The organism is Pseudooctadecabacter sp. (assembly GCF_965657175.1).
In the GTDB taxonomy this organism is placed as follows: domain Bacteria; phylum Pseudomonadota; class Alphaproteobacteria; order Rhodobacterales; family Rhodobacteraceae; genus Octadecabacter.
Genome location: NZ_CBFHNH010000020.1, coordinates 1 through 54,177, shown reverse-complemented (window position 1 = coordinate 54,177; position 54,177 = coordinate 1). Strand labels below are relative to the sequence as shown.

Genomic DNA, 54,177 nt, shown 5'->3' with positions numbered 1-54,177 from the left:
TAGGTGATGGCGCGTTGGAAAGGGTCAATCAGCGGTTCGGTCATGGCCAGAACCTAGGAGCGTGCGATAGACCGCGCAAGCGCATTCGCCGCCGCGTTTCCCCCTCGACAGCGCTATGACCCAGCCCTAGGTTTCCTTTCATGAAGAAATATCCTGCTATTGCTGTGCTTTGGGCGACAGCGGCCTGTGCGCCTGGGTTTATGGCCCCTGTCGAACAACAAGATGTGAGCACGCCTGCTGCGATCATCACCCCCGATTTATCCCCTTCTCGCGGGCCGGGGTTTGCGCCACCGGTGCGGCCGGTGTTGGATTTGAACCAGACCCGCCCCGATTTCCCACCCCCTCCGCCGCCCACGGCGCGCACGGTTGAGGATTTTGACACAACGACCGCCGAAGACCGGCAGGCCGCCGTGGTCACAGCGCCTCAATCGGGTGAGAGGCGTCTGGGCACAACGATTGCGTCCTTGGGCAGCCCTACGGACCCCGGCATCTGGTTCAAGACCCCGTTGGTGACGGCGGTGACACAGGGCCGGATCGAATATGAAGGCAATTCGGTGGCGGTGGAACTGCGCCCCTCAGGCGGGGCCGCAGGATCGGGGAGCCAAATCTCCCTCGCGGCGATGCGCCTGATTGAGGCGCCGCTGACCGGTTTGCCCGAAGTGGTCGTCTATGCGAATTGAGCGCGCATCATGATGTGGCGCGAAGCCTATGAGATTATTCGCCAAGTCCTTGATGATCTTGGAGAAAAGAACGCAGGCCTGATTTCTGCGGGTGTCGCGTTCTACGGTCTTTTTGCGATTTGTCCAGGCCTTGCGGCGACCATCGCGATCTTTGGTCTGGTGGCCGATCCGGTGGTCGTCAACAGCCAGCTTGAAATGCTGCGTGGGTTGATGCCGCCTGAGGTGATGGGCCTGTTCGAAAACCAGATCCAATCCATCCTCAGCGCGCGCAGCGAAACACTGGGGGTCGCCACGGCCCTTTCAATCGGGGTGGCTTTGTGGTCCGTCAGGGCAGGGGTCGCCGCCCTGATCCAAGGCATCAACGCTATTTTCGAGCAACCCAATCGCGGGTTGGCGCGGCAGGTTTTGGTGGCTTTGTTGATGTCAGCCTCGCTGGTGGGGGTGGCCATTGTGGCGCTGTTGTTGGTGGTCGTGGCCCCAGTGGTGCTGACACTGGTGCCATTCAACACCGATCAGGAGATTTTGCTGGAACTGGCTCGCTGGTCCGTTGTGGTCCTGGTGATGTTAGCGGGGCTTGGCATTGTGTACCGCTACGGGCCCAATCGGCGCGGTGACCGGCTTGGATGGTTCACACCGGGTGCCTTTTTGGTGGTGGCATTGTGGATCGCAATGTCTGCTGTTTTTTCGATCTATGTGGCCAATTTCGGCAATTATAATGAGGTCTACGGGTCTTTGGGGGCCGTGATCGTTTTGCTGTTATGGTTCTACCTCAGTTCATTTCTGGTCATGGTCGGGGCCGCGTTGAATGTGACTTTGGACCGGCGCAAGCCTTTGTGAAACATACTGAAATGTAATTTCGCCACAGTTTTGCCATAGTGATTCGTGGGCCGCGATTTTCCCCCTAGAAATTGAAAATCAATCTACATGTGGTGATTCTAATCAAAAAAGGCGGCTCAAAGAAGTCGTGAACATGAGGCGGAGCGAGTAGTATGTCAGCGATTAATTTCGTTGTCCGTGATGGTGCGGGCAATATTTCGAGAGGCACGGCAGGTGAATCCGCCGCGTCATCATCCATTGTTGTTGGTGCGGGATCGGATATCTCGCTCAACCTGTCGCAGGGTCAGATTGTATCGTACACCCGCGCAGGGCAGGCTCTCCAGATCACGCTGGTCGATGGGCGGGTCATCACGATTGAGGGGTACTTCACCAGTGACGGTGTGGCCTCGAATGAATTGTTCTTGTCGTCTGGCGGCACCCTGACTGAGGTGAACCTCACGCAGGGTGCGGGCGCGGACTACTTCGCCAATTACATCGCCGACGACGGTATCGGCAAATTTGCCATCAACGAAGATCTTTACTTCATGCGCGGTTCCGATGTTCTGCGTGCTGATGTCGGCGGTGCTGACGATGAAGTGGGCATGTTGGGCGCGGCCATCGGCGGGATCGGGCCATTGTTCGGTTGGGGCGGTGCAGCCGCTGCGGCCGGTGCTGCGGTGATTGGCGGCGGCGGGGGCGGCGGCGACGGCGGCCCTGCTGCGCCTGTGGTCGATGTCACAAGCGGCACAGTCGAAAGCGACGACACCTCCGTCAACGAAGAAGATCACGCAGACGGCGTTGTGATCGACGGCACCGGCACGCCCGGTGGTGATGTTGAGGTCACAATCGACGGCACAACAGAGACCACAACGGTCAGCGAAGAGGGCGACTGGACGGTGACCTTCGATACTGAGGACATCACCGAAGGTGAATACACCACCGACGTGACAGTCACGATCACCACGGAGGGTGGATCGACAACCGTGACCGAAACCTTGGTTGTCGACACGGTTATCGGCGCCGAAATGGATGCAACCGGCGGCGCCGATGGCATCATCAATGCGGCAGAATACGACGGCGGCGTGACACTGACCGGTACGGTCACCGGCGGCGATTCCGTTGTCGTGACCATTGGTGGCGTGGATTACGACGCGACCGTTACGGGTGGCACTTGGTCCCTTGATGTCGGCACATCCGTGCTGGGAGAGGGCGAATACGATATGGACGTGACCATCACGGCCACGGATGCGGCTGGGAACTCTTCGGTGTCGTCTGGCACCGTGGTTGTGGATACGGTCACCAGCGTGACTGTTGAAACCGCGACGATCGGCGGGTCCGACAATGTGGTCAACGGGGTTGAACAGCCGGGCGGCGTGACGCTGACCGGGACGGCACAACCCGGTGCCTCGGTTGAGGTTACGTTTGGCACCGTCACACAAACGGTCATCGCCACCTCTGGCGGAACATGGTCTGCGACATACGCGGGCGGCGATGTTCCAACGGGTGAACTGGATGTTCCGGTTTCCGTTACGGCGACCGACGGCGCGGGCAACACGGCCACTGCGACAAGCAGCGTGACTGTCGATACCTTCGTCAACGAACTTGAGATGACGACGAACTCCTCCGGCGGGTCCGATGGCGTTGTGAACTTCAACGAAAGCGGTGAGGCCATCACGATGGCAGGCACCGTTGAAGCTGGGTCCACGGTGTCGGTGTCCTTGCACGGTGTGGTCATGGCGGCCACGGTCGATGCCAATGGAAACTGGTCCGTGACATATCCGGGCGGCACGCTGCCAGGTGGTGAATACGAGACCTCCGTCGTGGTGACGGCCACGGATGCTGCGGGCAACTCCTCCAGCATCTCCGAAGCTGTGACCGTGGATACGGTGGCCGGTGATCTGGCCCTGTCGTCCCAGCCGATTGAAATCGACGATGTGGTCAATGCGGTTGAACATGCCGACGGTGTCATCATCAACGGCACCGCGACGCCGGGTCTGGTGGTCACGGTTGGTCTGGGTGATGCGACCTTGAATGTGCTCGCCGGTGACGACGGCACATGGTCTGTGAACTTCCCCGCAGGTGTGATCCCCGAAGGCACCTATGAGGCCGATATCACGGCCTCCATCACTGATGCGGCGGGCAACTACAAAGAGGTCAGCGACACCGTTCAGATCGACACCGAAGTGGTGCCGTTCAACTTCTCCGCTGATGCGGTTGAGGGCGACAATGTGATCAACGCCGCAGAGGCCGCCGATGGCGTGACCCTGACAGGGCAGGTCGAAGCAGGCAGCCAAGTGGTTGTCGAATTCGGCGGCGAAAGCGTGACCGTTATGGCTGGATCAAACGGTCAGTGGTCTGCCAACTTCTCCGGTGCGGGCTTTGCCGACACCGAAGGGATGGCCACAATGACGGCCACAGCCACCGACCCTGCGGGCAACGTGGCGGTGATCACCGATACGGTCGAAATCGACACCTACGTCAACAATTTGACCACAGCCGATCCCGTGGAAGGCGACAACATCGTCAACCGCGCCGAGGCTGAGGACGGCGTGACGCTGACAGGTACGGTCGAAGCCGAGTCCACCGTCATGGTAACCTTCGCATCCTCGGGTGGCACAATCACCCGTGAGGCCACAGTGGATGCGGCTGGCAACTGGTCCGTGACCTATGACGGTGCCGAAATCCCAGCCGGCGAATATGACGCCAACATCACCATCGCGGCCACCGATCAGCACGGCAACACCGACAGCATCACCGACACCTTCCGTGTCGATACTGTCGCCACCGACGCGCCGACCATCGAAAGTGTCACCATCAACGAAGACGGTGTGCGCGCGCTTGAGATCAATGAGATCGATAACGACTTCACGGTCAGCTCCATCTCCGACAGCGGCGAAGTCACCCTTGAGGGCAACCAAGACGGCGGCTTCGATCTGGGCGACACACAGCTGTTCACCTTCAACCCAGAACTGCCCTCGGGCACGCATCTGGTGGTCAATGAGATCGACGGTGCAGGCAACCAGAACGCCACCTACGTGGTCATGGAAGAAACCCGCACAGACGTGGTCAATCTTGACGGCCTCGAAGGGTTCGACGTCGGTGCCATTGATCTGAGCTACGCCACCGACGCGGAAGTGACGCTCGATCTCTCCGCGCTTGAGGGGCTGTCGGACAACGACAACAACCTCATCATCCACGGCGGGTCCGACGACAGCGTCAACATCGCAGGGGCCACAGACAGCGGCACCACCACGACGATCGAAGGCAAGACCTACGACGTCTACACGATGGGCGACGACGCGCAGATCTTCATCGAAGAAGACATCAACGTCTCAACGATCTAAAGACGATCACGCTTCCCCGTGGCGCAAAAGGCGGGGCACATACCATCGGCGGAGGGCCGGACAAACCGGCCCCCACCACGCATCTGATAAGCGGATTGAGGTATCGAGTGGGACAGGCAAGGTATATCAAGACACCCCTGGCAGCACTGTTGTGCGCCAGCGTCTTGAGCGGCTGCATGGGCGAGGATCTGGTCTCTCGCGCGGGTGGTCTTATTGGACAAGACACCATGGCCGTGGCGGCCGCACCGGACGCCCCCGCTTTGAATGGGGAGCTGTCGAACGGCGAACGGTCCGCCCTCATCGACGCCCTTTTGAACCGACGTTCCGTTTTGCCATCCGGGCCCTATGCCCAGGTGGCGTCTTCCGTTTTGGCGGCCAATTCCCGCGCCGCTGAGGCCGAGTTGCGCGCGGCCATGCTGCGCTCCAAAGCGCGTGAATTGAACTGGCTGCCCTCATTAGGGCCCACGGTTTCGCTGACCTCACTGGGGTCCGTTGTGGCGGGCATGGTGGTGGAACAGACGTTGTTTGACGGCGGTGCCAACCGCGCCGAACGTGAATTTGCCCGCGCCGATGTGGAAGTCGCCGCGGTGGCATTGGCCCAAGACACCAACGACCGCGTCTATCAGGCGCTTGATCTTTACCTGACCGCCGAAGCCGCCGAGGCCCGCGCCGCTGTCCACGAGGGTGGCATGGCACGGATGGAACGGTTCGAATATGTCATGTCCGAACGGGTCAACGCCGGTATCAACGACCGCGCCGATCTGCAACTGGTCCAGCAAAAGCTGACCCAGATGCGCTCCGACGTTTTGGAAGACCGCGAAGAGGCCGCCGCCGCGCGCGCCGAACTGGCCGCCATGTCCGCGACCTCCCTTGATGGAGTCAGCGGGATCGAAACCCTGTCTGATCCGGCGGGCATTGCCCAGCCGCTCGATGTGATGAAAGTCGACGCCGAAGGCACCCGTGGTCTGGCCGAAGCGCGTGCGCTTCAGGCGGGATACACCCCCAATGTCACCGCGTCAGGCAATCTGGCCGACGGCGACAGCTTTGGCCTTGGCGTGGCCATCCCCAACGGTCTGGGTTTTGGCCGTGGCGCAAATCTCGCCGCGCTTGAGGCGATGGGGCAGGCGGCAGAACTGGCCGTGGCCGAACAGCGCGAAGACAGCGCCCGTGAGGTCGCCGCAATCGAGGGCCAGATGGCCTCGCTGCGGCGGCAGCAAAGCAACATCGCCACCATCGTGGCGCAGGCAAATGACAATTACACCCTGTTTGAACAACAGCTGCGCGGCGGCCAACGCACCGTGCCTGAGGTCGTCGGCGTGTTCCGCACGAAACTGGACGCAGAACGCGATGCCGTGGCGATCCGCTATGATCTGGCGCGGATGGAGCTGAAACTGGCCCGTCTTTACGGCACCTTGGTGGACGGAGAAGATATATGACCGGCCCCGTCATCGCCTTTGACATGAACGCCACCCGTGGCGGCAAAATCACCCGCGTGTCCACCCCCGCCAACGATCCGGAGGCCGCGGCCTCCGACCCGCAGGCGGTTGACGGAGCGGCCCAAGGCCTGATCGCGGAAGACCGCTATTCCGCAAAAGCCCGCGCCCGGGCCGATCTGGCCGCGACCTATGCGGGGCTTGTGGGCATCGACATCGTGCGGTCGGATTTGTTGGAGGTCATGACCGCCGACTCAGGCGACGACATCACCCTTCAGGCCGTGGCCAATGCGCTGAACTCTGCCGGTTTGGTGAGCCACGCCAAAAAGGTGCGCAAACCCACGGCTGATCACTGGCCCGCCATGGTTGAAATGACCAGCGGCCATGTGCTGTTGGTCCTTGATCAGACCGACGATGCGGTCATCGTCTTCGACACCACCTGTCGGGACAACCGCGCCGAAGTGCCGCTGTCGGACTTTCTGCCCTATTTCAGCGGCACGATCCTGCGCGCTGATGTGGCCGTGGCCGATCTGGCCCGCAAACACGCCCGCAAAAGCACATCCGCCCATTGGTTCTGGGGTGAGATGCTCCAATTCCGCCGTCACATGCTTGAGGTCGCCTTGGGGTCCTTCGTGGCCAACCTGTTGGCTGTGGCCGTGGCACTGTTTTCGTTGCAGGTCTATGACCGCGTGATCCCGCATCAGTCCACCGCCACATTGTGGGTGCTGGCCATTGGGGCCGGTTTGGCCATGCTGCTTGAGGCCGGATTGCGCATTGCGCGTGCACGGCTGATGGACGGGGCAGGGCGCAAGATTGAACTGAAGGTGCAGGCGCTGTTGATGGACCGCTTGCTGGGCATGCGGCGCGGCAAGGAAGGCCAGACGCCATCGGGGCTGTTTTCAGCGGTGCGCGAATTCGGATCGGTCCGTGAATTTTTCACGGCCTCAACCATCGGCACGCTCACGGATTTGCCATTTATCGTGTTGTTTCTGGCCCTTGTGGCGTCCATCGGCGGCAATGTGGTTTGGGTGTTGTTTGTGGGCGGTCTTTTGATGGTGCTGCCCAGTTTCTTTTTGCAAAAGAAGATGATCGCGCTGACACAGCAGACCCAAGGGGCGTCAGCCAAGTCAAACAAATTGCTGCACGAAGTCATCTATGAGGCCGACACGATCAAGGCGCAGCGCGGCGAAGACCGGTTCAAACGCATGTGGTCTGAATTGTCTGCGGTGTCCTCGGTCGCCACGTCCGAGCAACGTAAACTGGCCTCGACCCTCACGTTCTGGGCGCAGGGCGTCCAGCAGGCGACCTATGTGGCCGCCGTGGTTGCGGGCACGTTCATGGTTTTCACCGGCCAGTTCACCGTGGGCACGATCATCGCCGTGGGCATCCTGACCAGCCGGACCTTGGGGCCGCTGACACAACTGGCCGCCACGCTGGCGCGCTGGTCCAACGTGAAAGCCGCACTTGAGGCGCTGGACGACATCGCCAACGCCGAACAGGACCAAGAGGTCGACCGCACCTACCTGCGCCGCGAAGACATGCGCGGTGAATTTGAACTGCGCGAAATCGCCTTTTGCTACAACGAAGACAGCGGTCAATCGTTGGACATTCCGGGCCTGAAAATCGAAGCAGGCCAGCGCATCGCCGTGCTGGGCGCCAACGGGTCCGGCAAGTCAACGATGTTGAAACTGCTGTCGGGCATTTACCGGCCCACCAAGGGCCGCGTGTTGGTTGACGGCGTGGACATGGGGCAGGTGATGCCCCGCGACTTGCGTCGTTCTATCGGGTATCTCAGCCAAGAGGTCCGCCTGTTCTCCGGCACCTTGCGTGAAAACCTGAACCTCACCTTGCTGGAACGCGATGATGACCGGCTGCTTGCGGCACTGGATTTTGCAGGCCTCGGCCCCTTTGTGCGCAACCACCCCAAGGGTCTGGATCTTGAGATTTCCGACGGCGGTGAGGGCCTGTCCATCGGTCAGCGTCAATCCATCGGTTGGGCGCGGCTGTGGCTGCAGGACCCCAAGGTCTGCCTGCTGGATGAACCCACCGCCGCACTGGACCAGACGTTAGAAAACACGTTGGTCAGCCGTCTTGAGACGTGGCTGAACGGGCGCACGGCGATCATCGCCACCCACCGCGTGCCGATCCTTGAGCTGACAACCCGCACCGTGATCTTGCAAAATGGCCGACTGGCCGTGGACGGACCCCGCCAAGAGGTCCTCGCACATCTGCAAAACAAGAACAAAAAGGCAGTCTAATGGTCACCATGGCAGACGAATTCGACGCGCGCGTCAAAGGCCCCAGCCTGCTGATCTGGCTGATCGGGGCCACGGTCGTGATCTTTCTGATCTGGGCCAAGTTCGCGGCCATTGATGAAATCGTGCGCGCCAACGGGTCCGTTGTGTCATCTTCGCGACCGCAGATTATCCAGAACCTTGAAGGGGGTATTCTGGCGGAACTGCTGGTGGGGGAGGGCGATCAGGTGGAACCCGGTGATGTGCTGGCACGCCTGCGCGGCACCCAGTTTGAAACCGCTGTGACTGACCTGCGTGAACAGGTGATTGCCGCTGAAATCCGCCGCCTCCGGCTAGAGGCCGAGATCGGCGGAATGTTCGATTTCGACGTGCCCGATGCCATTGCGCAATTCCTGCCTGATATGGTTGCCTCTGAACGCGCCCTTTTGGGCGCACGCCAGTCCGACTACGTCAGCCGCACCGAAGGCGCGCAGTCTATCGTTACCGAAACCCGCCGTGAATTGGCGGTGATGGAAGACCTGTATAACCGTGAAATCGCGGCGCTGATCGAAGTGACCCGCGCGCGCAAGGCCAATTCCGACGCACAAAACGCCTATAATGAGATCGTGACGCAGGCCGAATTGGCGCGCGCGTCTGAATATTCCGAAGTGTTATCGACCATGGCGACCCTTAAGCAGGATCTGCGCGTGGCCGAAGACCGGCTGGACCGGACGATTATCACCAGCCCCATGCGCGGCATCGTCAACAATCTGGGCGTGACCACCATCGGCGGCGTCATCCGTCCAGGCGAAGAGATTTTCCAGATCATCCCCATGGATGATGAGTTGTTCGTCGAGGCGCAGGTGTCGCCCTCCAACATCGCCAATGTGGTGCCCGGGCAGGCCGCAACGATTAAGCTCAGTGCCTATGATTACACCATTTACGGGTCACTCACAGGGGAGGTTCACCTGATCTCAGCCGATACGTTTGAGGACGAACGCGACCCGAATGCGCCGCCCCATTACCGCGTGACCTTGCGCGTGGATGCGACCGATCTGGGCACGCGGCAAGCGCGCATCGAAATCCGGCCCGGTATGCAGGCGGATGTGGAATTGCACACGGGGTCAAAGACGGTCCTGCAATATCTGACCAAGCCGCTTTACCGGTCACAAGAAGCACTGCGCGAGCCATAGGGCGGCCCTAAATTTCTGGAAATTTAGAAGCCCTTGGTCAGGACTTGATGTCAGGCAGGGTGATCCGCGCCACCTGTTCCGCGATAGGATCAACGGAGAGGGGATTGATTTCAGATGAATAATCATCGGGATGGGTCAGGTCTTCCCAGCGGCCATTGAGGTATATTTCTACCCCTTTGAACTTCGCCTTATAGCCCATTTTGTCGGACCCCGGCACCCAATAGCCCAAGTAGACATAGGGCAGGCCAAGGTGGCGGGCGATCTCAATATGATCAAGGATCAGGTAGGTGCCGGGCGATGTTTTCGTCATCTGAGGCGTGAAGAACGAATAGACCATCGACACCCCATCATCGAGGATATCGGTCAGACTGACAGCGCGCAGGCCCTCATAGGGATCATCATCCGCCACCTCACCGGTGTCGCGGTATTCGATCAGTCGCGTACGGATGGGCGTTTCTTCGACCATGGCCGCGAATTCGAACAGATCCATATCGGCCATCCCGCCTGTGGCGTGCCGACTGTCCAGGTAATCGCGAAACAAGGCATATTGCGCCTCTGTGGCCCAAGGGGACGACGCGCCGCGTTCCAGATGCCGGTTGCGTTTCAAGACCCGCTTTTGGCTTTTGGAAGGGGCGAAATCCGCCACCCTGATCCGCGCGCTCAGACAAGCAGAGCAATCCGCGCAGGAGGGCCGGTACAACACATTCTGGGACCGGCGGAACCCTTGTTTTGACAGCGAATTGTTCAGCTTTTCGGCGGTCTCGCCTTGCAGGGCGGTGAACAGCTTTCTTTCCATCCGGCCCTCAAGATAGGGGCAGGGCTGCGGCGCAGTGACATAGAACTGCGGGGCGATGGGAAGGCTGTGACGCATGCTACTCAGTCAGATAAGAACGAGACGATCCTAGCAACAGGGGCCCGCATGCCACAACCCGCGATTTTGGGGCGCGGGGTGTGGCTCTTTGACGGGGGGTGGTCAGCCCGCTTTGTTCAGCATCGTGGTGCCAAGGACCATATCCGTCAGGCCCTGACCCCTGTCTGTCAGCGCCATGGACGCCATGGACACCAGTTGCACAGGACAAATCACAAAGCTGATGTAGGTGCCGGCCGTGTGCAGGAACGCCGTGGACCCATCGAGCCGCTTGCCATCACGGTCGCGCAATTCAATCGACATCAGGCGCATGCCCCATGTGGCCGACCCCGATGAAATCGTCATCCAGCGGTACACAAATCCGGTACAGGCCCAGATCAGAGGGATGAACAAAAGCGGCACGATCAACACGATCCCGAAAAGGGCAAAGGGGATGGAAATGACACTGGCCAAGACGCCGGTCAGGCCGATGTCCACGATCCATGCGATCAACCGCTTTGAGGGCACGCTGTCATAGAAATCGGGGCGGCTGTGCGGGTCTGGAATACTGTCTGCATATGTCATTGTTTTGTCCCTTTGGTCAGTAACGTGCGCTGCGCCGCCGGGGTTCCCGGCGACGCGTGGCTTCACTTAGGCGGGCTTTGCGTCCGCATCCGTTGCGTCTTCTTCGTCCATGGTCCGGCTTGCGCGGTCGTCCATGAACTGGTCGAATTCGGCTTTGTCCTTTGCCTCTCGCAGACGTTTGAGGAACTCCTCAAAATTGTGCTGTTCGTCTTCAAGGCGGCGCAGGGTGTCGGCCTTGTAGGCGTCAAAGGCCGAGTTGCCGGAGGGGCGCATCGTGGCGCGCATTGAGGCGTGGCGGGTGCGTTTGGTGGCGCAATTTGAGGAAAACATGCGTTTGCTCCAGATCATATATGCAAGAAGGGCGAGGCCCACAGGCCAGACAAAGATAAACCCAAGGACCATGGCCGCGATCCACGCGCCTTTGCCGCGCGGATCAAGCCAACGTTCGGACCGTTGCAGCCAGTTTCCTTCACCCACGGTTCGGGCGTAGGGGGCCTGATAGTCAATGTTTGTGGACGAGGTGGTCATTTTTGTCTCCGTTCTTTGGTTTGCGTTTTTCTATGTGAATGCCTTTCACATTACTGAAGATGGGAGAGTTGGGGGCCTCCGGCAAGGGGGTATGTAAATGTTTTTTACATTTACATCGCATCCAATTGAATTTGTTTGTGAAAATCTTTCATGATCTGCCTTGGTTGACCAATTCAACCCCGCAGCCCACAAACATGTATGACCTTTTCAAGTCGCATGACCCGCAGCCCAGATGCCTTTGATCCCGAACTGGGGCAGGAGGCCGCGACCGCATTTGGCGACGCCCCGTCCGAAGTCCGCGCGCTGATTGCCGGGGCGGCGGGCTGCAGCCCCTATCTTGCGGGGCTTTTGCAAAAGGAAGCTGATTGGCTGCGCGGCGCTCTCGATGCGCCGGAGGCCGCGGTTGAGGATGTGATCGGCGGGATCAGCACGCTGTCTTTGCCGCAGCTGAGCGACGGCTTGCGGCAGGCCAAACGCCGCACGGCCCTTTTGGTGGGGCTTGCGGATTTGGGCGGCGTTTTTACGCTGGAGGACGTCACGCGCGCGCTGTCCCAATTGGCCGATGCCGCCGTCAATGTCGCCTTGCGTCGTCTGGTCGAGGCTGAGATCACGCGCGGCAAACTGCCCGGCCTGACACCGGACGATGCTGCCACCGCAGGCGGCATGGTCAGCATCGCTATGGGCAAGGGCGGCGCGTATGAATTGAATTATTCCAGCGACATCGACCTGATTTGCCTCTTCGATGAAACCCGTTTTGACCCTGACGCCTACCACGACGCCCGCGCAGCCTTTGTGCGCGTCACCCGCAAAATGGCCGGTTTGCTGAGTGAGCTGACAGGCGAAGGCTATGTCTTTCGCACGGACCTGCGCCTGCGCCCTGATCCGTCCGTCACCCCCGTCTGCCTGTCCATGGAAGCGGCCGAGCGCTATTACGAAAGCGTAGGGCGCACATGGGAACGGGCGGCCTATATCAAGGCGCGCGCGGCCTCCGGTGACATCGCAGCGGGGGAGAGGTTCCTCAAAACCTTGCGCCCCTTCGTCTGGCGCAAGCACCTCGATTTCGTGGCCATTCAGGACGCCCACGACATGCGGCTGCGGATCCGTGAACACAAAGGCCTCGGCGGGCCCATATCGCTGCCCGGTCACAACATGAAGCTGGGGCGCGGCGGTATTCGTGAGATCGAATTCTTCACCCAAACCCGTCAGTTGATCGCCGGTGGCCGCGATGCGTCCCTGCGTGCGCGCGGCACCGTGGACGGGCTGGCGGCCTTGGCCCAAGCGGGTTGGGTGCCTGACAGCGACGCGGCGATCCTGACCGACCACTACCGCGCCCACCGTGAGGTCGAACACCGTTTGCAGATGATCGGCGACGCCCAGACCCACGACCTGCCCAACACCGAAGATGGCTTTGCCCGTCTTGCGGCCTTCATGGGGCGCTCGGTTGCGGACTTGCGCCGCGATCTGAAGGCCCGGTTAGAAGAGGTTCACAGTCTGACAGAAGGCTTCTTTGCCCCCGCGCAGACCGCCGAGACACCGGATTTCGGCGAAGATGTCACCAGCCGCTGGCTGACCTATCCGGCCCTGCGATCTGATCGCGCGGTTGAGATTTTCAACCGTATCAAACCGCAACTCCTCAAGGCGCTGCAAGAGGCCGCCAAACCTGATGAGGCGCTGGCCGCCCTCGATGGCTTTCTGTCGCGGCTGCCTGCAGGCGTGCAGGTGTTTTCCTTGTTTGAGGCCAACCCGCAGCTGACGCAACTGATCGTCGACATCGCCTCAACTGCGCCCGCCTTGGCCGAATATCTGGGCCGCAACGCCGCTGTGTTTGACGCCGTGATTGGCGGTGATTTCTTTGCCGATTGGCCTGGGGCAGAGGCCTTGCAGGCCGATCTGACCCGCGTCGTCGGAACGGCACCTGACTATGAGGCCCGCCTTGATGCCGCGCGGCGCTGGATGAAGGAATGGCACTTCCGCATCGGCGTCCACCATCTGCGTGGCCTGATCAGCGCCGACGTGGCAGGCCAACACTACGCCGATCTGGCGCAGGCCGTCCTTGGCGGGGTCTTTCCCGTGGTGGCTGCTCAGTTCGCCACGAAACACGGGGACGGACCCGGGCGCGGGGCCGTGGTTGTGGGGATGGGGTCGCTTGGGGCGGGGCGGTTGCACGCGGCCTCTGATCTGGATTTGATCGTTATTTACGACGGGCAGGGGGGTGAGGCCTCAGACGGCCCGCGCCCCTTGCCGACCCGCACGTATTATGCCCGATTGACCCAAAGTCTGGTCACCGCCATTTCCGCCCCCATGGCCGAAGGCCGTCTGTATGAGGTCGACATGCGCCTGCGCCCGTCAGGCGGGCAGGGGCCCGTCGCCACGTCATTTGCGCGGTTTGAACCCTACCAGATGGAAGAAGCCTGGACGTGGGAACACCTTGCCCTGACGCGCGCGCGGGTGATCGCGGGGGACGCGACACTGGCCAAAGACGTGGAAGCCGCCCGCGCCCGTGTTCTGGCCGCAAAGGCCGCAGGCGACACCGTGCTGGCCGATGTGGCCGATATGCGCCGCCGCATTGCGCAGGCGAAGGACCCTCAGGGGCCCTTTGATGCCAAGATCGGACAGGGCCGTTTGCAAGATGTGGAACTGGCGGGCCAGACGGTGGCTCTAAAATCCGGGGCATTAGGGCGATCAACCGCCCAACAGGTCGCCGCTGGCTCTTTGGATGCCGCAGACAAGGCCGCATTGATGCAGGCGGCGGGGTTGTGTTGGACAGTGCAGGCCGCAGCCCAGCTGCTGCAAGGGCGCAGTCTGGACGCAGGCCAGTTGGGCGAAGGCGGGCGGCGGTTTATCTTACGAGAAACCGGTGCCGACACGCTTGAGACCCTGGCCGAACAGATGGCTGAAAAAAGCCGCGACGCGGCGGATGTGATCGCAACACTATTGGGGGGCGGTGATGAAAAAGGGGGATGATTTGGACCCCAAAGGTCTGATCGAAGACGCCTACCGCATCGACGGGATCGCTGCACCCGAGTGTCGGTCAATCTTTCTCGATTGGGCGCTGAGCTATCAAGGATCACCGCAGGTGGGCATCCCCGCCCTGTTGGCGCGCCATGAGGCGGAACCAGCAGATCACCCCATGACCCTGACCTTGCGCGAAGGCCTGACAGCGCCGCAGTCCCCCCGTCGCAGAGGCGGGCGCGCAGCACGGGTGACGGAATAAGAAAGGGCCGCCAAAATCGGTAGCCCCTTCGTTTCTCTGGTTCAAAAATACCTAAAACCCGACTGCAAAATCGCGTGCAGCCGGACCGGCTTTAGCGCGGCAGGGCAGCGGCCTCTTTCGCAAGGGCTGTGATCCCCGCCCAATCGCCTGCGGCGACCAGATCCTTGGGCGCAACCCATGATCCGCCGACACACAACGTATTGCTCAGCGACAAATACTCACGCGCATTGGACAGGGACACACCGCCTGTGGGGCAGAATTTCACCTGCGGGATGGGCGCGCCAATCCCTTTGAGGGCCGGTGCCCCGCCATTGGCCTCGGCGGGGAAGAACTTTTGCGTGGTATAGCCGCGCTCCAGCAGCCGCATGGCCTCGGTCGCGGTGGCGGCACCGGGCAGCAAAGGCAGATCATTGGCCTCACACGCATCCAGCAGGCGGTCGGTTGCGCCGGGGGACACGCCGAAGGTGGCACCTGCCTCTTTCGCGGCCTCCACGTCTTTTTCGGTCAGCAAGGTGCCTGCACCCACCACACCACCGTCAATCTTGGCCATTTCGCGGATCACATCCAACGCCGCTGGTGTGCGCAACGTCACTTCGAGCGCGGGCAGGCCACCATCAACAAGGGCTTGGGCCAAGGGTCCCGCAAGGGTTGCGTCATCCACCACAAGGACGGGCACCACAGGGGCGAGGAGGCAAACCTTTGCGGCCAATTCAGAAGCGTGTTCGGGGGTCATGATTTTTTCCTTTCGGGCGGAACCAAAATTCCGGAATTTTGGTCAGTCGCTAAAATTCCGGAATTTTAGCGGGGTTCAAAGAACGACAGCAGCGCCATCGGTGGAGGGACCAACGGTCTGGCGGAACATCTCAAACAGTTCCCGTCCGACGCCGGTGCCATTGCCCGTCAGATCCGCGACAGCGGGCTGGCGGTCGGTCAGGTCGGTCATGCAGGTCAGGCTGCCCGTGGTCGCGTCCAACCGTACAACATCCCCATCGCGCAACAGCGCCAGCGGGCCGCCGTCTGCGGCCTCGGGCGCCACGTGGATCGCGGCGGGCACTTTGCCCGATGCGCCGGACATGCGGCCGTCGGTGACCAAGGCCACCTTCAGCCCACGGTCCTGCAACACGGCCAACGTAGGCGTCAACGAATGCAATTCCGGCATGCCGTTGGATTTGGGGCCTTGGAAGCGAACCACGATGATCACGTCTTCGGTCAGCTCGCCTGCGTTAAAGGCGGCTTTGACGTCATGCTGTTCATGGAACACGCGCACCGGGGCCTCAATAATATGACGTTCAGGGGCCACGGCGGACACTTTGATCACACCACGTCCCAGATTGCCCGACAGCTGGACCAACCCGCCTTGGGGGGCAAAAGGATCGGACGCGGGGCGCAGGATTTTGTCATTCAACGTCTCTTTGGGGCCTGCATCATATGTGATGCGGCCATCGGCGAATTTGGGGTCCTTGGCGTAATGGCTCAACCCCTGGCCGGCCACGGTTTTCACATCGTCATGGAGCAATCCAGCCTCAAGCAGGTTGCCGATCATGAACTGCAAACCGCCTGCCGCGTGGAAGTGGTTCACGTCGGCCAGACCGTTGGGATACACTTTGGCCATCAGCGGTGTCACCGCAGACAGGTCCGAGAAATCCTCAAGATCGAGGATCACGCCCGCCGCCCGCGCCATGGCAGGCAGGTGCAGCACCAGATTTGTCGATCCACCGGTGGCCATCAGCCCCACAAGCCCGTTCACAAAGGCCCGTTCGTCCAGAATATCGGACACGGGCGTGTAGTCATTGCCAAGCGCCGTGATCTCAAGCGCGCGGGTGGTGGCGGCTGTGGTCAGCGCCTCACGCAATTCGGTGTCGGGGTTTACAAAGGACGCACCGGGCAGGTGCATGCCCATGAATTCCATCAACATCTGGTTGGTGTTGGCCGTGCCATAGAACGTACAAGTGCCCGGCCCGTGGTAGGAGGCCATTTCGGCCTTCATCAGCTCAGCCCGGTCGATGTTGCCCTTGGCAAACTCCTGCCGGACCTTGGCTTTTTCATCGTTGGGCAGACCGGATGTCATGGGCCCCGCTGGCACAAACAGCCCCGGAATATACCCAAAGGTCGCGGACGCCATGATCAGGCCGGGCACGATTTTGTCACAGACCCCCAGATACAAAGCGGCGTCAAAGACGTTGTGCGACAGGCCGACACCCGCGGCCAATGCGATCACATCGCGCGAAAACAGGGACAACTCCATACCCGTCTGGCCTTGGGTCACGCCGTCACACATGGCCGGCACACCGCCCGCCACTTGGGCGGTGCCACCGGCGGCGCGGGCGGCCTCGCGGATTTTGGCGGGGTAGGTTTCAAAGGGCTGATGGGCCGACAGCATATCGTTGTAGGCCGTGATGATGCCGATGTTGGGGGCCTTTTCGGCCACCAGTGCATCCTTGTCCTGACCCATTGGCGCATAGGCGTGGGCTTGGTTGCCGCAGGTCAGATGGGCGCGGCGGGGACCATCGGCAACGGCGGCGGCCATACGGTCAAGGTAGGTCTTGCGGGCGCCCTCGGACCGGGCACGGATGCGGTCGGTGACGCGCTCAACGGTTGAATTCAATGTCATGACACACCTTTTTGTCGGATTTGCTGCGCTGGTATCAGATCATGTTTGCGCTAACAATGCCTCAATGCAGGGATTTGAATTGGATTTTAACCGGCTCGTCTGGACCTCTGGGCCATGGTTCAGCCCGACAGATTCCGCGCAATGACCATTCGTTAACCACAATCCTGCCCCGATTTAGAGGGCATATAACCCCATCCAAACGTGAAAAACGACAAGGGCAGAAGCCCCGGAGGGAATGATGAAGGTTTTTAAAGTATCTGCGAAACTGTTCGCACTGGGCGCCGTCAGCGCCGCAATGACAGCCTGTTCCACCGTAGACGTTGTGTCGCGGAACGCGCCGCTTGAAACACCACGTCTGAGCGCCGAGCAGGCCCCACAGGTTCTGCGGGATTATTCTTTGCACTCGATCCGCTTTGCCGTGCCGCAGGACATGACCGTGTCCGAAGCAAATTCCTACTACCCGATCGCTGACATCGTGTGGCGTGGCGACCCGCTGGGCAACCGTGCCGAACAGATCTCCGCGATTTTCCAGACGTCGATCCGTGCTGCAGGCCAAGGCCTGACGGGCGAACGCCCTGTGACCGTGGATGTGGAGCTTGTCCGGTTCCACTCTCTCACTGAACGCACACGGTATTCGGTGGGGGGCGTGCATTCGATCAAGTTCGATCTGACCGTCCGTGACGCGGTGACCGGCGAAGTTCTTGAGACAGCACGCCGTATCGATGGCGATCTGGCAGCCCTGGGTGGCTACGCCGCCCTTGCCGCCGACAATCAGGGGCAGGGCCAAAAGGTGCGTATCACCAATCACCTGACCAATCTATTCTTGCGCGAACTGACCGGTCTGACCGCCGCAGGTGGGGCCCCCGCTGCCTCCTGAGGCCGCTTTCCAAGCACAAATGAACACGGTAAGGGGGCTGTTATGAAACAGCTCCCTTTGCCTATTGTTCGCCTGCGTCCCAACGCAAAACCGCAAGTCATCCGTCACGGGTTCCCGTGGGTCTTTGCCAATGAAATGGTGATGGACCGCCGGACCAAGGGCCTGTCCCATGGTGGCTTGGTCATCTTGGAAGATGCGGAACGCAAGCCGCTGGGGCTGGGCACGATCAACCCCAAGTCCAAGATCGCCGTGCGAATGTTGGACCGCGACACCGAAGCCGTGATTGACCAAGCGTGGTTTGCCGCCCGCATTCAGACAGCACTGGATCACCGTGCGCGGCTGTACCCTGACCCTTTCTACCGTCTGATCCACGCCGAGGCCGACGGCCTGCCGGGCGTCGTAATCGACCGCTTTGGCGATGTGGCGGTGGTCCAACCCAATGCGTCTTGGGCCGACCGGATGTTTGACATGCTCAGCGCGGCCTTGGTTGAGGTGACGGGCTGCACGACCGTCATCAAAAACGGCACGGGCCGTGCGCGGTCCCTTGAGGGTCTGGACGAGGAGATGGCCGTCACCACGGGGCCGGCTCCCAGCGGCCCGATCCCCGTGCCCATGAACGGGGCCACCTATATGGCGGATGTCATGGGCGGGCAAAAGACGGGTTTGTTCTTTGACCAACGGCCCAACCACGCCTTTGCAGCCCAGCTGGCCCACGGCGCGCGGGTCTTGGATGTATTTTCCCACGTGGGTGGGTTTTCCCTTGCTGCACTCGCCGGCGGGGCGGCCAGCGCGCTGGCCGTGGACGGATCAGCGCCCGCGTTGGAACTGGCACAGATCGGGGCGGAGGCTTCGGGCGTGGCTGACCGGTTTGAGACCCGTCAGGGCGATGCCTTTGACGTGTTGGAGGCCTTGGGCAAGGCCAAAGAACGCTTCGATGTGGTCATCTGCGATCCGCCGGCCTTTGCGCCGTCCAAACCGGCCATCGAAAAAGGGATGCGCGCCTATGAACGGGTGGCGCGACTGGCCACACCGTTGGTGAAGGAGGGCGGCTATCTGGTGCTGTGTTCGTGTTCCCATGCCGCAGACCTCAAACGGTTCCGCGATGCATCGGCACGCGGGATCGGCAAGGGCGGCAAACGGGGCATGTTGGTGAATACGGGCTTTGCAGGGCCGGACCATCCTTTGCTGCCACAACTGGCCGAAAGCGGCTACCTTAAGGCGCTGACGTTCCGCCTATGAGGGTGCTGATCGACGCCTGCGTCCTGTTTCCCACGGTCATGCGGGAGGTGGTTTTGGGCGTGGCCGAGCAGGGCCTGTTCGAGCCGCGCTGGTCGCCCCGTATCTTGGAAGAATGGGCGCGGGCCGCGCGCAAGATCGGCCCCGAGGGGGAGACGATTGCGCGCGGCGAAATCGCCCTGTTGAATGCGCGCTTTGCACGGGCAGAGGTGAAGATCCCGCAAGGGATCGAGGCGCGCTTATGGCTGCCGGACACCAACGACATTCATGTGTTGGCCGCTGCTGTGGGCTGTTCTGCGGATGCGATCATGACGGTGAACGCCAAGGATTTCCCAAAGGATATTTTGGGCGACGAAGGGCTGGACCGGATCGATCCGGACGGCTTTTTGATCACGCTGGCGCAAAGTCATCCCGAGGCCGTTCGAACCGCGGGCGAGGCTGTTCTGGATGAGGCGCGGCGCTTGTCCGGTGACACGTGGGAGATGCGCAAACTGATGCGCAAAGCCAGGTTGCCACGGTTGGGCAAACTTTTGGGGTGAGGTTTCGAATTGGCTTCGCCAATCCGATCCGGCTGAGGTCGGAAGGGGGGCCAGCCCCCCGGCCTGCGGCCTCCCCCCGGGATATTTTTGAGACAAAGAAGAGAGGCGCGCGGGGCTAGGACGTCCACTTGGCCTCATTCGCTTCGATCGCGGCGATCCTTTCCGGGGTTTTGGGGTGACTGAGAAGCCACGCCGCCTGCGATGCGCCGCGCGCGCCGGTCAAGGTTTCGAGTTTTTCGAAAAGGGACTTTTGGGGCTGGGTGCCGATGCCCGCCTTGATCATCAAGGCGGAGGCATAAGCATCGGCCTCATATTCATCGGCACGTGACAGGCGCGCCATCAACAACGACATGGCCGCATTTGCGATCAGGGGGCCGAGGCCGGGGATGAACCGCGACAGCACCATGGCCAGCGCGGTCCGCAGGGCGTTCTGGCCGGAAAAGTCGATCATCCGGCGGCGCGAATGGCCCAAAGCGACATGGCCCAATTCATGGGCGATCACGCTGGCCATTTCTTCGGCCGTGACCTCACCCGATTGATATTTCTGGAAAAATCCACGGGTGATAAAGATGCGACCATCGGGGGCGGCAAGGCCGTTGACCGGTTCGACCTCATAAATGTGGACTTTGATGCGCGGGATATCGACGACCTTCGCCATATCTTGCGTCAGGGCGCGCAGCTTGGGATCGGCCAGCTCAGTGCTTTTGGCGTCCAACTCCTTGGCCAGACGCCATGCGGACAGGCGGTACATGATGATGCCGTAGCCGATGGCCAGCAGTATGGGGGCGAATTTTAACATGACCTTGATATGGCGTCCGGGGCCGGGCCACACAAGCGGTTGTAAAATTATGTCACAGAGATCACATTTATTATGATTCAGAGCACCTTTTGTTAAGTATACGCGTTTACGTCTCGTGGGGCCGCAGGAGATGAGTGATGAGTATTTATAAACGATGTGATGACAAAACCGCAGCCGCACCTTGGCGCGCAGCCTATCGGTCGCCCCCGTCCAATGATGTCTTTGATGAGCTGATCGAAAGATTTCGTCAGCAGGATCGGGCGCAAGCTGCGTCCAAGGGCAATTGAGCCAGGCCCGCTAGGCGGGCGCTGCCCGATGGCGCGCCGCACGCAAAAGCCACAGGCCCAATAGGACCACCACGACAAGGGCTGTCACCGCGCCGCTGGCATTGCCCAGAAGGCTTGCCAATGCGGTTATGTTGTCGGCAAAGCTGAAGCCGAGCCCGACGTAGATCGACACCCAGACGACTTCACCGGCCATGCCCCACGCCACGAACCGCCCCCAGCTGAATTTCGTCAATCCGCAGACGTAGTTCATCGTGGGGCCTAAGGGTGCAAATAGCCAACAGGTCAGAAACACAGATGGGCCGCCGCGACGATCCAGAATATCGCCGGCCTTTGTTTTCAGCGCGCGACGTCTGTCGTTCTGGTCGATCCAATCGGACGCGCGCTGGCCCAAGCGGCGCGCGATCCAATAGCCCGTGTTGTCGCCCAGCACCGCCCCCGTGAATGCGGCCACGGCCACAGCGATCAATGACAGATCCCCTGCGGCGGCGAACCCGCCAGCGGCCATCATCAACAAGGAGGAGGGGACCGGTACGGCAAGGCAGCTGAGAAACGTCACCAGAAAAACGATCGGCACGCCGTAGTCGGCCACAAGGGACAGGGCAATTTCACCCATCGGTTTGACCTTGCCGATTTTGACGGTCTTCTTCGAAGGCCGTTTTGGCGGTGTCGATGCGGCTTTGCAGATCGTCCATGGTCATATCGTTCTGTGTCGCGATGTCGGACAGACGAATGCGCGGGGGATCTTCGCCGCGGGTGATCATCAACGCATCGGCCACCACATCGCGGGGTAAGTGATAGGATTGGCCCACGTAGCGTGGCGTCATCCACCCTGCCAGCGGCTGATCCTGATGGGCGGGGTCCATCCAATAGACCGCGGCGGCCAAGGTCGTGATCCCGAAATAGGCCAGCGCCCCAAGGGCTGCGACAAAGGCCAGCAGCGCCAAACGGTGTTCGGCCCAAAGATGACTGATCGCTGTCATGTGAGGATTTTCATCCCCCGTTCGATGCCGTGCAGTGTCATGGGAACCATACGGTCTTGTCCAAATATGCCTTGGATCATCTGCACCGATTGGGTGAACCGCCAGTAGCGGTCAGGCAGCGGGTTGAGCCATAGATGATTGGGCCATTGGTCCCGCGCGCGTTCCAGCCAGACCTGTCCGGCCTCGGCGTTCCAGTGTTCATTTGCCCCGCCGGGGTAAGCGACCTCATAGGGGGACATCGACGCGTCGCCTACGAAAATACATTTGTAATCAGACCCATAGGTGCGCAGCACATCCCACGTGGGGGTCTGTGCATCCCACCGGCGGCGGTTGTCGCGCCACACGCCTTCGTACAGGCAGTTGTGAAAGTAGAAGTGTTCAAGATGCTTGAATTCGGATTTTGCGGCCGAAAACAGCTCTTCCACCAGTTTGATATGTGGGTCCATGGAACCGCCAACGTCGAGAAACAACAACACCTTCACGGCATTTCGCCGCTCTGGTCTTGTTTGTACGTCGAGGTAGCCGTTTTCCGCCGTGGCGCGGATGGTGCCATTCAAATCCAGTTCATCCGCCGCCCCATCGCGGGCCCAACGGCGCAGCCGTTTCAGGGCGACCTTGATGTTGCGGGTGCCGATTTCGACAGTGTCATCCAGATTGCGGAATTCGCGTTTGTCCCAGACTTTGACGGCGCGTTGGTGGCGGCTTTCGGATTGGCCGATGCGCACCCCTTCGGGATTGTAGCCATAGGCGCCAAAAGGGGAGGTGCCGGCGGTGCCGACCCATTTGGACCCGCCTTGATGGCGGCCCTTTTGCTCTTCCAGCCGTTTTTTGAGGGTCTCCATCAGCTTGTCGAACCCGCCCAAGGCCTCAATCTCAGCTTTTTCTTCGGCGCTGAGGTGCTTTTCGGCCATCTTTTCCAGCCACTCTTGCGGGATGTCCACGGCCTCAAGCACATCATCGGCGCTGATGGCGTCCAAGCCTTCGAAGCTGGCGGCGAAGGCGCGATCGAATTTGTCGATGTTGCGTTCGTCCTTGACCATGCAGGTGCGGGCCAGAAAGTAGAAGGCTTCGATGTCGTAGGTCGCCAGCCCTGCGTCCATCCCTTCCAGAAAGGTCAGATATTCGCGCAAGGACACCGGAACGCCACCCCTTCGAAGCTGATCGAAGAAGGGCAGGAACATCAGACGTACTGGCGGGTGATGATGATGGCGATGAACAGGCCGATGACGCCAAAGATCATCGCAAAGACGGCCCCCCATTGGGCCATGTCAGCGGCTTTTCCGCCGCGCTGTTTGGCCCGAAACGCCCCCAACAATGCTCCGATTACAAGGCCGCCGAGGGGGTAGATCATGGGGTCAGGTTCCTTTGAGTGGGTTGAGCGACGCGATCTCTCGAAGGCGGGCGCGCACGTTTGCATCTGTCCCGAATCCGTACCGCGCCCAACCCAGAGAGTCCATGCGCACCGCTGTCGCAGCGGCCGGTTGCCCGAGCATATCCAGCGCCTCGGCTTTGAACATCATCAAGGTGGCCAAAAGGGCTGCGTTTTCATGTGCGGCCGCCACCGGCATGGCACCTTCCACAAGGTTCAGGACGTTTTCACCATCGCCAGATGACAAGGCAAAGGCCGCCAGTTGGACCGACACATGGGCGGCGTGCAGGCGGGTTTCGGAGGACCGGTTGTAGATCGTCAGCGCGCGGTTGAAAGCGGCCAGCGCGATTGTGCTGTCATGGCCCACGTTCAGGCGTCCAAAGGCATAATTGGCAAATCCTGTGCGGGGCCCCGCCCAATTCAGCGCGCCTGCGGTGCTGACCGCCTGCAAGGCCGCCGACCGGCGGCGGGTCGCGGTGGACCCTGCGGTCAACGCGATTTCCATGTTGTTGATCCAGTCGCGGGTGGTGTCATTTTGCGGCCGGGGCTGGCGGCCTTCGCCTGCTGGGTTCAACCGCGCCAGAACAGGGCCCAAACGGGCCGCGACCTGACCGCGTGTCATGCCGTTTTGCAGCGCTGGGTCATAATAGGCGCGCAGGATCAGCATGTCGAAAGAGGTCAGCACCGCGTGGATGTTGTCATCGTTGAAGACAGAATCTGACAGACGGTAAAGGTCGTTGAGAGGGCCGAGCGCCTGTGCAAGTTCTTCGTGCAGGCAGTCGCGGATTTCTTGCGGGGCCACGTCAGACGGCACAAACACCGCCGCGCGGTCGCGACGTTCCAATGTTGTCCAATCCACGGTTGGCGTGCGGCGCACGGTCTTGAATTCGTCCCATGACGACACGCGCGGGACCACAAAACAGGCCGCACGGGGCACTGCCGCGTTCAGGACACTGCGCGGGATCGCCTCAACCGTGATGGAAGCATTGGCCGCACCGGTCATGAAGATGTCGATGTTGGCCTCAGACCGCAGACGGCCCAGCAGAGCGCGCAGATCAGGTGTCAGGCTTGGGGGGATATCGCCTGTCACGCGGACAGAAATCGGGGCTTCGAACCGCGTGAGGCGGGACACGACACGGCCACTTTCCATCCGAAAAGCCAGATCCATGAAATCTTTGCCAACTTCACGGTTGGACCGGGTCGGCGTTGTCACACGGTTGCCCGCAAAGCGGTTCATCGGGGGCAGGGCGTCTTGCAGGCCCAACGTTCGGGTCGGCAAAGTTGGCCCCAGATTGGACGGGGGCACCGGCGTACAGGCCGTCATGAGCATAATCGAAAGCGCCAACAGGCGCCGGAACGTACGGTTCATAGCGCCCTCCGACAGGGGGCGCGTCCAGACGGGGCGTAGGGGTCCATACCGGAGGGGTCAACGCAATCGGCGCTGGCCTTTGAAAAGGTCAGTTCTTCGGTCCACACCTGTCCCACCCGCGCATCTTTGGCACGGGATCCTTGGTGCATGGCGACCGGCATTTTTGCCTTGGTCAACTCTGCTCTCCTTATGTCTCAGCCGGAAACCTGCCAGTCGACTGAGGCCCGAGTTGGGGCAGAATTGGGCAATTCCGCGACCAGATATCGGACAAGGAGGATTAAACGAGAGGAAAGCGCCTTAATTCACGGTCTTTTTCCACGTCGCGTGGAAATGGGGGGCGGGTGTGATTCAAAAGACTCAATAGGTTAGTGGCCACACCAAAGGCAGCCACCAGATGTTGATTGTGCTAGGTGCAGACCGTCTAGCGCCCGCTGCGCGCCATAAACGCCAGCCGTTCAAACAAATGCACGTCCTGTTCGTTCTTCAGCAACGCGCCATGCAGCTTGGGCAGCGCTGAAGCCCCGTCACGTTTGAGGTCTTCAGCGTCCAGATCTTCGGCCAGCAACAGTTTCAGCCAATCCAGCACTTCGGACGTGGACGGCTTTTTCTTCAGGCCCTGCTGTTCGCGGATTTCATAGAACTGGGTCAGCGCGGTCGTCAACAAAGCGTCCTTGATGCCTGGATGATGGACCTCGACGATCTGGCGCATCGTATCCATGTCGGGAAAACGGATGTAGTGGAAAAAGCAGCGCCGCAGGAACGCATCGGGCAGTTCTTTTTCGTTGTTGGACGTGATGATCACGATGGGGCGGTGTCGGGCCGCGATCGTTTCACCGGTCTCATAGACATGGAATTCCATCCGGTCGAGTTCTTGCAAAAGATCGTTGGGAAATTCGATGTCCGCCTTGTCGATCTCATCAATCAACAACACGACGCGGCCCTCGGCCTCGAACGCCTGCCAAAGTTTGCCCTTCTTGATGTAATTGCCCACATCATGGACCTTTTCGTCGCCCAACTGGCTGTCCCGCAACCGGCTGACGGCGTCATATTCGTACAAGCCCTGCTGGGCTTTCGTGGTGGATTTGATGTTCCATTCATACATCGGCAAGCCTAGGGCGGCACTCACCTGGCGGGCCAGTTCCGTTTTGCCCGTACCCGGTTCGCCTTTGACCAGCAGGGGACGCTCCAACGTGACGGCGGCATTGACCGCAACGGTCAGATCGTCGGTCGCGACATAGGTCTCGGTTCCGGTAAAGCGCATGGGGCGGCCCTTTTGTGGTTTGCAGTGCGGGGGCGACCGTATCACTTCGAATACGACCTTCAAGCCATGAAAAATTGGTCGTGAAGGGGGGGTGACAGCGGCAACCGTTGGTAGTAATGCAAGCGCGATAGAGGGAGCCTGATATTGTCACAGCCAACTGACAGCCATTCACGCCCCGCTGCTGAGGGAGCGAACATGAAAGCCGAAACATTCCTGCCAGATGATTACCGTCCGGCCGAAGACGAACCGTTCATGAACGACAACCAGCTGGAATATTTCCGGCGCAAACTGCTCGCATGGCGGTCCGACATTCTGGAAGACAGCCGCGACACGATTGAGGCCATGAAAGGTGCGACCCGCAATATCCCCGATATTGCCGACCGTGCGTCCGAAGAAACCGACCGCGCGCTGGAACTGCGCACGCGGGACCGTGAACGCAAACTGGTCGCCAAGATCGACGCCGCATTGCGCCGGATCGAAGAAGGCGAATTCGGCTATTGCGACGTCACGGGGGAGCCTATTTCCCTCAAACGTCTCGATGCGCGTCCCATCGCCACCATGAGCCTTGAGGCACAGGAACGTCACGAACGCCGCGAAAAAGTGCACCGCGACGACTGACGTGACGGCCCAGACTGAAATTTTGCAGCGCGGCGGTTCCAATCGGGGCCGCCGCGTTTGCGTTGTGGGCGGCGGGATCGGCGGGCTGACCACCGCGTTGGCCTTTGCGAGATCCGGCGCGCGGGTTGAGGTGTTTGAACAGGCCGAGGCGCTGGGCCGTGTCGGTGCAGGTATTCAGATCACCCCCAATGGTGCGCGCGCGTTGGAGGCTTTGGGCCTGCGCGACGCGTTGGATGCGGCCAGCCTGACCGCGCAGGCCGTGCAGCCCATGGATGCGCGGGCAGGGCGGGCGGTGACGCGGTTCGATCTGTCACAGCTGGGCGGGCCGCCCTACCGGTTCTTTCACCGCGCTGATTTGATTGACGTTTTGGCCGAGGGCTGCCGCGCCGCAAGCGTGCAGCTGCATCTGGGCACGAAGGTTGATGCCGCCACCTGTGAGGGCGATATTGTGGTGGGGGCCGAGGGCATCCATTCACCCACGCGGGCCGCGTTGAACGGCCCCCGCGACCCGTTCTTTACAGGTCAGGTCGCGTGGCGTGCGATTGTCGACGCCCCGGAAGCGGAGGCTGTGGCCCAAATCTGGATGGCACCGAAACGGCACGTGGTGACCTACCCTTTGCCGGGCGGGCGGTTGAACGTTGTAGCCGTTCAGGAACGCGACACTTGGGCGGCGGAAGGCTGGGCGCATCGCGATGATCCCGCCAATCTGCGACAGGCTTTCGGGGACGTTTGCGCGCCCTTGCAGGACATCTTGGGCCGCGTCACGGACACCCATCTGTGGGGGCTGTTCCGCCATGAGGTCGCCAATGTCTGGGCGCGGGATAACACGGCCCTGATCGGCGACGCGGCACATCCGACACTTCCGTTTCTGGCGCAGGGGGCGAATCTGGCCATCGAAGACGGGTTCATCCTTACGCGCTGTTGCGACGGGGCGGCGTCTGTGGACGCCGCATTCGCAGCCTATCAGGCCGCGCGAAACCCGCGCGTGCGTCGCGCTATTGCGGCGGCCAATGCCAACGCGCGGAACTATCATTTGTCGGGACCGGCGCGGATCGTGGCCCATATGGGTTTGAAAACACTGGGGTATATTGCGCCGAAGGCGTTCTTGCAGCAGATGGATTGGCTTTACGGCTACGACGCGACGTCTGACGACGCTGTTTGAGGCGCCGCCTCAAATGCGCCCCGCCCCCCGTCCCGCCAGTGTCCGGTCAGGCGTTCAGATCGACCCAGACGGGGACATGGTCTGAGGGTTTTTCGCGCCCGCGTACTTCGCTTTCGATCCAGCAGTCTTGCAGCAGGTCAGCGCATTGATGTGACAGCAAAAAGTGATCGATCCGAATGCCATCGTTCCGGTCCCATGCACCGGCCTGATAATCCCAGAACGAATAGTGGCCGGGGCCGTGGTGGCGGGCGCGAAACGCCTCTGTCAGGCCAAGGTTCAGCAGGCGACGGAAGGCCGCGCGGCTGTCGGGGCGAAACAGCGCGTCATCGGTCCAAGCCTCGGGGCGTTTGGCGTCTTCGGGTTGGGGGATGATGTTGTAATCGCCCGCCATCAAAAACGGTTCTTCGAGGGCGATCAACGCCTCCGCCCGGGTCTTGAGCCGGTCCATCCAGCGCAATTTGTAGTCGTATTTGGGGCCGGGTGCGGGGTTGCCGTTGGGCAGGTACAGGCCGCAAATGCGGATCGCTCTGTCGCCCATAACCGTGGCCTCGATATAGCGGGCCTCGATGTCGTCTTCGTTGTCGCGCCCGGTGCCTTCGCCGCCTGGCAGGCCACGCGTGACATCTTCAAGCGGAAGTTTGGACAGGATCGCCACCCCGTTAAAGCCCTTTTGGCCGTGGGTTTCGACGATATATCCCATGTCTTCAAAGTGTTGGCGGGGAAAGCCTTCGTCGACGGATTTGATTTCCTGCAAGATCGCAACATCCGGCTGGGAGCCTTCCAACCACTCCGTCAACGCCCCGATGCGTGCCTTGATGCCGTTGATGTTGAATGTCGCGATTTTCATGACGGGCCCCTTTGATCTGGGTCTGTTTTGACCGGTTGTCGGGGCGAAAACAAGCGTCCGGTTTGGGCGACCCTACATCGAGAAACTGACGCCGCACCCGCAGGAGCTGGAGGCGTTGGGGTTTTCGATCACAAAGCGCGCACCGATGAGTTCTTCGGTGAAGTCGATCGTCGCATCGGCCAGAAAGGGCAGGGAGACGCTGTCGATGACCACCTTTTCACCGGCCCCTTCGAGGACCAGATCGTCGTCCTTGGGGGCGTCCAGATCAATTTCGTATTGAAAGCCAGAACAGCCGCCGCCCTCCACGGCGATGCGCAGCGCTTTGCCGGAGGCCTGCGCGCCAATCTCAGCAAGGCGTTCGAAGGCGCGGGGGGTTACTTTGGGAGGTAACGTCAACATTCTTGCAACCTTTTCATGGTCAGACTGGCCTTACGGGACCAACACGCAATATAGGGAGGGCAGGCAGGGGCGACAAGGCAGGTTGCCCGCAATCAAAAGGGACACAGGATGGCGGCACCATACGCGTGCAGTCCGGCGCAGACGCGCGGACGGTTGTATCCAGAAGAAGAAAGCGCATTTCGGTCGCCGTTTCAAAGAGATCGGGACAGGATCATCCATGCCTCCGCGTTCCGGCGATTGAAACACAAGACGCAGGTCTTTGTTGAACATGAGGGCGATTATTTCCGCACGCGGCTGACCCATTCCATTGAGGTCGCACAGGTTGCCCGCACGATTTCGGGCGCTTTGGGCCTGAATGCAGAACTGACGGAGGCTGTGGCACTGGCCCATGATCTGGGCCACACGCCCTTCGGGCACACCGGTGAGGATGCGCTTGCGGCCTTGATGGCGCCTTATGGTGGGTTTGATCACAACGCGCAGGCGATCCGTATCGTCACATCGCTTGAGAGGCATTATGCCGATTGGGACGGGCTGAACCTGACGTGGGAAACCTTGGAGGGGATCGCAAAGCACAACGGCCCCGTGGTCACTGGGGGGGAGGGCGACGCCGTTCCTTATGCGTTGGAGGATTACAACCAGCGCCACGATCTGGAATTGCACACCCACGCCAGCGCCGAGGCGCAGGTGGCGGCTTTGTCCGATGACATCGCCTACAACCACCATGACATTCACGACGGACTGCGCGCAGAGCTGTTTGGCACAGACGATCTGTTGCAGCTGCCCATTGTGGGCGATTGTTTTCGCGAGGTGGACGCGCGGTATCCCGGCCTTGATAAATATCGCCGTCGGCATGAGGCGCTGCGCCGTTTCTTTGGGGTTCTAGTGGAGGACGTGATTGGCGTGACGCAGGCCAATCTGGCGCAACTGGGCCCCCAGACCTGCGCCGATGTGCGCGGGGCGGGGCGGATGATGGCGCAGTTTTCGCCAGCACTTTGGGCGGACCTCAAGGTTGTGCGCAGCTTTCTGTTTACGCAGATGTACCGCGCGCCGAGCGTCGTGAAAATGCGCCGCGATGTGACCCAAGTGGTTGAGGATTTGTTTCCTCTGTTCATGTCCAGCCCCGAACATCTGCCGCAGGCGTGGCGCAAGGACGTGGCGGCCGCCAAGGATGAAACGGCCCTTGCGCGGATTGTCAGCGATTACATCAGCGGTATGACCGATCGCTTCGCGCTGGAAACCCACAGCCGGTTGGTGGGCGGCGGCGGGGGCTAGCCGGTGTTGGTGCGGCGTAGGACCGTGATCATCCCCAGATAAAGCACCACGAAGAGGCCGACCCAAAGCGAGGCCAAGACGTTTTCGCGCGCAAAAGCTTCTGGATAATCGGCGTAAAAGACAGGCTGGCCGCTGAGCCCAAGGAAGATCAAAGGCACGATCCACAGCGCCATGGCCCCTGCAATGACCGGCGCGGTCAGCCAGATCACTGTCATTGGGAGACGTGTGGGGCCTGGATAAAGGATCAGGGCGGGCAGCGCGAAAAAGCCGAGGCCCAGTGGAAAAATATAGAGGATCGCGACATCCGTCATGGTCCGCTCAAACCCGAACGACGGCAAAGCCGTCACGGCGACCAAAATACCGCCCAAGGCCGCCATCATCCCCAAGGTCATGACAATCAGCCATGCGGGGGGCTCATCCGTGATGCGGACGCTGGCCGCCGCCAGAAAGGGCAACACCGCAAGAACGTACACCGACAGCATGAAAATCAGCGGCGTCTCACGCGGCATTTGATAGATCAACACGCTGCACCCGATAATGAGGGGCGCGCCTGTGGCACCGATCCAGCGCAAACCCGGTTCGCCACCCAGCATCACGTAGCACGCCATCAACAGGACGCCCGCCGCCGGAAGCAGCATAAGACTGGCGAAGGCCGCCTGTTCGCCACCGAGAAGCCGGTCCACAAGGGAGGGCCCGAAGGACGCGGCGACCGACTGGGCAGGGTCACGCAGGCTGTCGGGCAGATATAAGGTCCATCCCGCCGCAGCGACTTCGCCCGTGTCCGGTCCCAACAGGGACATCACCAGCATCGCGACCATCGACAGGCTGAACACCAGCCCGATGATCAGTGTCGGCGTGGCGAACAACGCGCCGCGCGCGCGGGCTTTGGCCGCCATGGTCGTGCCCAATAGAGTGATCGTCAAATAGGCGGTCAGCCCGTGCAACGCGGATGTTTTGACAAATGCCGTGCCGTTCGCGTCGCCCATCGGTGTGGTCAAAAGGGGCGACAGGCCGGGCTGCGCCAGCTCCGCCCGGACCAACACCGCCGTCAGTGTGGCGACCATGGCAGCCAGGGCCGTAAAGAAAAAGAGGATGCGGGGCATGGGTAAGGCTCGTTGACGTCTGTTGTCACAGTGCTAAACGGACGGTTGATTGAAAGGAAGTGTCATGAACCTGTTTGCTGATATCCGTGCCTTGGTTGTGGATTGTCTTGAAACGATGACCGCTGAGGGCGCGTTGCCCGAGGGGTTGTCGTTCGACAACGTCACGGTGGAGCCGCCACGCGATGCGGCCCACGGGGATATGGCGACCAATGCAGCGATGGTTCTAGCCAAGCCTGCGAAGTCCAAACCCCGCGACATTGCCGAAAGCTTGGCCGCAAAGCTGGCCGCAGATGCGCGCGTGGCATCTGCGGATGTGGCAGGACCAGGGTTTTTGAACCTGCGGCTGGCACCGGATGTCTGGGGCGATGTGGTGCGCGCGGCCCTTACGGATGCCGATTTTGGCAAGTCCGACATGGGCGCAGGCAAGTCCGTGAACGTGGAATATGTCTCCGCGAACCCCACTGGCCCGTTGCATGTGGGCCACACGCGGGGCGCCATTTTCGGCGATGCTTTGGCGTCTTTGCTGGAGTACGCAGGTTTTGATGTGACGCGTGAATATTACATCAACGACGGGGGCGGGCAGGTCGATGTGGTCGCCCGGTCCGTCTATTTGCGCTACCTTGAGGCCCACGGCCAAGAGGTCACGTTTGAGGACGGCACATACCCCGGTGAATATCTGATCGCCGCAGGAGAGGCGCTGAAAGACAAAGTCGGCGATGCCTATGTGGGCAAGAACGAAGACGTCTGGCTGGCCGATGTTCGGGTCTTTGCCACGGACGCGATGATGGATCTGGTGCGGGAGGATCTGGCGTCTTTGGGCATCAAGATGGATGTGTTTTTCAGCGAGAAATCCTTGTACGGCACGGGCCGGATTGAACAGGCGATTGATGATCTCAAAGCCAAGGACCTGATCTATTGGGGGTCGTTGAAGCCACCAAAAGGCAAGCTGCCCGATGACTGGGCACCACGGGAACAATGGCTGTTCAAATCCACCGAATTTGGCGATGACGAAGACCGCGCTGTGCAAAAGGGCGACGGTGCTTGGACATATTTTGCGCCCGACATCGCGTACCATTTTGATAAGTTTACCAGAGGCTTCGACGCCCTAATTGATGTATTCGGCGCCGATCACACGGGCTATGTCAAACGGATGAAGGCGGCAGTTGCCGCGCTGTCAGGTGGCCAGGTGCCGCTGGACATCAAGCTCGCGCAGATCGTGCGTTTGTTCAAAGACGGGTCCGAGTTCAAGATGTCCAAACGGGCGGGGACCTTTATCACCGTGCAGGATTTGGTGGACGAAGTGGGTAAGGACGTCGCGCGGTTCATCATGCTGACGCGCAAGAACGACACGCCGTTCGATTTCGATTTTGACAAGGTCACGGAACAGTCAAAGGACAACCCTGTGTTCTACGTCCAATACGCCCACGCGCGGGTTCATTCCGTGCTGCGTAAGGCGGCAGATGCAGGAATTGATACATCCGATCTGGCGGCGGCTGATCTGTCGCTGGCCACCCATGAGGCGGAAATTGCGCTGGCCGCGAAGGCTGCGGAATGGCCGCGTGTGGTGGAAATTGCGGCGCGGACGAATGAACCGCACCGGATTGCGCTGTACCTCTATGACCTCGCGTCCGAACTTCACGGGCTGTGGAACCGGGGCAATGATGATCTGTCCTTGCGGTTCATTCAGGACGATGTGGCGGCCTCACAGGCGAAAATCGCCCTCATCCGGGCCGTTTCCGTTGTAATTTCCCACGGCTTGGGTATTCTCGGCGTCACTCCGGCAGAAGAGATGCGCTAAAGCGCACGATTGCGGTCGGGGGAAAGGCAGGCGCCCATGGCGTCGACATATATGTGATCGAGCAGATTGCATGATATCGGTTCAAACAATGACGGCACATAAGTGCTGCGCAGTGAGGCGGACATGGCAGATTTTACGGCAGGCCCGAACGGGGCCAATGCAGGGATTCCCGCAGGAAATTATGTGAACATCGCAGCGGCGGCGGTGTCCATCGCGCTGATTGGTGGCGTGGGCATCTGGGGCTATAAGCTGTTGATGCGCGACGTCACGGGCGTGCCCGTGGTCAAGGCCATGGCAGGCGACATGCGCGTCGCCCCTGAAAACCCCGGCGGTGAGATCGCGTCGAACGTCGGCCTGTCCGTCAATTCCGTACCCGCCGATGGCGGGGCCGCAGAACCCGAGGACCGCTTGGTGCTGGCCCCCAGTGGTGTGGGTCTTGAGGCCGAGGACCTTGAAGTCACCCCCGTGGCTGAGGCCGCTGAGGTCTCCCCCGTGCCAGCGCCCGAAATCGCCGCCGCCGTGCAGGCCACGCTGGAGGTAGATGAGGCCGAGGTTCCAACACTTGCCGCGACCACCACGCCGGTCGACCCATCGACCCCTTTGACGGCTGAGGATGTGTTGGCGTTGGCCGACCAGATTGCCGCCGGTGCAGCCCCCCTGACCGATCTTGAGGCTGGCGAAACCGCCCCGATCGAAGTCGCGGTCAACGGCGTTGTCGTGGACCCCGATGTTATTCCGGACGCAGTGCCCGGCGTGCGCCGCTCCCCGCGGCCGAGCGCGCGGCCTGCGGTTGCGGCGGCAGTGGCCCAGCCTGCGACCCCGACCGCAGCGGCAGCCACCGTTGCGCCCACTCCAGCGGCCACGCCTGCCGTGTCCGCCGAAGTCACATCCGCCGCACTGCCCGTGGGCACCAAGCTGGTGCAACTGGGCGCGTTCGACAGTCCCGAAATCGCAGCTTCCGAATGGGGTCGTCTGACGGGCCGTTTCCCTGAATTCTTCGACGGCAAGGATCAAGTGATCCAGCAGGCGTCATCGGGTGGGCGGACGTTCTTCCGTCTGCGGGCGATGAATTTTGCCGACCTCAACGATGCGCGCCGGTTTTGTGCGGCCATGTCCGCCGAAGGGGCGCCCTGTATTCCTGTCGTGGTCCGCTGATGGCCTTTGGCGCCGCGATCCTCGGGCCCGAAGGGCTTGAGATAACCGATTGGGAACGCGCCTTTTTTCGGGATTTTAAACCGTTCGGTTTTATCCTGTTTGCGCGCAACGTGGACAGCCCCGACCAGCTGCGCAAACTGTGCGACGATCTGCGCGATGCGGCGGGCCATGAGGCCATTATTCTTGTCGATCAAGAAGGGGGCCGCGTGCAACGGCTGCGTGCACCTCACTGGCGGCAATGGCTCTCCCCGATGGAACATATGGAGGTGGCAAGCGACCCCATCCGCGCCATGTGGCTGCGCTACCGTTTGATTGCCGAAGAATTGCGCGCCGTGGGGATCGACGGCAACTGTGCGCCTTGTGCCGATATCGCAGGCCGCGTGACACACCCGTTTCTGCGCAACCGGTGTTATGGCAACGACGCAGTGACCGTCATGGACGCCGCGCGCACGGTCGCCGAGGCCCATCTGGCGGGCGGTGTTCTGCCCGTGGCCAAACATATCCCCGGACACGGGCTGGCGTCTGTGGACAGCCACAAGGACCTGCCGCGCGTGACGGCCCCGCGTGCGTTCCTTGATGCACAGGATTTCGCCCCGTTTCGGGGGCTGGCCGATCTGCCCATGGGCATGACCGCACATATTGTCTACGACGACATTGATCCCGATCACCCCGCCACCACATCGCGCACCATGATCGACGTCATCCGCTATGATATCGGCTTTGGCGGGTTGTTGATGACCGACGACATCTCAATGGAGGCGCTTGACGGCGATGTTGCCACGCGCAGCCGTGCGTCTCTTGCGGCAGGCTGCGACGTGGTCTTGCATTGCAACGGCAAGGCCCCTGAACTGACCGCTGTGGCCGACGCCGTGGGTGTGATGACCGATGCGGCACACGCCCGCGCAGAGGCCGCCCTCACATGGCGCAAAGCACCAACGCCCGTTGACATTGGCGCGCTTGCGGAAGAACTTGACGACCTTATGAATTAGGGTCGTTTCAGGGACCCGTGAGGGGCAGGGATGTCAGACAGCAGCACCGATCCAGTGATCGACGTCAGCGACCGGCTTGCGGCCGAAGCGCTGATCGTGGACGTGGACGGGTTTGAAGGCCCGCTGGACCTGCTGTTGACCCTTAGCCGGACGCAAAAGGTGGATTTGCGGCAGATTTCGGTGCTGGCGCTGGCGGAACAATACCTCGCCTTTATCGACAAGGCGCGTGATTTGCGGCTGGAACTGGCGGCGGATTATCTGGTCATGGCGGCGTGGCTCGCGTTTTTGAAATCCCGTCTTTTGTTGCCGCCCGATCCCACCGAAGAAGGCCCGTCAGGCGAAGAACTGGCCGCTCATTTGGCGTTTCAGCTGGAACGGCTGGCGGCCATGCGCGATGCGGCGGCCAAATTGATGGCGCGCGACCAACTGGGCCGCGATTTTTTCGCTCGGGGAATCACCGAAGACGTCACGCGGACACGTCGTGTGACATACACTGCGACGCTGTTGGACCTGATGCAGGGCTATGCGCGCATCCGCACCAAAGACGAATTCCGCCCCTTTGTGATGGACCGCGAAAGCGTGTTCACCATGGAGGAGGCTCTGGGGCGCATGCGCGGGTTGATCGGCTTTGCCGGCGACTGGACAGATATCCTGTCTTATCGGCCCGACGGTGGGGAAATGGACCCCGCCAAGCGGCGATCTGCCACCGCGTCGACTTTTGCGGCGTCGTTAGAATTGGCCAAAGAGGGGCGGGTCGAAATCCGCCAAAGCGACACATTCGCGCCCATTCAGATCAGAAGGAAATCCGATGACGGATGATGTGAACGCAGCTGATGAGGCCCCCGAAGAAAGCCTGTTCGAGGCCCCGCCCATGGGCGAACAGGAACGCATGGTCGAAGCGATCTTGTTTGCCACGGCAGAGCCCGTGACCATCAAGGAATTGGCGGGCCGCATGCCCCACGGCTGCGATCCGGCGGAGGCTTTGGTGCATCTGCGCAAACGATACGAAGGGCGCGGCGTGGCCTTGATGCGGGTGGGGGATGCCTACGCGTTCCGCACCGCACCTGACCTTGGATTTCTTATGCAAAAAGAAACGGTTGAGACCCGAAAGCTCAGCCGTGCAGCGGTCGAGACTTTGGCCATTGTGAGCTATCATCAGCCCGTCACCCGCGCCGAGATTGAGGAAATCCGCGGCGTCAGCGTCAGCCGCGGCACCATCGATCAGTTGATCGAACTGGAATGGATCAGATTTGGCCGACGTCGGATGACACCGGGGCGGCCCGTGACCTTTGTTGTGACGCAAAATTTCCTCGATCACTTCGGTCTGGAAAGCGCACGTGATCTGCCGGGCCTCAAAGAACTCCGCTCTGCCGGTCTGCTGGAAAGCCGTCCGGCCCCCGCCACCGGTGAACCCGATGAGGACGACGACGACGACAGCGATCAGACCGAGATGTTCGACGAGGCGTAATGCCCCCATAGTTTTGCCCAAATCTGTCGGTAGGGTAGGAAGAAGGGCCGCGATTGCCTATATACTGTTCACCCTGATCGGAGATCTGACATGGAACGAATTCTGAATATGATTTTGCGCCAACTTGTGAATAGAGGCGTCAACCACGGCATCAATGCTGTCGCCAAACGCGGCCGCGCTAAGGGGCAGGACACCGCCCAAGACCGCGATATGGAACGTCAGGGGCAGCAATCGGCCAAGAATATGCGTCAGGCGTCCAAAGTCATAAAACGGCTTAACAGGTTCTGAATTTCGACTTAGCGAAATATTCATGCGCAGCAGGCCATAAGCCCCACACACCAAATTGTGAGGGTTTTCATGACACAGTCTGCACTTGGCCGCTTTGACGGCCCTCCGATCAATTTCATCCGTATTGCGTTGCGGGCCCGTGTGCCCTTGTCGATCCTCACCATGGCCTGCGGGGTCTTGGGGCTGATTACCAGTTACGCGGGCGTCGATTTGCTGTTGCAACCGCTGAACGGGAAATCTGCGACGCATCCGCTGACAGGGGTGTCATTGATTGGGCTGGGGCTGTGTATCCTCAAAACACGTCGGTTCGGAAGCCATGGTATTTGGCGCCTGCTGGTGCTGGGGACGATCCTGTTGGTCTGTGCCGCACGGGTCATGGATGCAGCTTTGGTGGGGCTGACGGGCGCGCCGCCCCTCAGCGTCTTCGGCCCAGTTGACGGGTTCAGCGGACGGTTTTCTATTGAATCCGCGTTGACCATCGGGGCCTTTGCAGTTGCAACGCTGATCCGCCAAGGCAACGGCCGCGTGGGTGGCTTGTTTTTGGTCGGCGGCTTGACCTTGGTGTTCACGACCGTTCTGGGGATGAGTTACGGGTTGGTCTTCTTTAACGGGGACGTGGGTGTCTTTACGTTTCTGGGGCTGTTGTCTGCGTCGCTGTCGATGCTGTCGATCTATCTGCACCGTCCCTTCGTGCGGGTGGCGTTCATGATGGGGGACATCGGGGTGCAGACGCGGGTTATGGTGGCGTCTATCGTAGTAATTCCCTGGCTGTCTGGGATGGGGCTCAGCTGGTCCGGTGCCATGGGGGAGCAGACCCACGTCGCGGCGATGATCTCGGTGATCACCTGTGCGATGTTGGCGATTTTGCTGACGACCGCCGCGCGGCATGAAGGATCGGTGGCTGCACGACGCCGTGCGGCACGCGAATTGGCAATGTTTGACCGGATCGATCCGGTGACGGGGGCCCTCAACCGGTTCGGCATGACCGAAGTGGTCGAGGGCGCTTGGGTGGATTTCCGAAGCACCGGTGCGCAATTCGGGCTTATCTTGATGGATGTCGACTATTTCAGGAACATCGATGCCACCTTTGGTGAGGGCGATCCCGAGGCAGCTTTGGCGCGGGTGGCGCAAAGCGTGCAAGGCCAGCTGCGCGGCACGGATGCCTTGGGGCGGTGGGGCACGTCGGAGTTTTTGATTCTTTTGAAGATCAAGGATGTCGGCAATCTCGACATCGTTGCAGGCCGTCTGCGCAGGGCCATGGCTGACGTGGCGGGTCCGTTCTGCGCGGGCCTGTCCATGCAGCCCGCCTCACTCGATATCCCCTTGGGGATGAGTGATATGCGCGAAACCGATGATGCGCCCACGGCCGCAATCACGCGCGCAGATCAGGGTCTTTATTTGGCCAAATCCGACGAGGCCTCGACCGTACCTGTCATGGCAATGGAAGGCGAAGACGTCTTTGTCTTCGCACCGGACCCGACGCTTTCGGACGAGGAAAAATTCATGATGGATGCGGACGCCGATTCCGTCGAAATTGACGACGATGAAGACGTGCGGGCCGCTTGATCAGTCGGGTGATCTGAAGTGCTTCGACAGTTTCAGCCCCTGACCCTGATAGTTGGATTTGATGTCCTGCCCATAGAGAGCTTTTGGAGTTTGGGACATATGTTCGTAAACCAAGCGCCCGACGATCTGCCCATGTTCAAGAACGAAGGGTGCCTCGTGACACCGGACCTCAAGAACGCCGCGTGACCCTTGCCCGCCTGCACTGTCCCAGCCGAAACCGGGATCAAAAAACCCTGCATAATGCACGCGAAATTCCCCGACCATCGCCAAATAGGGGGCCATTTCGGCGGCGCAATCAGGGGGGATGGCAATCGCCTCACGGCTGACAAGGATGTAGAACGCACCGGGGTCGAGGATGATGCGCCCATCATTGGTGTGGACCTCCTCCCAGAAATCGTTGGGGTCATAGTGGTTGATCTGCCCCAGATCGATGACGCCCGTGTGCGGTTTGGCCCGGTATCCCACAAGGTCCCCATCGGAGGGGCGCAAATCGACAGAAAAGCCCAGCCCGTCTGAGATCACGGCGTCGCCATCCACGATCGGGGTCGATTGATGCAGGGCCAAAAGTTCGGCGTCGGTCATCAAGGTTTTGCCCTGACGGAAGATGATCTGGTTCAACATCAGCCCCGGCCGAACCAGAACCGAAAAAGACCGCGGGCAGATTTCAACGAAAAGCGGGCCGGAGTAGCCATCGGGCACCCGGTCAAACTCCACACCTTGATCCGTGATGATCCGCGTCAGCAGATCAAGCCGTCCGGTGGACGACTTGGCGCTGGCCGCAGCTGTCATCCCTTGGGGTAGGGCGAGGGCCTCCATCAGGGGCACCACATAGACGCAGCCTTTTTCAAGAACCGCCCCACCGGTGAGGTCAATCTCATGCATTGTGAATTGCGCGAGCCGGTCCGCGACCGTGTGGTCTTTGCCCGCCAAAAACGAGGCCCGCACCCGGTAGGCTTTCGCACCCAGCCGAAGATCCAGCGATGCAGGCTGGACTTGGCCCTCTTCAAGCGGGGCACTGGCCGAAATACCGCCCTGAGCCAACAGTTGTGAAATCTGGGTGTCAGACAGAACGCCTGTTTTCATGGGATCATCGCCTTTCAACTGGCTGTCGGACACAAAATCGCCCGCCAACGCATCAGCGTGGCGGGCGGTTTTTCAATGGTCGGGCTAGCAGGACTCGAACCTGCGACCTTCCGTCCCCCAGACGGACGCGCTACCAGGCTGCGCCATAGCCCGACTTGAGCGCGTTCATACCGGAAATGTCCGCTGGGGCAAGGCGTAAAACGCATGATTCTGCGCAGACTAGCGGGTTTCGATCCGGCCGCGCAGATCGCGCATCCGTTCCAGCAAGGGTGCGATGGTCTGGGCCTTGGCCGCGATACGGTCATGGGGCGCATCGCGCAACAGGTGAAACAGGCGCGCCGGTGCTTTGCTGTCGCTGTCCGATGGATCGGCAGGCACGGACGGGGCCACGTCGGATGTCGCGGCCGCATCTGCGACGGGCGTGGCGTCAACGGGCGGCGCCTCGGCTGCGACGGTTTCAACCGGCGCCGCATCTGCAGCCGCAGGTGTTTCTGCTGATGTGTCTTTGGCGCTTAGGTCCAAGGTCAGGGCAGGGCCGTCTGCTTTGGGGGGCAATGGGACGACATTGGTGATTTCGACCGTTGCCTCAGGTTCGGTGGGCGCGGGATCTGCGGGCACCGTGGCTTCGGGTGGCGTGGGCTCAGGGGCCGCATCAACCGTATTGCCGGGCAGGAGGGCGGCACCCACGGCCGATACGGATTTGACGCCTTGTTCGCGCAGCAGTTTTTGCGCGCCTTTGATCGTCATTCCGTCTTCGTGGAGCAATTTCTTGATGCCCGCCAACAGATCAACATCCGCAGGGCGGTAATAGCGCCGACCGCCGGCGCGTTTCACGGGCTTAACTTGCGCGAATTTGCTTTCCCAAAACCGCAGCACATGGGCAGGCACATCCAGTGCCTCGGACACTTCTGAGATCGTTCGAAAGGCATCGCGGGACTTGGACATGGGATCGTCCTTTCGCGTCGTTAGCGTTTGTTGCCAGCTGCGACGCGGTCTTTCATCAGGTGGCTGGGCCGAAAGCTGAGAACACGGCGCGGGGTGATGGGCACCTCTTCGCCGGTCTTGGGGTTGCGGCCCACACGGGCCGCCTTGTCGCGGATCGAAAACGTACCGAAGGAGGAGATTTTGACGCTGTCGCCTTTGGCCAGGGCATCGGACATATGGGTCAGCACGGATTCCACCAAATCGGCACTTTCATTGCGGGACAGGCCCACTTCTTGATGTACGGCATCCGCCAGGTCCATCCGCGTCAACGTCTTGTCGGTCATTGTGTCCCCCTCTGGAATTCCTGCAACTTTAGGCCGACCGCAAAAAGAGAGTCAATAACAACGGGTTGTCAGACGTAGTTGACAGCTACCAGCGGATGACGACAGCGCCCCACGCCAGACCGCCGCCGATGGCCTCGGTGACCAGCAGATCGCCAGGTTTGATCTGGCCGCGCTCGCCCCCCACCGACAGGGCCAATGGGATGGACGCAGCGGAGGTGTTGCCGTGGTCTTGGACGGTCACAACGACCTTATCCATGCTGAGGCCAAGTTTCTTGGCGGTCCCTTGAATGATGCGGATGTTGGCCTGATGGGGGACAACCCAATCCACGTCGTCATGGGGCACGCCCGCCTTATCAAGCGCGGTTTGCGCAGTTGAGGCGAGCTTTTCGACCGCTTGCCGGAACAGCGCATTGCCCTGCATCTTGATAAAACCGGTCTGCTGGCTGACCATGCCGCCATCCACATAGAGCATGTCGCGGTGGCGCCCGTCGGAATTGAGGTCCACGCCAAGAATACCACGGTCTTGCGCGGTGCCGGTGCCTTCTGTGGCCTCAAGCACCAGCGCGCCCGCGCCGTCCCCGAACAAAACGCAGGTGCTGCGGTCTGTCATGTCGAGGATGCGTGAAAACGTCTCTGCGCCGATGACAAGGACACGGCGCGCCTGACCGGACAGAATCAGGCCCTGCGCATTGCCCAAGGCAAAGACAAAGCCCGCGCATACCGCCTGCACATCGTAGGCAAAGCCGCGCGTCATGCCCAGTTTTTGCTGGATCATCGTGGCCGCCGACGGGAACGTCAGATCAGGGGTGGAGGTCGCCACAATGATGGCGTCGATGTCGTCGGGGGCGAGCCCTGCCATGGTCAGCGCGTTCTGCGCGGCCTTAGTGCCCAGATCGGAGGTGAATTCATCGGGTCCCGCAAAATGTCTGCGTTCAATGCCGGACCGTGTGCGGATCCATTCATCACTGGTGTCGACGAGGGCTTCGAATTCCGCATTGGGGACCACCCGTTCGGGCAGGTGGTGGCCGACGCCGGTGACAGTGGCGCGAATGGTCATTGGTGTTAGGTGTCCTTGCTCGCGCCGGTGTCCGGCTTGTCTTCCGTTGCGTCATCTTGCGCATGGACGGCGGCGGATGCAACCCGTGCGGCCAGCTTGTCTGCAAAGCCCGAGCGGCCAAGCCGTGCGGCCAGATCAAGGGCGGCTTTCACGCCGGTGGCGTCAGCCGACCCGTGGGATTTGATCACGGTGCCGTTGAGGCCAAGAAACACACCGCCGTTGACGCGGCGGGGATCGATTTTCTTTTTCAGACGGCGCAGCGAAGTGGCGGCCAAAAGGGCGGCGATGCGGCTAAAGGGCGTGGCCTTAAAGGCGCTGCGCAAACTGTCTGAGATAAAGTTCGCTGTGCCTTCGCCGGTTTTCAGCGCGATATTACCGGTGAACCCGTCCGTCACAACCACATCCACACGGGCGGAGGGCAGGTCGCCGCCTTCGACGAATCCCACATAGTCGAAATCGCCCTTGGGGGCGGTGCGGGCGATCATGTCACCGGCGACTTTCAGCTCAGCCCGGCCTTTGTGCTCTTCGGTGCCAACGTTGAGCAGCCCCACGCGGGGACGTGTCAGGCCCAGACCGTTGCGCGCGTAGGACGCGCCCATGAGCGCGTAGGTCAACAGATCCTCTTCATCGGCGCGAATGTCCGCACCGGCATCCAGCATCACATTGAACCCTGTTCCATTGCGCGATGGCCACAGGCAGGCGATGGCGGGGCGGTTGACGCCCTCGGCCTTGCGCAGGCGGATCATCGACACCGCCATCAGCGCACCGGTGTTGCCGCAGGACACACAGACCGCGGCCTTTTTGGCGCGCACGGCCTCAACCGCGGACCACATGGATGTGGTTTTGCCGTGGCGCATCACATGGGACGGCTTGTCGGTCATGGACACGACATCGTCGGCATGCACGACCGTCACGCGGTCGGTGATCCTCTTTTTGTCCAGCAGGGGCCTGATTTGGTCTTCGATCCCGTGCAACAGAATATGGGCGTCCGTGTCGCGGGCCAAAAACAGCGCAAGGCCCGCAACCACTGGTGCGGGCCCTTGGTCGCCGCCCATGGCGTCGACCGATAATACAAGTGTGTCAGCAGATGGGTCAGCAGCGCTCATCGGTATTCCCCTTGAGGTCCGACCCTAAGGCTTATGCTGCGTCGTCGTCCAGATCGATTTCGTCGGCCTGCGCCACAACTTCACGATCTGCATAGGACCCGCAGGACGGGCAGATGTGGTGGGGGCGCTTCAACTCACCGCAGGAGGGGCATTCGTTTGGGTTTGCACCGTCCAGAGCGTGGTGGGACCGACGGTTGTTCCGACGGGATTTGGAGATTTTATTCTGTGGGACAGCCATGTCGCAACCTCGGGTAGGGGGCCATTTGTATCGGGTGGCCCGTGTGAATTTCGCTTTCAGACCTGCGTTTCGCCGGTCGTTCGGGCGGCTTTAGGATAAATCCCACCGCCTGTCGAGACGTGATCTGAAAGGAAGCGCGAACATACTGCGATTCCTTTATTTGGCAAGGGGTTTTCGGGCCCCGCGACCCATGCGCCTTAGCTAACGTCATCGTCCTTGTTTTCAAGGCTGTCACGCAGGGCGGCAAGCCCCGCAAAGGGGCGTGCGTCTTCGTCCGTCATGGCCGCTTTGCCGGGTTCGGTATATTGCACGGACCCGATCTCTGCCCCGTTCTTGCGCGGGAAGGGCGGCAGGGACAGCGCCAGCGCCTCTGCCATGACGGCAACCAGATCAAGGGTTTCGGGCAAAGGTTCGGTGGTGTCGTCCTCGGGCATTTCGACCTCAGCCGCGTCTGGGTCCTCGAAATTGGCCGAATAGGTGCGCAACACGTCGTCGTCGATGCGTGTGGTTACGGGTTCAAGCGTGACAACGCAGGCCTGCTGGACCGTGGCACCCAATGTGGCCTCAAGCCGCCAGTCGGTTTTGCCCATAGGAATAAGCTCCCCCTCAAGGCGCAGCTTGCGGATTGTCAGCACATCCAACGCCTCTGCCAATTCCGCGCGCCCCGCAGCATCCGGTTCAATCTGGATAGGCGTGCGCTTGCGGCTTGGCAGGTCGGACAGGCGGACAATATGGCGGGGACGATCGGACATGTGCGGCAACCCTTGAAAACGGCGGTGTCTTGGCTGTAAATGCGTCAAACGCCGCGAAAAGCCAATGCAAAAGCATCGGCGCGCGCAGGAGGGGTAAGCATGACGCCAACAGGTCGCATGATCCGGGCCACATTGGTGGGCACGGCGCTGTTTATGGCGGTGGGCTGCACCACGATGTATCGCAACCACGGCTATGCCCCCACAGATGACCAACTGGCCGAAGTGCTGGTGGGCATCGACACCCGTGACACAGTGGCCGATGTGGTCGGCCCCCCGACAGCATCGGGTGTGACCGATGGCGGGGATTTCTTCTACGTCCAAAGCCGGTTCCGTCTTTATGGCCCACTTGAACCCAAAGAGATTGACCGTGAGGTCGTGGCGATCCGTTTTGACGCCGAAGGCATCGTATCCAACGTGGAACGGTTCGGGCTTGAGAACGGCAATGTCGTGCCGTTGTCGCGCCGTGTGACGCAAGACAACGTGCGCGACACCACCTTCCTGCGGCAGCTGTTCGGGTCCATCGGCCGCTTCAACGCTGGCGATTTTCTGGGCGACGGGTAAGTGCTGCGTCTGATCTGAAGGGGCCGCATGTGGCAAAGGATCAGCCTGTTTTAACGATAGAAAGCGTGGCGCGTGGCGGCTATGTGGCGCGTTTGGCTGTGTCGGACGCCGATGTTGCCGCCTGTCAGCGGCTGCGCCATTTGTGTTTTGTTGAGGCCGCACAGCTGCCCACCCGCGCAGGGGGGCTGGATGCGGACGGCTTTGACGCCGCCTGCGACCATGTGTTGGTTGAGGACGCCACGGGCCGATTGGTCTGTTGCTACCGGATGCAGGTGTTTGGCTCGCTTGGGGCGATGCAGCAGGGCTACACCGGCCAGTTTTATGACCTGTCCGATTTGGATGTGCCCGGCCCATACGTCGAACTGGGCCGCTTTTGTGTGGCCCCCAATGTGATTGACGCGGATGTGGTGCGGCTGGCGTGGGGGATGCTGGCGCGGATTGTGGATGCGCGCGGTGGCAAGCTGCTCTTTGGCTGTTCGTCTTTTTCCGGTGTTGATGCGCAGGCCTACGCCGACTGTTTTGATCTGCTGGCCGCGCGTCATGTGTCGGGCACGGTGGGCGTTAAAGCCGCCGAGGTGTTGGAATTCGCCGCCAATGCGGGGCCGCTGAAGGACCGGCGCGCAGCACTGGCCAAGGTGCCGCCGTTGTTGCGGACCTATCTGTCCATGGGCGGCTGGGTCAGCGACCATGCCGTGATCGACCGCGATATGAACACCCTGCATGTCTTCACAGGGGTTGAGATTGACCGCGTGCCGCCTGCGCGCGCCGCCGCTTTGCGCGCCGTCGCGGCGCCATAGAAAGATTTGGGCCTCCGGCGGGAGTTTTTCTGGCCAGATGAACAAGGGATCCCTTTGCGCGGTTTTTGCGGTTGATCACGGGCAGGGGCGGGGCTAGCTGACACCCATGGCACGCGCACCTTTATTACAAGCATCCGACATTTCCCTGACCTTCGGGGGGGAACCCGTTTTCGACGACCTGTCACTTGTGGTTCAACCGGGTGACCGGGTGGCGCTGGTGGGGCGCAACGGGTCGGGCAAATCGACCTTGTTGAAGGTCATGGCAGGCTTGGTTGAACCGGACAAAGGCAGCGTCGTGGCCGCACCGGGCCTGAGCGTCGGGTATATGGAGCAAGACCCCACGATGGAAGGCTGCGCGACCTTGGGCGATTACGCAGCCTCTGGGTTGGACATCAGCGAGGCGTGGCGCGTGGATGCTGTGGCCGAGGGGCTGAAATTCGATCCCGCGCGCGACGTGTCCGTGGCCTCGGGCGGGGAACGGCGGCGTGCTGCGCTGGCGAAACTCATGGCCGAAGCGCCAGGATTGATGCTGCTGGATGAGCCGACGAACCACCTCGATATCGAGGCGATCCGCTGGCTGGAACGTGAACTCGGCCAGACCAAAGCGGGCTTTGTTTTGATCTCACACGACAGGGCATTTTTGAACGCGCTGACCCGTGCAACGCTGTGGATCGATCGTGGTGCGGTGCGGCGGCAGGAAAAGGGGTTTGAACACTTCGAGGCGTGGCGCGACAAGACGTGGGACGACGAAGACATGCAGCGCCACAAGCTGAACCGTAAGATTAAGGCGGAGGCGCGCTGGGCCGTCGAAGGGATTTCCGCGCGCCGCAAACGCAACCAAGGCCGCGTCCGCGCGCTACAGGATTTGCGCGCCGAAAGGGCAGGACAGATCAAACGGCAGGGCACAGCGGCCATGGCGTTTGAGGCGGGGCAAAGTTCCGGCAAAAAGGTGATTGAGGCGTTTGGCCTGACCAAAGCATTCGACGACAAGACCATCGTGCGCGGGTTTGATCTGACCGTGCAGCGCGGCGACCGTGTGGCCTTTGTCGGCCCCAATGGCGTGGGCAAAACGACTCTGATCAAGATGCTGCTGGGGGAGGTGGCGCCCGACACCGGATCGGTCAAACACGGCACCAATCTGGACATTGCCGTCTTCGATCAGGCGCGCGCGCAGCTGAACCCTGAAACCACGTTATGGGACAATCTGACGACAGACCCCAGCATGGCGGTCAGCGGCAAGGCCGACCAGATCATGGTGCGCGGCCAGCCCAAACATGTGGTGGGCTACCTTAAGGAATTCTTGTTCGACGAACGTCAGGTCCGCGCCCCGGTCCGGTCCCTGTCTGGCGGCGAAAAGGCGCGGCTGCTGTTGGCGCGGCTGATGGCGCGGGAATCCAATGTCCTGATCTTGGACGAACCGACAAACGATCTGGATATCGAAACGCTTGATCTGTTGCAGGACCTGTTGGGCGACTACCCCGGCACGGTAATGCTGGTCAGTCACGACCGCGATTTCATCGACCGTGTGGCGACAACAACCATCGCCATGGAAGGCGGCGGCAAGGCCGTGACCTACGCGGGCGGCTGGTCTGATTATCAGGCCCAACGGGCCGAGGACATGCCAGCGCCCGTCAAGGCCGATGCGCCTAAGCCCAAGGCGGAAAAGGCCGCCCCCGCGCCGAAATCCGAAGGCCTCAGCTTTACCGAAAAGCACCGGTTGGCCGAACTGCCCGCCGTCATTGAACGGCTGGAGGCGGAGATTGCCAAGCTGGAAGGGCTGATGGCCGATCCCGACTTGTTCACGCGGGAGCCGGTGAAATTCCAGAAAGCGACGGACGCGCTGGTCGAACGGCAGAACAAGCTGGCAGAGGCTGAGGAAGAATGGCTGATGTTGGAAGAAAAGGCGGTCTAGCTACGTCGCTCTGCCGCCTTCACTTCGTCCCATAGGGCGTCCATCTCAACCAAGTCACTGTCCGCAGGGGTTTTGCCACGGGCGGCCAATGCGTCTTCGACGCCTTCGAACCGACGTTGAAATTTGGCGTTGGCGCGACGCAGGGCGTCTTCGGGGTCGATGTTCAGGTGCCGTGCCAGATTGGCCATGACGAACAGCAGATCGCCCACCTCTTCGGTCAGCGCCTCTTGCGTCAGGGTATCGCGGGCCTCGACCACCTCGGCGGCTTCTTCGGCGATTTTGTCGATCACGTGGCCCACGTCCGGCCAGTCAAACCCCACACGGGCCGCCCGTTTTTGCAATTTCAGCGCGCGCAACAGCGCAGGCAGGCCCACGGCCACACCATCAAGCGTGCGGGTTTCGGCGCGCTGGGCGCGTTCGGCGGCTTTGATTTTTTCCCAATCAGCGGATTGCTGATCGGGGGTTTTGGCATTGCTTTCGTCCCCAAACACATGGGGGTGACGGGCGACCATCTTGTCCGACATGGTGCGCGCCACGTCCGCAAAAGTGAAATGCCCCGCGTCCTTGGCCATTTGCGCGTGGAACACGGATTGAAACAGCAGGTCTCCCAATTCACCCTTCAGATCATCCATATCGCCGCGGTCGATGGCATCTGCGACCTCGTAGGCCTCTTCAATCGTGTAGGGGGCGATGGTCACAAAGGTCTGTTCCACATCCCACGGGCAGCCGGTGTCGGGGTCGCGTAGGGCCGCCATGATCGCCAAAAGGCGGTCCATTTGCTGGTCGTCTTGCGTGGCGTGGATCAAGTCATCGGACATATTGTGGCGCATCCCCGTTGGTGTCACAGTGACGCTATCCACCCCCGCCACAGAGGTCCAGCCGATGCCCGTGATTAACCGAATTGCAAGCTATGCCGACGAGATGACGGCCTGGCGCAGGCACCTGCATCAGCACCCTGAATTGGGCCAGCAGTGCCATGAAACGGCTGCCTATGTGGTTGAACGACTGCGGGAGTTTGGGATTGACGAAATTCACGAAGGTATGGCCATTTCCGGCGTCATCGCCGTGATCGATGGGCAGGGCGAGGGGCCCACCATCGGCCTGCGCGCCGATATGGACGCGCTCCCCATAGCCGAGACGACGGGGGCCGATTGGGCCTCAACCCGACCTGGAAAGATGCATGCTTGCGGCCATGACGGACACACGACGATGTTGCTGGGGGCCGCGAAATATCTAGCGGAAACCCGTAACTTTGCTGGCCGTGTGGTTCTGATTTTTCAACCGGCTGAGGAAACCGGCGGCGGGGCGGAACTGATGGTCGAAGAAGGCGTGCTTGACCGTTTCGACATCCGTGACGTCTATGCGTTGCACAACGCACCTGGCACCCCTGTGGGGCAGTTCTACACCACACCGGGGCCGATCATGGCCGCCGTCGATACCTTCCACGTGGACATCAAAGGCGAAGGCGGCCACGGCGCCTATCCCCATGAGACCCGCGACCCGATCCCGCCTGCGCTGGCCATCGCACAGGCCATGGGCACCATCGTCAGCCGCAACCACTTTGCGCTGGATGAACTGGTGGTGTCGGTGACGATGATCCATGCGGGCACGGCGGACAACGTGATCTCAGAGGATGCCTATCTGGGCGGCACCGTGCGGACCTTCGACCGGGAGGTCAAAGCCTTGGTCAAACGCCGGATGGAGGAGATCGTGGCAGGCCATGCCGCAGCGTTTAACGTCGAAGCGACGCTGCGCTACGAAGAGGGTTTCCCGCCCACGATCAACACCCCCGATGAGACCGTTTTCGCAGCAGATGTGGCCCGTGAGGTCGCGGCCGAAGGCAGTGTGCGCGATGACGCGCATCCCGAAATGGGCGCAGAGGATTTCGCCTATTTCCTAGAACACCGTCCGGGCTGTTATCTGTTTGTGGGCAATGGCGACACAGCGGGTTTGCACCAGCCCAACTACGATTTTGATGATGCGACGTCGCCCTATGGCGCGTCGTTCTTTGCGCGCATCGCAGAGCGCGCCCTACCTTTGGGGGACAGCTGATGGCTTTGGAAGATGCACGCGGACAGATCGATCTGGCCTTCACCCGCGATGACCTGAAGGGGGCGGCCTTTGAAAACACCTTCGGCGGGGCCACGTCGTTTTTGCGGCGCAAATACACCAAGGATTTGAAGGGCGTAGATCTGGTTGTGACCGGCGTGCCCTTCGATCAGGCGGTCACTAACCGGCCTGGTACTCGATTTGGTCCACGTGCCATCCGTGAGGCCAGCAGCCTGCAACCCTACGATCCGCCCTACGGCTGGGGCTTTGACCCGCTTGAGGATTTCGCCATCGCGGACTACGGCGATCTGGCCTTTGACTATGCCAATGTCGCGGCCACGCCGGCGGCGATTGAGGCGCATATCGCGGGCATCCTCGCACAAGGGCCGGGGACGGTGACGCTGGGCGGGGATCACTTTATCACGCTTCCAATCCTCAAGGCCTATGCGGCGAAATACGGCCCCCTCGGGATTATCCAGTTCGATGCCCATTCGGACCTGTGGGCCGACGACGACATGGACCGCGTGGACCACGGGACGTTTATGTATAAGGCCGTCAAACTGGGTCTGGTGGACCCCGCGCGGTCGGTTCAGATCGGCATTCGGACGGAATGTGATGATTATCTGGGGATCGAATACCTTGATGCGCGCACTTGCCACGAGAAGGGCAGCGATTGGGTTGTGGCCCGCACCAAAGAGATCGTGGGCGACGGCGCGACCTATGTGACCTTCGATATTGATGCGTTGGACCCAGCGTTCGCGCCGGGCACGGGCACGCCCGTTTGGGGCGGGCTGGCCAGTTGGCAGGCCGCAGCCATGCTGCGCGATCTGGCGGGGATTAACATGGTGGGCGGCGATGTGGTTGAGGTTTCACCCCCCTATGACACCACCGGGGCCACGGCCATCGCGGGGGCGCATGTGGCGTTTGAACTGTGCTGTCTAAACCTTTGGAACAAGAGGTAAAACATGGATTACAATCAGCCCGTATCCGGCAATGATCTGCCCCGTTTCGCAGGGCTTCAGACCTTTATGCGCCTGCCAGATGCAGCCAGCGCCGAAGGTTTGGATGTGGGGTTCATCGGCATCCCCATGGACATCGGCACCTCATGGCGGTCCGGCACGCGCTTTGGCCCCAAACAATTGCGCCAGGAAAGCGCGATGATCCGGCCCTACAATATCCAGACCGGTGCGGCACCATTTGACAGCCTGCAATGTGCTGATCTGGGGGATGTGGCGGTAAATACGTTTTCGCTGGCGGATAGTTTATCAATTATTCAAAAGACTTACGAGGACATCCTAAAGCATCCTGTCATCCCCATGGGGCTGGGCGGAGATCATTCTATGACCTTGCCAATCCTGCGGGCCATGGCGAAGACACACGGGCCTCTGGCGCTGGTGCATGTGGACGCCCATGCAGACGTCAACGATGAAATGTTCGGGGAGCGTGAAACCCACGGCACCGTTTTCCGACGAGCCTATGAAGAAGGGATCATAACCCCCTCAAAAGTCTGGCAAATTGGGCTTCGTGGCACCGGCTACACCGCCGAAGATTTCACCGAGGCTGCGGGCTGGGGGTTCAACCAAAGACTTGCATCAAGTCTGTGGCACAAGCCTTTGGATACGCTGGGAAAAGAGATTGTAGAGAGCATCGGGGATCAGCCTTGCTATATCACCTACGACATCGACAGCCTTGACCCCAGTTTCGCGCCGGGCACTGGCACGCCTGAAATCGGCGGGCTGACCACGCCGCAGGCCATGCAATTGATCCGCAATCTGCGGGGGCTGAATGTGGTGGGTTGTGATCTCGTCGAAGTCTCTCCGCCTTATGATCCCAGCGGCAACACCGCGCTGGTGGGGGCGAATATCATGTTTGAAATGCTGAGCATCTTGCCCGGCGTGAAATACCGCTAAGTCTTCATGTCGAAGGCAATAAAGGAACACCATTCGTGACATATATTGGATACATCCTAGTCGGCCTGTTGGCCGCGGCTCTGGCCCTGATGGCCTACGTCCGTCTGGCCCCCGTCAATGCTGCTGTCTGGCACGACACGGGTCTGCCGATGATGGAACCCGGACAATACCCCGCCGAGGGCAGTTTCATCGAACAACGCAGGCTGGATGGCGGCGGCGGCGATGTGCTGGCCCGTCTGGATGCGATCATTCGCGAAACGCCGCGCACCCAAAGGGTCGCCGGATCGGTCGAGACCGGCAAGATCACCTATGTAACGCGCTCTCGCGTGATGGGTTTTCCCGATTATACGACCGTCACCTTGATGCAGTCGCCTGATGGCACCGCGTCGACCCTACAGGTCTACGGGCGGCTGCGGTTCGGCAAGGCCGATCTGGGTGTGAACCGAGCGCGGATTTTGGGGTGGCTGGCCGCGCTTGACGCGGGCCGCTAAGCGGGTAGACCGTACCCCATGATACCCACCGACAGAATGCAGCAGATCACGGAACGCTTTGAGTTCCTGGAAGCCCGGATGGGCGAGGGGCTGAGCGGTGAAGACTTCGTCGCCGTCAGCCGCGAATACGCCGAATTGCGCCCCGTGGTTGAGGTCGTGCGCGGCTACCGCGATCTGGTGGAGGAGATCGACGGGGCGGAGGCGATGCTGTCCGACCCCGAGATGAAAGAACTCGCTGAGATGGAGCTGCCCGATCTGCGCGCCCGTCTGCCTGAGGCCGAACAGGCCGTGAAACTGGCCCTGATTCCGCGCGATGCCGCCGATGGCAAACCCGCGCTGGTGGAAATTCGCCCCGGCACCGGCGGGGATGAGGCGGCGTTGTTCGCCGGTGACCTGCTGCGCATGTACACCCGCTACGCCGAAGCGCGTGGCTGGAAGTTCGAAATCCTTGAGCAAAGCGAAAGTGAGTTGGGCGGGATCAAAGAAGTGACGGCTCGGGTGTCCGGCGAAAACGTCTTTGCGCGGATGAAATATGAAAGCGGCGTGCACCGCGTGCAGCGCGTGCCTGAGACCGAAAGCGGCGGGCGCATCCACACCTCCGCGGCAACTGTGGCTGTGTTGCCAGAGGCAGAGGACGTGGATATCCAGATCAACCCGGGCGACATCCGCATCGATACGATGCGCGCGTCAGGCTCCGGCGGGCAGCACGTGAACACCACCGATTCTGCGGTGCGGATCACCCACATTCCGTCAGGGATCGTGGTCACCAGTTCCGAGAAATCCCAACACCGCAACCGTGAGATCGCGATGCAGGTCCTCAAGACGCGGCTCTATGATGCGGAGCGTCAAAAACTGCATGATGAACGGTCGGCGGACCGCGCGTCGCAGGTCGGGTCCGGCGACCGGTCCGAACGCATCCGCACCTATAATTTCCCCCAAGGCCGCATGACGGACCACCGCATCAACCTGACCTTATACAAATTGGATCAGATCATGCAGGGCGATCTGGATGAGGTCATGGATGCCCTGATCCAAGACGCGCAGGCGGCGGCTTTGGCCGAGATGGGGGAGTGATCCGTTTATGGCGTTGGATCATCTCAATCGTGCGTCCCGTTAAGGTCGATCCAAACCCAATGACCGTGCAACAGGCCCTTGCGGCAGGAACAGCGATCCTCAAACAAGCGGATATTCCGGATCCTGCCCGCGATGCGCGGCTGTTGATGGCGGCCTGCCTAGGCGTCGATGCGGGGCGACTGACCTTGCACGTCCAAGACAACATGGACGCCGCCGCTGAGGCGGTGTTTATGGCCGATGTCCAACGCAGGGCAGGCGGGCAGCCCATGTCACACCTGCTGGGCTACCGCGACTTCTGGTCCTACCGGTTCAAGGTCACGCCTGATGTGTTGGACCCGCGCCCGGAAACGGAAACCTTGATTGAGGCCGCTTTGGCGCAGCCCTTCGACAGCGTCCTTGATCTGGGCACCGGATCGGGCTGCATCCTGCTGACGCTTCTGGCCGAACGGGGCGGGGCCACTGGAATTGGCGCTGATGCCTCTCCGGCTGCATTGCACATCGCCGAACAGAATGCGGCTGAATTGGGCGTCGCGGACCGCTGCGCGTTGGAGGTCAGTGATTGGTACGCAGGCGTCGAGGGCACCTATGATCTGATCGTGTCCAATCCGCCTTATATCGCCGCCGATGAGATGCCCGGCCTCACGGCTGAGCTCTTTCATGAGCCGCGCATGGCCCTCACGGACGAAGCCGACGGACGATCGTGTTACCGCATCATCACCGCCGGTGCGCGCGCGCATCTGGTGCAGGGCGGCTGGCTGATGGTTGAGATCGGACCGACCCAGGGGGCGGCCGTGTCGCAGTTGTTTGACGCCGCCGGTTTGACAGACGTTCAGATTCGCACGGACCTTGATGGGCGGGATCGCGTGGTTATCGGCCAAAACCCGCAACAAACTGCATAAATTGCCCTCTATTTGCAGAATCTACTTGCGAATGGCGGGCGGGGCGGCATAGTCAGGCTTGTCGACATTGCAGCCTTGGCCTCCGTTGACGCAGCCAGAACATCGCAGGCATC

General features: G+C 61.0%; 53 protein-coding genes and 1 tRNA gene. 30 read left to right on the top strand and 24 right to left on the bottom strand.

The window, feature by feature from the left end; all coding sequences use genetic code 11:
* Positions 1–140 precede the first annotated feature (140 nt).
* The 6 genes from ACTG36_RS14270 (at position 141) to ACTG36_RS14245 (ending at position 9,700) form a co-directional block, all read left to right on the top strand.
* On the top strand, positions 141–680 hold the full coding sequence (locus ACTG36_RS14270) for a hypothetical protein (RefSeq protein ID WP_375280566.1): 540 nt from the start codon (positions 141–143) through the stop codon (positions 678–680).
* Between the two features lie 9 nt (positions 681–689).
* Positions 690–1,517: a YihY/virulence factor BrkB family protein gene (locus ACTG36_RS14265; RefSeq protein WP_439142698.1), complete on the top strand. Its 828-nt coding sequence runs from the start codon at positions 690–692 to the stop codon at positions 1,515–1,517.
* A gap of 152 nt (positions 1,518–1,669) precedes the next feature.
* Positions 1,670–4,840 (top strand): Ig-like domain-containing protein, encoded by a 3,171-nt coding sequence (locus tag ACTG36_RS14260; protein ID WP_375280564.1) that lies wholly within the window; start codon positions 1,670–1,672, stop codon positions 4,838–4,840.
* Positions 4,841–5,016: 176 nt separating this feature from the next.
* Positions 5,017–6,276 carry a TolC family protein gene (locus ACTG36_RS14255; RefSeq protein WP_375280563.1) on the top strand — a complete coding sequence of 420 codons (1,260 nt, stop codon included), beginning with the start codon at positions 5,017–5,019 and terminating at the stop codon, positions 6,274–6,276.
* The gene (locus ACTG36_RS14250; RefSeq protein WP_375280562.1) at positions 6,273–8,531 is read left to right on the top strand and encodes an ATP-binding cassette domain-containing protein; all 2,259 of its coding nucleotides are present in this window, start codon (positions 6,273–6,275) and stop codon (positions 8,529–8,531) included. The genes ACTG36_RS14255 and ACTG36_RS14250 overlap by 4 nt, the downstream gene beginning before the upstream one ends.
* Positions 8,531–9,700 (top strand): HlyD family efflux transporter periplasmic adaptor subunit, encoded by a 1,170-nt coding sequence (locus ACTG36_RS14245; RefSeq protein ID WP_439142695.1) that lies wholly within the window; start codon positions 8,531–8,533, stop codon positions 9,698–9,700. Before ACTG36_RS14250 ends, ACTG36_RS14245 begins: the two co-directional genes overlap by 1 nt.
* A gap of 37 nt (positions 9,701–9,737) precedes the next feature.
* Here ACTG36_RS14245 and ACTG36_RS14240 read toward each other — a convergent pair whose 3' ends face one another.
* From ACTG36_RS14240 to ACTG36_RS14230, 3 genes are all read right to left on the bottom strand, one after another.
* A complete protein-coding gene (locus ACTG36_RS14240; RefSeq protein ID WP_439142693.1) occupies positions 9,738–10,571 on the bottom strand; it encodes an arginyltransferase in 834 nt (277 codons plus the stop codon).
* Positions 10,572–10,673: 102 nt separating this feature from the next.
* Complete coding sequence (locus tag ACTG36_RS14235; protein ID WP_375281650.1) at positions 10,674–11,132, bottom strand: RDD family protein; 459 nt, start codon at positions 11,130–11,132, stop codon at positions 10,674–10,676.
* A gap of 66 nt (positions 11,133–11,198) precedes the next feature.
* On the bottom strand, positions 11,199–11,660 hold the full coding sequence (locus ACTG36_RS14230; RefSeq protein ID WP_375281651.1) for a DUF2852 domain-containing protein: 462 nt from the start codon (positions 11,658–11,660) through the stop codon (positions 11,199–11,201).
* Between the two features lie 198 nt (positions 11,661–11,858).
* On the opposite strand from ACTG36_RS14230, the gene ACTG36_RS14225 reads away from it, so the two are divergent.
* Complete coding sequence (locus tag ACTG36_RS14225) at positions 11,859–14,624, top strand: glutamine-synthetase adenylyltransferase (RefSeq protein ID WP_375281652.1); 2,766 nt, start codon at positions 11,859–11,861, stop codon at positions 14,622–14,624.
* On the top strand, positions 14,608–14,874 hold the full coding sequence (locus ACTG36_RS14220; RefSeq protein WP_375281653.1) for a hypothetical protein: 267 nt from the start codon (positions 14,608–14,610) through the stop codon (positions 14,872–14,874). The genes ACTG36_RS14225 and ACTG36_RS14220 overlap by 17 nt, the downstream gene beginning before the upstream one ends.
* Before the next feature lie 91 nt (positions 14,875–14,965).
* Here ACTG36_RS14220 and eda read toward each other — a convergent pair whose 3' ends face one another.
* Both eda and edd read right to left on the bottom strand, forming a co-directional pair.
* On the bottom strand, positions 14,966–15,607 hold the full coding sequence (eda, locus tag ACTG36_RS14215) for a bifunctional 4-hydroxy-2-oxoglutarate aldolase/2-dehydro-3-deoxy-phosphogluconate aldolase (RefSeq protein WP_375281654.1): 642 nt from the start codon (positions 15,605–15,607) through the stop codon (positions 14,966–14,968).
* 75 nt (positions 15,608–15,682) lie between these two features.
* Complete coding sequence (edd, locus tag ACTG36_RS14210) at positions 15,683–17,485, bottom strand: phosphogluconate dehydratase (RefSeq protein ID WP_375281655.1); 1,803 nt, start codon at positions 17,483–17,485, stop codon at positions 15,683–15,685.
* A 235-nt stretch (positions 17,486–17,720) separates the two neighbouring features.
* Between edd and ACTG36_RS14205 the strand changes: the two genes are divergently transcribed.
* From ACTG36_RS14205 to ACTG36_RS14195, 3 genes are read left to right on the top strand one after another with little or no spacing between them, the layout of a single operon-like run.
* Positions 17,721–18,362: a DUF6778 family protein gene (locus tag ACTG36_RS14205; protein WP_375281656.1), complete on the top strand. Its 642-nt coding sequence runs from the start codon at positions 17,721–17,723 to the stop codon at positions 18,360–18,362.
* Positions 18,363–18,404: 42 nt separating this feature from the next.
* Positions 18,405–19,601, top strand: a complete 1,197-nt coding sequence (locus ACTG36_RS14200) for an RSP_2647 family RNA methyltransferase (protein WP_375281657.1) — start codon at positions 18,405–18,407, stop codon at positions 19,599–19,601.
* Positions 19,598–20,137 carry an RSP_2648 family PIN domain-containing protein gene (locus tag ACTG36_RS14195; protein WP_375281658.1) on the top strand — a complete coding sequence of 180 codons (540 nt, stop codon included), beginning with the start codon at positions 19,598–19,600 and terminating at the stop codon, positions 20,135–20,137. Before ACTG36_RS14200 ends, ACTG36_RS14195 begins: the two co-directional genes overlap by 4 nt.
* A 115-nt stretch (positions 20,138–20,252) precedes the next feature.
* Here the strand turns inward: ACTG36_RS14195 and ACTG36_RS14190 are convergent, their stop codons facing one another.
* The 7 genes from ACTG36_RS14190 to ACTG36_RS14160 form a co-directional block, all read right to left on the bottom strand.
* Positions 20,253–20,936: a M48 family metallopeptidase gene (locus tag ACTG36_RS14190; RefSeq protein WP_375281659.1), complete on the bottom strand. Its 684-nt coding sequence runs from the start codon at positions 20,934–20,936 to the stop codon at positions 20,253–20,255.
* 297 nt (positions 20,937–21,233) lie between these two features.
* On the bottom strand, positions 21,234–21,836 hold the full coding sequence (locus ACTG36_RS14185; RefSeq protein ID WP_375281660.1) for a DedA family protein: 603 nt from the start codon (positions 21,834–21,836) through the stop codon (positions 21,234–21,236).
* Entirely contained in the window at positions 21,829–22,203 is a 375-nt protein-coding gene (locus tag ACTG36_RS14180) for a hypothetical protein (protein WP_375281661.1), read from the bottom strand. The genes ACTG36_RS14185 and ACTG36_RS14180 overlap by 8 nt, the downstream gene beginning before the upstream one ends.
* The gene (locus ACTG36_RS14175) at positions 22,200–23,384 is read right to left on the bottom strand and encodes a vWA domain-containing protein (RefSeq protein WP_375281662.1); all 1,185 of its coding nucleotides are present in this window, start codon (positions 23,382–23,384) and stop codon (positions 22,200–22,202) included. Before ACTG36_RS14175 ends, ACTG36_RS14180 begins: the two co-directional genes overlap by 4 nt.
* The gene (locus tag ACTG36_RS14170; RefSeq protein WP_375281663.1) at positions 23,384–23,554 is read right to left on the bottom strand and encodes a hypothetical protein; all 171 of its coding nucleotides are present in this window, start codon (positions 23,552–23,554) and stop codon (positions 23,384–23,386) included. The genes ACTG36_RS14175 and ACTG36_RS14170 overlap by 1 nt, the downstream gene beginning before the upstream one ends.
* Positions 23,555–23,558: 4 nt before the next feature.
* Entirely contained in the window at positions 23,559–24,941 is a 1,383-nt protein-coding gene (locus ACTG36_RS14165) for a DUF2927 domain-containing protein (RefSeq protein WP_375281664.1), read from the bottom strand.
* Positions 24,942–25,362: 421 nt separating this feature from the next.
* The gene (locus ACTG36_RS14160) at positions 25,363–26,202 is read right to left on the bottom strand and encodes an AAA family ATPase (RefSeq protein WP_375281665.1); all 840 of its coding nucleotides are present in this window, start codon (positions 26,200–26,202) and stop codon (positions 25,363–25,365) included.
* A 195-nt stretch (positions 26,203–26,397) separates the two neighbouring features.
* Between ACTG36_RS14160 and dksA the strand changes: the two genes are divergently transcribed.
* Both dksA and ACTG36_RS14150 read left to right on the top strand, forming a co-directional pair.
* Positions 26,398–26,820 carry an RNA polymerase-binding protein DksA gene (dksA, locus tag ACTG36_RS14155; protein ID WP_375281666.1) on the top strand — a complete coding sequence of 141 codons (423 nt, stop codon included), beginning with the start codon at positions 26,398–26,400 and terminating at the stop codon, positions 26,818–26,820.
* A 1-nt stretch (position 26,821) separates the two neighbouring features.
* Positions 26,822–27,982, top strand: a complete 1,161-nt coding sequence (locus ACTG36_RS14150) for an FAD-dependent monooxygenase (protein ID WP_439142685.1) — start codon at positions 26,822–26,824, stop codon at positions 27,980–27,982.
* Positions 27,983–28,028: 46 nt separating this feature from the next.
* On the opposite strand, the gene xth is transcribed toward ACTG36_RS14150, so the two are convergent.
* Both xth and ACTG36_RS14140 read right to left on the bottom strand, forming a co-directional pair.
* The gene (gene xth / locus ACTG36_RS14145; RefSeq protein ID WP_375281668.1) at positions 28,029–28,829 is read right to left on the bottom strand and encodes an exodeoxyribonuclease III; all 801 of its coding nucleotides are present in this window, start codon (positions 28,827–28,829) and stop codon (positions 28,029–28,031) included.
* Between the two features lie 72 nt (positions 28,830–28,901).
* On the bottom strand, positions 28,902–29,228 hold the full coding sequence (locus ACTG36_RS14140; protein WP_375281669.1) for a HesB/IscA family protein: 327 nt from the start codon (positions 29,226–29,228) through the stop codon (positions 28,902–28,904).
* A 108-nt stretch (positions 29,229–29,336) separates the two neighbouring features.
* Between ACTG36_RS14140 and ACTG36_RS14135 the strand changes: the two genes are divergently transcribed.
* A complete protein-coding gene (locus tag ACTG36_RS14135; RefSeq protein ID WP_375281670.1) occupies positions 29,337–30,500 on the top strand; it encodes a deoxyguanosinetriphosphate triphosphohydrolase in 1,164 nt (387 codons plus the stop codon).
* Here the strand turns inward: ACTG36_RS14135 and ACTG36_RS14130 are convergent.
* Positions 30,497–31,603, bottom strand: coding sequence for a hypothetical protein (locus ACTG36_RS14130; RefSeq protein ID WP_375281671.1), 1,107 nt, complete (start codon positions 31,601–31,603; stop codon positions 30,497–30,499). The two genes, ACTG36_RS14135 and ACTG36_RS14130, sit on opposite strands and share 4 nt — an antisense overlap.
* Positions 31,604–31,667: 64 nt before the next feature.
* Between ACTG36_RS14130 and argS the strand changes: the two genes are divergently transcribed.
* The 7 genes from argS to ACTG36_RS14095 all read left to right on the top strand — a co-directional run bounded on the left by argS (position 31,668) and on the right by ACTG36_RS14095 (position 38,867).
* The gene (argS, locus tag ACTG36_RS14125) at positions 31,668–33,401 is read left to right on the top strand and encodes an arginine--tRNA ligase (RefSeq protein ID WP_375281672.1); all 1,734 of its coding nucleotides are present in this window, start codon (positions 31,668–31,670) and stop codon (positions 33,399–33,401) included.
* A 123-nt stretch (positions 33,402–33,524) separates the two neighbouring features.
* Positions 33,525–34,556 carry an SPOR domain-containing protein gene (locus ACTG36_RS14120; RefSeq protein ID WP_375281673.1) on the top strand — a complete coding sequence of 344 codons (1,032 nt, stop codon included), beginning with the start codon at positions 33,525–33,527 and terminating at the stop codon, positions 34,554–34,556.
* The gene (locus ACTG36_RS14115; protein ID WP_375281674.1) at positions 34,556–35,545 is read left to right on the top strand and encodes a glycoside hydrolase family 3 N-terminal domain-containing protein; all 990 of its coding nucleotides are present in this window, start codon (positions 34,556–34,558) and stop codon (positions 35,543–35,545) included. The genes ACTG36_RS14120 and ACTG36_RS14115 overlap by 1 nt, the downstream gene beginning before the upstream one ends.
* Positions 35,546–35,575: 30 nt before the next feature.
* Positions 35,576–36,364 (top strand): segregation and condensation protein A, encoded by a 789-nt coding sequence (locus tag ACTG36_RS14110; protein ID WP_439142681.1) that lies wholly within the window; start codon positions 35,576–35,578, stop codon positions 36,362–36,364.
* A complete protein-coding gene (scpB, locus tag ACTG36_RS14105; RefSeq protein WP_375281676.1) occupies positions 36,354–37,013 on the top strand; it encodes an SMC-Scp complex subunit ScpB in 660 nt (219 codons plus the stop codon). The genes ACTG36_RS14110 and scpB overlap by 11 nt, the downstream gene beginning before the upstream one ends.
* A 90-nt stretch (positions 37,014–37,103) precedes the next feature.
* Positions 37,104–37,301 (top strand): hypothetical protein, encoded by a 198-nt coding sequence (locus ACTG36_RS14100; RefSeq protein ID WP_375281677.1) that lies wholly within the window; start codon positions 37,104–37,106, stop codon positions 37,299–37,301.
* 69 nt (positions 37,302–37,370) lie between these two features.
* Positions 37,371–38,867: a sensor domain-containing diguanylate cyclase gene (locus ACTG36_RS14095; RefSeq protein WP_375281678.1), complete on the top strand. Its 1,497-nt coding sequence runs from the start codon at positions 37,371–37,373 to the stop codon at positions 38,865–38,867.
* Here the strand turns inward: ACTG36_RS14095 and ACTG36_RS14090 are convergent, their stop codons facing one another.
* From ACTG36_RS14090 to ACTG36_RS14055, 8 genes are all read right to left on the bottom strand, one after another.
* Entirely contained in the window at positions 38,868–39,950 is a 1,083-nt protein-coding gene (locus tag ACTG36_RS14090; RefSeq protein WP_375281679.1) for a 2'-deoxycytidine 5'-triphosphate deaminase, read from the bottom strand.
* Positions 39,951–40,026: 76 nt separating this feature from the next.
* Positions 40,027–40,103: transfer RNA gene (locus ACTG36_RS14085), tRNA-Pro, on the bottom strand.
* A 66-nt stretch (positions 40,104–40,169) separates the two neighbouring features.
* A complete protein-coding gene (locus tag ACTG36_RS14080) occupies positions 40,170–40,895 on the bottom strand; it encodes a MerR family transcriptional regulator (RefSeq protein ID WP_439142678.1) in 726 nt (241 codons plus the stop codon).
* Between the two features lie 20 nt (positions 40,896–40,915).
* Positions 40,916–41,218, bottom strand: a complete 303-nt coding sequence (gene ihfA / locus ACTG36_RS14075) for an integration host factor subunit alpha (RefSeq protein WP_375281964.1) — start codon at positions 41,216–41,218, stop codon at positions 40,916–40,918.
* 85 nt (positions 41,219–41,303) lie between these two features.
* A complete protein-coding gene (locus ACTG36_RS14070; protein ID WP_375281965.1) occupies positions 41,304–42,275 on the bottom strand; it encodes a beta-ketoacyl-ACP synthase III in 972 nt (323 codons plus the stop codon).
* Positions 42,276–42,280: 5 nt separating this feature from the next.
* Positions 42,281–43,381: a phosphate acyltransferase PlsX gene (gene plsX, locus ACTG36_RS14065; protein ID WP_375281966.1), complete on the bottom strand. Its 1,101-nt coding sequence runs from the start codon at positions 43,379–43,381 to the stop codon at positions 42,281–42,283.
* Between the two features lie 31 nt (positions 43,382–43,412).
* On the bottom strand, positions 43,413–43,619 hold the full coding sequence (gene rpmF, locus ACTG36_RS14060; protein WP_296417239.1) for a 50S ribosomal protein L32: 207 nt from the start codon (positions 43,617–43,619) through the stop codon (positions 43,413–43,415).
* 197 nt (positions 43,620–43,816) lie between these two features.
* Positions 43,817–44,371: a YceD family protein gene (locus ACTG36_RS14055; protein ID WP_375281967.1), complete on the bottom strand. Its 555-nt coding sequence runs from the start codon at positions 44,369–44,371 to the stop codon at positions 43,817–43,819.
* A gap of 99 nt (positions 44,372–44,470) precedes the next feature.
* Between ACTG36_RS14055 and ACTG36_RS14050 the strand changes: the two genes are divergently transcribed.
* The 3 genes from ACTG36_RS14050 (at position 44,471) to ACTG36_RS14040 (ending at position 47,641) form a co-directional block, all read left to right on the top strand.
* Entirely contained in the window at positions 44,471–44,932 is a 462-nt protein-coding gene (locus ACTG36_RS14050) for an outer membrane protein assembly factor BamE (RefSeq protein WP_375281968.1), read from the top strand.
* 29 nt (positions 44,933–44,961) lie between these two features.
* Positions 44,962–45,729, top strand: a complete 768-nt coding sequence (locus ACTG36_RS14045) for a GNAT family N-acetyltransferase (RefSeq protein ID WP_375281969.1) — start codon at positions 44,962–44,964, stop codon at positions 45,727–45,729.
* 106 nt (positions 45,730–45,835) lie between these two features.
* Positions 45,836–47,641: an ABC-F family ATP-binding cassette domain-containing protein gene (locus tag ACTG36_RS14040; protein WP_375281970.1), complete on the top strand. Its 1,806-nt coding sequence runs from the start codon at positions 45,836–45,838 to the stop codon at positions 47,639–47,641.
* Here the strand turns inward: ACTG36_RS14040 and mazG are convergent.
* Positions 47,638–48,459, bottom strand: a complete 822-nt coding sequence (gene mazG, locus ACTG36_RS14035) for a nucleoside triphosphate pyrophosphohydrolase (protein WP_375281971.1) — start codon at positions 48,457–48,459, stop codon at positions 47,638–47,640. The two genes, ACTG36_RS14040 and mazG, sit on opposite strands and share 4 nt — an antisense overlap.
* Positions 48,460–48,523: 64 nt before the next feature.
* Between mazG and ACTG36_RS14030 the strand changes: the two genes are divergently transcribed.
* The 6 genes from ACTG36_RS14030 to prmC are packed head-to-tail and all read left to right on the top strand — an operon-like array spanning position 48,524 to position 54,064.
* The gene (locus ACTG36_RS14030; RefSeq protein WP_375281972.1) at positions 48,524–49,693 is read left to right on the top strand and encodes a M20 aminoacylase family protein; all 1,170 of its coding nucleotides are present in this window, start codon (positions 48,524–48,526) and stop codon (positions 49,691–49,693) included.
* Positions 49,693–50,652 carry an agmatinase gene (gene speB, locus ACTG36_RS14025; RefSeq protein WP_375281973.1) on the top strand — a complete coding sequence of 320 codons (960 nt, stop codon included), beginning with the start codon at positions 49,693–49,695 and terminating at the stop codon, positions 50,650–50,652. Before ACTG36_RS14030 ends, speB (ACTG36_RS14025) begins: the two co-directional genes overlap by 1 nt.
* Before the next feature lie 3 nt (positions 50,653–50,655).
* Positions 50,656–51,600, top strand: coding sequence for an agmatinase (gene speB, locus ACTG36_RS14020; protein ID WP_375281974.1), 945 nt, complete (start codon positions 50,656–50,658; stop codon positions 51,598–51,600).
* Between the two features lie 35 nt (positions 51,601–51,635).
* The gene (locus ACTG36_RS14015; protein ID WP_439142672.1) at positions 51,636–52,091 is read left to right on the top strand and encodes a DUF1499 domain-containing protein; all 456 of its coding nucleotides are present in this window, start codon (positions 51,636–51,638) and stop codon (positions 52,089–52,091) included.
* 18 nt (positions 52,092–52,109) lie between these two features.
* Positions 52,110–53,165, top strand: coding sequence for a peptide chain release factor 1 (gene prfA / locus ACTG36_RS14010; protein WP_375281976.1), 1,056 nt, complete (start codon positions 52,110–52,112; stop codon positions 53,163–53,165).
* Positions 53,162–54,064 (top strand): peptide chain release factor N(5)-glutamine methyltransferase, encoded by a 903-nt coding sequence (prmC, locus tag ACTG36_RS14005; RefSeq protein WP_375281977.1) that lies wholly within the window; start codon positions 53,162–53,164, stop codon positions 54,062–54,064. Before prfA ends, prmC begins: the two co-directional genes overlap by 4 nt.
* The last annotated feature ends 113 nt before the right edge of the window (positions 54,065–54,177 follow it).

Coding starts and splice junctions, on each gene's coding strand:
- xth (WP_375281668.1), bottom strand. CDS start 28,829: ATGAAAATCGCGACATTCAACATCAACGGCATCAAGGCACGCATCGGG.
- ACTG36_RS14255 (WP_375280563.1), top strand. CDS start 5,017: ATGGGCGAGGATCTGGTCTCTCGCGCGGGTGGTCTTATTGGACAAGAC.
- ACTG36_RS14120 (WP_375281673.1), top strand. CDS start 33,525: ATGGCAGATTTTACGGCAGGCCCGAACGGGGCCAATGCAGGGATTCCC.
- ACTG36_RS14095 (WP_375281678.1), top strand. CDS start 37,371: ATGACACAGTCTGCACTTGGCCGCTTTGACGGCCCTCCGATCAATTTC.
- ACTG36_RS14040 (WP_375281970.1), top strand. CDS start 45,836: ATGGCACGCGCACCTTTATTACAAGCATCCGACATTTCCCTGACCTTC.
- ACTG36_RS14135 (WP_375281670.1), top strand. CDS start 29,337: ATGGCGGCACCATACGCGTGCAGTCCGGCGCAGACGCGCGGACGGTTG.
- scpB (WP_375281676.1), top strand. CDS start 36,354: ATGACGGATGATGTGAACGCAGCTGATGAGGCCCCCGAAGAAAGCCTG.
- eda (WP_375281654.1), bottom strand. CDS start 15,607: ATGACCCCCGAACACGCTTCTGAATTGGCCGCAAAGGTTTGCCTCCTC.
- ACTG36_RS14070 (WP_375281965.1), bottom strand. CDS start 42,275: ATGACCATTCGCGCCACTGTCACCGGCGTCGGCCACCACCTGCCCGAA.
- ACTG36_RS14140 (WP_375281669.1), bottom strand. CDS start 29,228: ATGTTGACGTTACCTCCCAAAGTAACCCCCCGCGCCTTCGAACGCCTT.
- ACTG36_RS14190 (WP_375281659.1), bottom strand. CDS start 20,936: ATGTTAAAATTCGCCCCCATACTGCTGGCCATCGGCTACGGCATCATC.
- ACTG36_RS14185 (WP_375281660.1), bottom strand. CDS start 21,836: ATGGGTGAAATTGCCCTGTCCCTTGTGGCCGACTACGGCGTGCCGATC.
- edd (WP_375281655.1), bottom strand. CDS start 17,485: ATGACATTGAATTCAACCGTTGAGCGCGTCACCGACCGCATCCGTGCC.
- speB (WP_375281973.1), top strand. CDS start 49,693: ATGGCTTTGGAAGATGCACGCGGACAGATCGATCTGGCCTTCACCCGC.
- ACTG36_RS14170 (WP_375281663.1), bottom strand. CDS start 23,554: ATGATCTACCCCCTCGGCGGCCTTGTAATCGGAGCATTGTTGGGGGCG.
- ACTG36_RS14225 (WP_375281652.1), top strand. CDS start 11,859: ATGACCTTTTCAAGTCGCATGACCCGCAGCCCAGATGCCTTTGATCCC.
- ACTG36_RS14080 (WP_439142678.1), bottom strand. CDS start 40,895: ATGTCCAAGTCCCGCGATGCCTTTCGAACGATCTCAGAAGTGTCCGAG.
- rpmF (WP_296417239.1), bottom strand. CDS start 43,619: ATGGCTGTCCCACAGAATAAAATCTCCAAATCCCGTCGGAACAACCGT.
- ACTG36_RS14230 (WP_375281651.1), bottom strand. CDS start 11,660: ATGACCACCTCGTCCACAAACATTGACTATCAGGCCCCCTACGCCCGA.
- dksA (WP_375281666.1), top strand. CDS start 26,398: ATGAAAGCCGAAACATTCCTGCCAGATGATTACCGTCCGGCCGAAGAC.
- ACTG36_RS14115 (WP_375281674.1), top strand. CDS start 34,556: ATGGCCTTTGGCGCCGCGATCCTCGGGCCCGAAGGGCTTGAGATAACC.
- ACTG36_RS14260 (WP_375280564.1), top strand. CDS start 1,670: ATGTCAGCGATTAATTTCGTTGTCCGTGATGGTGCGGGCAATATTTCG.
- ACTG36_RS14160 (WP_375281665.1), bottom strand. CDS start 26,202: ATGCGCTTTACCGGAACCGAGACCTATGTCGCGACCGACGATCTGACC.
- ihfA (WP_375281964.1), bottom strand. CDS start 41,218: ATGACCGACAAGACGTTGACGCGGATGGACCTGGCGGATGCCGTACAT.
- ACTG36_RS14030 (WP_375281972.1), top strand. CDS start 48,524: ATGCCCGTGATTAACCGAATTGCAAGCTATGCCGACGAGATGACGGCC.
- ACTG36_RS14165 (WP_375281664.1), bottom strand. CDS start 24,941: ATGAACCGTACGTTCCGGCGCCTGTTGGCGCTTTCGATTATGCTCATG.
- ACTG36_RS14050 (WP_375281968.1), top strand. CDS start 44,471: ATGACGCCAACAGGTCGCATGATCCGGGCCACATTGGTGGGCACGGCG.
- speB (WP_375281974.1), top strand. CDS start 50,656: ATGGATTACAATCAGCCCGTATCCGGCAATGATCTGCCCCGTTTCGCA.
- ACTG36_RS14270 (WP_375280566.1), top strand. CDS start 141: ATGAAGAAATATCCTGCTATTGCTGTGCTTTGGGCGACAGCGGCCTGT.
- ACTG36_RS14175 (WP_375281662.1), bottom strand. CDS start 23,384: ATGTTCCTGCCCTTCTTCGATCAGCTTCGAAGGGGTGGCGTTCCGGTG.
- argS (WP_375281672.1), top strand. CDS start 31,668: ATGAACCTGTTTGCTGATATCCGTGCCTTGGTTGTGGATTGTCTTGAA.
- ACTG36_RS14220 (WP_375281653.1), top strand. CDS start 14,608: ATGAAAAAGGGGGATGATTTGGACCCCAAAGGTCTGATCGAAGACGCC.
- ACTG36_RS14240 (WP_439142693.1), bottom strand. CDS start 10,571: ATGCGTCACAGCCTTCCCATCGCCCCGCAGTTCTATGTCACTGCGCCG.
- ACTG36_RS14195 (WP_375281658.1), top strand. CDS start 19,598: ATGAGGGTGCTGATCGACGCCTGCGTCCTGTTTCCCACGGTCATGCGG.
- ACTG36_RS14235 (WP_375281650.1), bottom strand. CDS start 11,132: ATGACATATGCAGACAGTATTCCAGACCCGCACAGCCGCCCCGATTTC.
- ACTG36_RS14250 (WP_375280562.1), top strand. CDS start 6,273: ATGACCGGCCCCGTCATCGCCTTTGACATGAACGCCACCCGTGGCGGC.
- prfA (WP_375281976.1), top strand. CDS start 52,110: ATGATACCCACCGACAGAATGCAGCAGATCACGGAACGCTTTGAGTTC.
- plsX (WP_375281966.1), bottom strand. CDS start 43,381: ATGAGCGCTGCTGACCCATCTGCTGACACACTTGTATTATCGGTCGAC.
- ACTG36_RS14110 (WP_439142681.1), top strand. CDS start 35,576: ATGTCAGACAGCAGCACCGATCCAGTGATCGACGTCAGCGACCGGCTT.
- mazG (WP_375281971.1), bottom strand. CDS start 48,459: ATGTCCGATGACTTGATCCACGCCACGCAAGACGACCAGCAAATGGAC.
- ACTG36_RS14245 (WP_439142695.1), top strand. CDS start 8,531: ATGGTCACCATGGCAGACGAATTCGACGCGCGCGTCAAAGGCCCCAGC.
- ACTG36_RS14200 (WP_375281657.1), top strand. CDS start 18,405: ATGAAACAGCTCCCTTTGCCTATTGTTCGCCTGCGTCCCAACGCAAAA.
- ACTG36_RS14090 (WP_375281679.1), bottom strand. CDS start 39,950: ATGAAAACAGGCGTTCTGTCTGACACCCAGATTTCACAACTGTTGGCT.
- ACTG36_RS14130 (WP_375281671.1), bottom strand. CDS start 31,603: ATGCCCCGCATCCTCTTTTTCTTTACGGCCCTGGCTGCCATGGTCGCC.
- ACTG36_RS14055 (WP_375281967.1), bottom strand. CDS start 44,371: ATGTCCGATCGTCCCCGCCATATTGTCCGCCTGTCCGACCTGCCAAGC.
- ACTG36_RS14205 (WP_375281656.1), top strand. CDS start 17,721: ATGATGAAGGTTTTTAAAGTATCTGCGAAACTGTTCGCACTGGGCGCC.
- ACTG36_RS14100 (WP_375281677.1), top strand. CDS start 37,104: ATGGAACGAATTCTGAATATGATTTTGCGCCAACTTGTGAATAGAGGC.
- ACTG36_RS14265 (WP_439142698.1), top strand. CDS start 690: ATGATGTGGCGCGAAGCCTATGAGATTATTCGCCAAGTCCTTGATGAT.
- ACTG36_RS14180 (WP_375281661.1), bottom strand. CDS start 22,203: ATGACAGCGATCAGTCATCTTTGGGCCGAACACCGTTTGGCGCTGCTG.